The organism is Rhodococcus sp. ACT016, assembly GCF_050477185.1.
Taxonomy (GTDB): Bacteria; Actinomycetota; Actinomycetes; order Mycobacteriales; family Mycobacteriaceae; genus Prescottella.
Window position 1 is genome coordinate 2,678,751 of record NZ_JBEAET010000001.1, and the last position, 57,384, is coordinate 2,736,134.

The following is a 57,384-nucleotide window of genomic DNA, read 5'->3' on the forward strand; positions in this document are numbered from 1 at the left end:
GGATTTCGATCCGGTCGTCGATTCCGTCATCGCGTTCGATCCCTCGGGGCGCGCGGTCGCCTATGCGACGTCCACACTGCAATCCAGCCAGGAGACAATCGTGGAGGTTTCTCTTGCCGGCGCCGTCCACCCGGACCGGCGCGGCGAGGGAATCGGAACCAGCCTGATCCGCTGGCAGGAACAGCGGGGTATGCAGCACCTCGCCGGATCCGACAAGCATCTCCCCGGTTGGCTGGCGGGGGGTGCCGAGGAAAATGCCACGGCGACAGTGCGATTGTTCCACCGGAACGGATTCGAGTCGCTGCGCTGGTGGTACGAACTCGAACGCAACCTCACCCAGCCGATCCCCGACATCAGCCTCGACCCTGACGTCCGGATCGAGATGTACAGCCCGCAGTGGTCCGAACCGACCAGGCTCGCTCACAACGATGCGTTCCGCGATCACTGGGGCAGCCAGCCGGTCCTCCGCCCCGACTGGGAGGCCGGAGACCGCCTCAGCACCACCCGACCCGATCTCTCGTTCCTCGCTGTCGCCCGCGACGACGCTGGACAGGACAGAGTCGTCGCCTACGTGCTCAGCGAAGTCAACGAGGAGGAGTGGCCGGCCCACGGATACTCCTTCGGGTACATCAATTCCGTAGGAGTCGTACGAGAGTGGCGCGGCCGGAACCTGGCTCGCGCACTGCTGACGCACACCATGCGCGCGTTCGCCGACAAGGGCCTCGAGCGCGCGATCCTCGACGTCGATGCCGAGAGCCCCAGCGGCGCTGTAGCACTGTACGAGGGTCTCGGCTTCTCCACAGTCAATCGCTCGATCAGCCTCGTGAAGCAGTTCTGACCGGCGGTAGCAATGAAAATCAGGGAGTTCGGCAGCGCTGACAGGAACGCGTGCCTCGATATTGTCCACGGCAACACCCCGGACTTCTTCGCGCCATCCGAAGTCGGCGAGTTCGCAGCGTTCCTCGACGATCCCGGATGCCCCTACTACGTGCTGGAGGACGCCGGCGAGGTCGTCGCGTGCGGCGGATGGAGCATTCGCGCTGATGGCGCGGCGTCGCTGTGCTGGGGAATGGTGAAACGGACGCAGCACCGGAAAGGTATCGGGTCCTTCCTGTTCCGCGAACGCCTGCGCCTGATACGTGGGGAAGGATCAGCATCGCGTGTCGCGCTCGTAACCAGTCAGCATTCCAAACCGTTCTTCGAACGTCACGGCTTCACGGTGACCGGAATCGAAGTGGATGGTTTCGCACCCGGACTCGATGCGGTGACGATGCGCTTGGAGATCTGATCTCGAGCGGAAGCAAGACACACCGGCCCGAGGCCGACTCGCTTTCCGCCCGAGCTTCTTACCGGGTTTCCCTCTCCACGGGTGGCATGCGCTCGTATCTCAACTGCCGATGCAAGCGTCCCTGTGCCCTGCCAGAACTCGATGGTCTCGGGGACCGCACGAAGACCGGTCCGGTTGGCCAGTGCGAATGGATCGGCCGTGGGTCCGGCAACTACCACCGCTGGGGCGAACAGCAGGACAGACCGGACTATCAGCACTTCGCTCTGGACCGGTTACGTGGCAATACAAGTCGCATCAGGGACCACGGAGTCAGATTTTGACGACGTCGAGGTTCCCGTCGTGGAAGTCGGCGCGTAGCCGCTTCTTGTCGAACTTGCCGACGCTGGTCTTGGGGACCTCCCCGATCACCGCCCAGTTCTCCGGCAGCTGCCACTTGGCGACCTTGTCGGCCAAGAAGTCCCGCACCTGATCGAGGGTGGTGTCGCTGCCCTCCCGCAGCACCACCGCGACCAGCGGACGCTCGTCCCACTTCTCGTCCGGGATACCGATCACCGCGGCCTCCGCGACCGCCGGATGCCCCATCACCGCATTCTCGAGATCCACCGACGAGATCCACTCGCCACCCGACTTGATGATGTCCTTCGTCCGATCCGACAGACTCAGGTAACCGTCCGGGGTGATCGATCCGACGTCACCGGTGCGCAGCCAACCGTCACGGAACTTGTCCGGCGCCTCGACCCCGTAATACGACGACGTGATCCACGGCCCACGCACCTCGAGCTCACCGATACTGACGCCGTCGTGCGGCACCCGGTTACCGTCGTCGTCGATCAACCGCGCCTCCACCGACGCCGGGAACCGGCCCTGCATGTACCGGTAACGCCACCGGTCCTCTCCGGTGGAATCGGCCGGCGGACGCCCCACCGACCCGACCGGGGACGTCTCGGTCATGCCCCACGCGTGCAGGACGGAGACCTGGTGCTCGTTCTCGAACGCGTGCATCAGGGCCGGCGGGACCGCCGCGCCACCGATGAGGACCTCGCGCATCGACGAGATGTCCTGCGGATGCTGCTCGAGATGCAGGTGCAGACCCTGCCAGATCGTCGGCACCGCCGCCGCGAACGTCGGACGCTCGGACGCGATCAACTCCGCCAACGGCGCCGGCTGCAGGAACCGGTCCGGCATGATCAACGACGCACCGATCATGAACGCCGCATACGGCAGACCCCACGACATCGCATGGAACTGCGGCACCACCGCCAACGCCCGATCACCCTGCGCCAGGTTCGGGCCATCGCTCATGCACACCTGCATCGAGTGCAGGTAGATCGAACGATGCGAGTAGACAACACCTTTCGGATCACCCGTGGTGCCCGACGTGTAACACATCGCCGCCGCGGAGCGCTCGTCGAGTTCGGGCCAGTCGAACTCGGTCGGCAGATCCGCGATCAGACCCTCGTAGGTGTGCACCTGCACGCCCTCGGGGGCCTCGAGCCCCGCCGTCGAGTCGCCGGTGACGATCACATGCTCGACGGTCTTCATCTGCGCCAACTGCGGGGCCAGCAGCGGGATCAGCGTGGCATCGACGATGATCACCCGATCCTCGGCGTGGTTGGCCACGTGGATCAGCTGCTCGGGGAACAGGCGGATGTTCAGGGTGTGCAGCACCGCACCCATCGACGGCACCGCCAGATACGCCTCGAGATGCTCGGCGTTGTTCCACATGAACGTCGCAACCCGGTCGTCACCGGCGACACCGAGACCACGCAGCGCGTGTGCCAACTGCGCACACCGGCGACCGACCTCCGCATACGTACGACGCCGCGGACCGGACCCGGTCCAGGTGACCACCTCCGCGTCCGCATGGACGCGACTTCCGTTCTGTAACAGCCGCACAATCGACAGCTGCAAGTCGCTCATAGTGCTGAACATGAATCGTTCCTCGTGGTTGTAGAGAACAAGAGGCGGAGCTTCCCGGGCGCGCGCACTACCCGAGGAAGCCCCGCCGGGAGGGAGGTGGGTCCAGCCCTGCCATCCATCCACGCAACCCATCGAGGGCTACGCAGGTTCGGAGCGACGCTGTTTACGCCGTGAGACCAATTCCTCCGGCGCTGGCCCACTCGGCCGCGGCGAGAGCCTGTTGCGCCTCCCATCGTGATTCGAAATGATGTTCACCCGAACTGATTTCGCAACGGTCGAGACCGGGGATGTCAATCGTTGCGGTCGCGCCGGTCGGCACTGTCACGTCGACTGCGAGGACGCCGTCATGGACTGACCACTCGATCGCAGTCCGGCCGTACGGGGTGTCCAGTTCGGCACGCGCCGAAGTGATTCCGCCACCCGGACGGGGCTGGAAGCGGATCTTCCGATAGGCGGGTCCGGCCGGCGAGAGGCCACCGATGACTCGATGCATCCAGTCGGAGACGGACCCCATGGCGTAGTGGTTGAAGGACACCATCCGGTCTTCGAGGACGCGACCGGTGTCCGGGCGCAACGAGTCCCAGCGCTCCCAGATTGTCGTCGCGCCGCTGACCACGGGGTAGAGCCACGACGGGCATTCGGTCTGCCGAAGCAATCGGTAGGCGTCGTCGATACGGCCCGCTTTACTGAGAGCATCGAGAATGCTGGCGCTGCCGGGGAACCCGGTGCCGATGCGATAACCCTCCGCAGCAACGAGTTCCGCCAGCCGAGTGCCCGCTGCCGACCGTTCGTCCTCGGGGAGCAGGTCGAAGGCCAGCGCCAGCGCGTACGCGGTCTGCGAGTCGCTCGACAGCCGATGGGTGTTTCGGTCGTAGTACCGATCGACGAATGCGTCGCGCACGTCGCGTGCCAGAGTGCCGTACCGGCGAGCATCGTCGGGGCGGTCGAGTCGGACTGCGTACTGAGCGAGGTGCGCGCTGGACCAGGCGAAGTACGCGGTGGCAACCAGGTATTTGTCGGTTCGCCCCGCAGACGGATCGTCCGAGGGTGCCACCGGATCGAGCCAGTCCCCCAGTTGCCAGCCGGATTCCCAGATGTGATCGTCGCCGGCCTGCCGATCCACCAGATCGACCCACTTCCGGGCACTGTCGAACTGCCGTTCCAGGATCTCCCGGTCGCCGAAACGCTCGTAGAGCACCCACGGCGTCAGCACTGCGACGTCACCCCAGACTGCTCCCGGCCGGGGTGGATACGTCCAGAAGCCCTCCGTCGGGACGTACGGCACGTACCAGGGAACAGTGCCGTCCGGCAATTGATCGGCCGCAACGTCACGCAGCCAGGACGACAGGGTGCCGGCACAGTCGTACAAGAAGGACGCAGTGGGCGCGAAGACCTGGATGTCACCGGTCCACCCGAGCCGCTCGTGCCGCTGTGGGCAGTCCGTGGGCACGTCGAGGAAATTCCCCCGCATGCTCCAGATCGCGTTCTCGTGGAGACGATTCAGGAGCGGATCGGAGCATTCGAACCACCCCGTTCGCTGCATGTCCGAGTGGTATACCCGCGCGACTATCTGTCCGTTCGCGACGGAACGTCCGATGTCGTTCGGCCAGCCTGTGATTTCGGCATACCGGAATCCGTGGAAGGTGAACCGTGGCTCCCAGTCCTCGCCGTCGACGTCGCCCCGGAGGATGTAGGTGTCGGTCGCTTTGGCTGTCCTGAGCGAGATCGTGTAGATCTCGCCGTCCTGCATGACCTCGGCGTGCCGGAGGACGATCTCGTGCCCTGCCGGCCCCGTCACCCGTAGGCGCAGGCGCCCGACGAGGTTCTGCCCGAAATCGAGCACCGTCTTTCCGCTCGGGGTGCGAACGACGGCGACCGGCCGCACCTCCTCGGTGCACCGGATCGACGGCCCTTCCGGAGCGACGAGCGTTCGCGCGTCACGCTCGGCGACGACCACCGGCGACCACGATGCGGTATCGGCGCCCGATTCGGACCAGCCGGCGATCTCGCAGCGCGCGTCGTAAGTTTCGCCGTCGTAGTTGCCGCTGTACAGGATCGGACTCGGTGCGGCGGTCCAGTCGGGGCCGGTCGCGACGACCTGTCGACGTCCGTCCGTGTAGGTGATCTCGAGCTGAGCGAGCAGCGACAGGTCCGACCCGAATCGGTCCCAGTCTCCGTAGAGGCCGAGTCCGATCCGGCTGCGGTACCAGCCGTCGCCGAGGTAGGCGCCGATGGCGTTCTGCCCGGCGCGCAGGTGATCGGTCACGTCGTACGTCGAATAGCGGAGCCGCTCGGGGTAGACAGTCCACCCCGGCGCCAGTGCATCGTCTCCCACGCGTCGTCCGTTGATCTCGGCCTCGAACAAGCCGTGCGCCGTGGCGTAGAGCCGGGCCGTCAGGACCTCGCCGTCGACGACGAATTCGTTCCGGACCAACGGCGGCCGGCGATGGTCCTTGTCTGCCGTGTCGGCCCAACTGCCGCCGACGGGCACCGCGACCCAGTCGTCCACATCGACCAGCCCTGCTTCGACGGTTGCCGGCGGGCTCCACGGCGAGGGTTCGTCCTCGTCCCGGGACCACACACGAACACGAACGTGCGCGCTCTCGCGGGAGGCCAGCGCGCGAACAGGCCACGGAACGAGAACCGAATCCTCCGATTCCACTTTCCCGCTGCGGTGAACTCCGTCCCGCGCCCGGACGATCTCGATCTCGTATGCACCTTGGTGCCACCCCGGGGCGGCCTCCGTCTTCCACGACAGACGTGGGCGGGTCTCACCGGTACCCAGGGCCGTTCGATGGTGCTCGAAAGTAGGTGCACTTACCTGCACTGTCATGACTACCTCTTTGTCGTGGCCGGCACCGCCCAGCGCGCTTGTCGGCAACCGCTGTCGGCTTCGGCCCTGGTGATCAGGGGATTACGAGCACCTTGAACTTGGGGGCGTATCCGGAGGAGAGTTGCGCGAAAGCGCCTGGCGCATCGGTCAGTTCCACCTTGTGGTCGATCAGCCAGTCGAACTCCGCGGGCGCGCCGGATACGGCCCGGGCCGCTGTCTCGAAGTCGTCGGCGTTGTAGCACCAGGTACCGACGACGTGCTGTTGGTTGGTGATCAGGGCGTAGTCGGGCAAGCTCGGAGAAGGCGTCGCCATCCCGACCAGGACGACCGTGCCTCCACGGCGGGTCGCGCCGAGCGCCGAACGAATCGTCTCGTTGGTGCCGACGACGTCGAGAACGACATCGACCTTCGGGAGGCCGGCCGCCTCGAGTACCTCCGTGAGCGGCTGACCCGGGCGGGCAGCCAGACCCCGAGCACCGATCCGAGTGGCACCCGCTAGCTTCTCGGGATCGATGTCGACGACGACGACCGACACTGCGCCCTCGTGGATCGCCCCCCAAGCGGTCGCGACGCCGACCATCCCGCTACCGATCACCGCCACCGTGGTTCCCGGAGCGACACCACCGCGTCGGGCGGCATGCAGACCCACCGCGAACGGCTCGGTCAGTGCGCAGACCGGCTCGGCGATCGGCACCGGCACGGCGTTCGCAATCGGCAGCACCAACCGCTCCGCCAGCCCGCCGGGCAGGTCGACGTCGACCCCCATGACCTTCACCTGTTCACACAGGTCCTGGTTGCCCCCGCGGCAGTACTCGCAGTGTGCACATCCGACGACCGGGTTCACCACGACGCTGTCGCCGACAGTGAGGCGGCTGTCTGCCGAGTCCCCGACCGCCGTGATCCGTCCGACGATCTCGTGGCCCATCACAAGACCCGGCTGTCGACGGCCCGTCTCCCCCAGGTAGCCGTGTACGTCCGAACCGCAGATACCCACTGCGATCGGTGCGATCTCGACCTCGTCGATCCCGACGGTGCGAGCCGGCTGTTCGCACACCGATAGCTGTCGAGGGCCTTTGTAGACAAGCGATTTCATTTCGTTCCTAGGTTCCGGGGTTGATGGTGAGTCCGCCGTCGACGACCAGGTCGGCACCGGTGATGTAGCGGGCTTCGGGGCTGGCGAGGAGGGAGATCGCGTCGGCGACGTCCTCGGGTGTGCCGATGCCGAGGGGGATCCGGCTCTCCACGGATTCCCGTCGCCCACGATCGGCGAGATCGTCGCGGTTGATGTCGGTCGCGATGATGCCGGGCTGCACCGTGTTGCAGGTGATTCCGTGGGGGGCGAGGGAGATCGCGATCGACTTCACGAAGGCCGACAGTCCCGCTTTGGTGGGACAGTAGTGTGCCTGGTGGACGCCTCCGGTGAACGCGGAGATGGACGACACCGCAATCACGCGGCCGCCCCGGCCCCGATCCACCATGCGTCGGGTCACCGCCTGAGTGAGCAGGAACGCTCCCTTCAGATTGACGTCGTGGGTCCGGTCCCAGAGTTCGGGAGTGATGTCGAAGAAGTCCGAGAACGGGCAGATACCAGCGTTGTTCACGAGCACGTCCACGACGCCCAACTCGGCGACGGCGGCGTCGAGCCGGGCCACGTCGTCGGAGCGCCCGATGTCCGCCTCGACGACGAACGGTTCACCGCCCGCTCGCCGGACGAGTTCGGCCGTCTCCAGTGCCGCAGCGTGCTCCCCCGGGTGGTTGACGACGACGCGCGCGCCCTGTCGACCGAAGGCGACAGCGGTGGCCCTGCCGATGCCTCGCGCCGCACCGGTGACGAGGACCAGGCGATCGGTGTTGACGGTCATGAGATCACTCCTCCGGGAAAGCGTTCGAAGTTGCGCGGGTCGTAGAGCGGAACGACGATGTGGCCGGCCTCTCGCACACGCCGGTACGCGTCGAGGCTCTCGTAGATGTTCTCGCTGATTCCGATCGGATGGTTCTCGGTGACGTTGTCGGCCAGGAAGTAGCTGTCCGAGATCGCCACCGTCCCGCGGTCGGTGTCGACCTCGACGACGACCGACGCCCGGTGGTGTCCACCGCACCACCAGGTGCGCAGTCCGGGTGCCACGGTGTCCTCGTCGTCGAGGAGACGGACTCGGTTCCATGCGGGGCCGACGAGATAGCTGAGCAGCGCCCCGGGAATCGATGTCTCGCGATCGTCGTGCGGATGGTCGTGCGTGGTGTGGAAGTGGACCCAACCTCGCCGCGAGATGTGGATCGTCGCGTTCGGGAAGGCCATGACGTTACCCACGGTGTAGAGCTGCAACGGCGTGAGCACGATGTCCGTGACGGCCGCCGGATCGACGCCCACGCGTTCGAGTTGGTCGAGGAGGAACTCGCCATCCCGCCGCTGCAGCGCGGCCCGCTCGCCCAGGAATCCGGCCCAGCCACTGTTGAGCTCGGTGAGGTCCTCCGGTGGTCCGGTGTTGACGAGCGCTACCGTCCCGCGTCCCTGCACGAGCGCCACCTGGAACTGGAGGGTGTGCCAGCGATCGAAGTCCCGCATCCAGCGGACCTCCGGCCCCGGCACCTCCCCGACGCCCATCGAGAGCATCGTCACGTCGAAACGGCCTCCTGCCGTGCCGGTCTCCTGCCTGGTCACGACGCGCCTGCCGTCGCGAAGGCGTCGACGATGTTCTGCACCGCACCCGCGCGCAAGGCCGGCATGGCATCGATCGAGCACCACGAGGAGTGTGGCGTCAGAACGGTATTCGGCGTCGAACGCAGCGCGCTGTCGGCACCGAGTGGTTCCTCGGCGAAGACGTCCAGTCCGGCTCCGGCGACGGTGCCGTTGCGCAGCGCGGCCGCCAGTGCGGACTCGTCGATGATCGGGCCGCGGCTGGTGTTGACGATGATCGGCGAGCGTCGCGTCTTGGCCAGTGCATCGGCGTCGATTGCGTGTCGGGTCTCGTCGGTCAGCGGCGCGTGGATGCTGATCAAGTCCGACTCCGCGAGGATCCGTTCGAAGTCCACCAGTTCGAACTCGCACTCCTGCAGGTACGGGTCGTGGACCAGGACACGAGCGCCGCTCGCGGCGTACATCCGGCCGACGCGTTCGCCGATCCGCCCGAACCCGAAGAGGCCGATCGTCGACTTGCTCATCCTCTTGACCGTCGGCGCCGCGCTGGCCGCGTCCCACGTTCCGGCGCGAACGGCGTTGTCGAACTGAGGAATCCGACGCCAGAGAGCCATTCCCAGAGCCACGGCATGGCTGGCGACCTCCTCGACGCAGTAGTCGGGGACGTTCCGAACCACAACATTTCGTACCTGCGCTGCCCCCACGTCGATCATGTCGATACCGATGCCCACCCGGCTCACCAGTCGGCAGGACGGCGCGGCATCGAGCACGGCCGCCGTAATCGGGGCCCACTGAACCAGGAGTGCGTGCGGACCGAAGGACGAGACCTGCTCGAGTACGTCCGCCTCGGACTGGCAGTTCGCGACCTTCACCTCCGCACCGATCTCTCTCGACAGTCGATCGACTTCGTACTCGGGCGTACCTAGGTCCAAATCAGTGATCAACACCCGCATTTTCGAACTCCTCTGATAAGTGGCGGTTCGGCCAGAGTAGGTTCCGCCAGCCGTCGACGCAACCACGATTCGCTGAATTGCATGTCAACCCAGCACTTTTCACCAGGGATGAAAGAACGAGCGGTCTGGTTCACTTTCCAGGAGGGGCTTCCGCTAACGTAACTTCTCAGATATGTTGATGTGGCCGGGGTCACGGACCCCGGATGAACTGGAGGTCTGATTCCTTGAGACGACGCCTGAGTGACGGAATTGTCGAGGACATCCTCGGCCAGATCGGAAGCGGAGAACTCGCAGAGGGATCAGAGCTGCCTGCCGAGGCAGCACTCGCCACTACCTACGGCGTCGGTCGCAGCGTGATGCGCGAGGCGCTGCGGGGTCTCGCCGCGAAGGGCTTCCTCGTGGCGCGGCAAGGAAGCACCACGACGGTCGCTCCCCGAACCAAATGGAACGTGCTCGACCCCGACTTCCTCTCTGCCAACTCGGGCGAAGAGTTCTTCTCCGAATTGCAGGAAGCCCGCGAACTGCTGGAGCCCTTGATGGCCAGACTCGCCGCCGAGCGACGCTCGGACGCGATGATCGCGTCACTCGAACAACTGCACAACGCCATGATCGAGGCCGGCGAGGACCCCGAGCGTCATGCCGAACTGGACGTCAAGTTCCACGAGGCCATCGCCGTGGCCACCGGCAACACGATTCTCGTCTCCGTGCACAACTCCATCAGCAATATGGGGTACCGCACCCGAACGGCATCGGCGGCGGTTCCGGGCGCGGTCGACCGCGCAATCCACTGGCACAGGCAGATCCTCGAGACAGTCGCCGGCGGCGACCCGGACACCGCCGAGGCCGCGATGCGAATGCACCTTCGACAGGTACGCGGCGAGCTCGCCGCAATCTCCAGTTCGCAGCACTCCCCCGACGGGGCCCCGAGCGGCCCCAACCCGAACCACGCGCCGAACCCGATCTCGGCGCCAGCGAAATGAGGTAACCATGAGCGTCTTCGTCCGTCTCGGCCAGATCGGCCGTGAACGGCCCGGCATGATCGACGCTGCCGGAACGATCTACGACCTGTCCCCGCTCACCGACGACATCGACGGCACCTTCCTGGCGGAGGATGGACTGGCACGGGCGGAACAGGCACGGGCCGAGGGCTGGCTGGACGTGTGGACGAACGCCGGCGAGCTCCGCGTCGGTGCCCCGATCGCGCGCCCGACGGCTGTCATCTGCATCGGCCAGAACTATGCCGCGCATGCGGCAGAGTCCGGAGATCAGCCGCCTGCGGTACCGATCATCTTCTTCAAGCACCCCAACACCGTCGTCGGCCCCAACGACGACGTCACCATCCCGCCGACGGCGACGACCGTCGACTGGGAGGTCGAGCTCGGGATCGTGATCGGCAAGCGAGCCAAGAACCTGGCCGACGAGGAAGACGCCCTGTCGCATATCGCCGGATTCGTCGTGAGCCACGACGTGTCCGAACGGCAATGGCAGACAGAGCATTCCGGCGGACAGTGGTCGAAGGGCAAGACCGCCGAAGGGTTCAACCCGGTGGGACCGTGGCTGGTACCGGCCACCGAGGTCGACCCCCAGAGGCTACGACTGTGGTCGAGCGTCAACGGCGAGATGCGCCAGGACTCGAGCACTGCCGACCAGATCTTCACCGTCGCGCACATCGTCTGGCATCTGTCGCAGTACATGGTCCTCGAGCCCGGCGACCTCATCAACTCGGGCACTCCGCAGGGAGTAGCCCTGTCCGGCAGGTACCCCTACCTGCGCGACGGCGACGTCGTCGAGATGGGCATCGACCACCTCGGTCAGCAGCGTCAGTCGTTCGTCGCGGCACACTGAACCGAGCAGATCTCGGAGAGATTTCAGGACTCGGCCCCGTATCCGTCGACCGGACAGGAGTCGACCGTCCGGTCCCGGTCGGAGTGATTGCCATCAGGCCACTCCGGCCGGGCCTCGCATTCGGACCCACCCGCCGCTGTACCGCCGGGCGGTCCTCATCGCCAGCACCAGCCTCAGGAGTTGACCCATGGCTGAATCAGCCACATCGACCGGATTGGTCGGTAAGAAGCACTGGTTTCTCGCAACCATCGCCGGAATGGCATCCTATCTCGACGCCGGCGTCATCGTCTCGGTCGGACTGAGCCTCGCCATCTGGAAGGGCGAGTTCGGCCTGACCGCCGGAACGATCGGAATCATCAGCGCCGCACTGACTCTCAGTATCGCGGTGGGATCACTGGTCGGCGGCCGACTCGCCGACATGTTCGGCCGACGGCTCGTCTTCAACATCGATCTGTTGATCTACGTACTCGGTGTCGTGCTCATCGCGACGTCGGTCAATCAGACGATGATCCTCGCCGGCGTCATTGTCGCGGGACTCGCGGCCGGCGCCGACCTACCGACCTCGATCGCGGTCGTGGCGGGCATGGCTCCGCCGGACGCCCGTGGTCGACTCGTCGCGTTCACACAGGTCATGTGGGGCGCAGGGATCGCAGTCGTCACAGCGCTCGGATTCGCCGTGTCGACGATGGGCATGCTAGGCGTGCGTCTACTCTTCCTGCATCTCATCGTTCTCGGCACGCTGACCTGGGCCGTTCGCGTGTTCAGCCCGATCCTCCACGATCTCGAGGAACAGGCATTGCGGAGTTCGTCGGACGCGGATGCACTGCAGGGGCCCGCGCTGCCACTGCGGGCACTGTTCGGCAACAAGCAGTTCATTGCTGCCATGGGATTGACCGCGGGCTTCTACGTGGCGTGGGGCCTGATGGCCAACACGTGGGGACAGTTCAAAGCGTTCTTCCTCACCACAGTCAGTGGAGCGACCCAGAGTTCGGCGACGGCCTGGCTGTTCATCGCTACCCTGTCCGGCCTGGCCACGGGCTTGGTCTTCGTGCGGATCGCCGACACCCGGTGGCGGAGGCCCCTCTTCTATGTCGGCGCGGTCGGCCAGATTGTCGCGATGATCCTGGGTGCCGTCACCGGCGGCGAAGTCTTCTGGGTAATGATCGTGGTTCTGCTGACCTTCAACCTCATGTATCCCTTTGCAGGCGAAGCGCTCTACAAGGTCTGGACGCAGGAGAGCTTCCCCGCGAACGCGCGTGCCACCGCCCAAGGGTTCACCAACGCGGTCGCCCGCTTCATCTTCGCCGGCTTCGCGGTGGTCACTCCCACGATCATCGCGGACAGTCCGAGCTCCCTGCTGTGGATCCTCGCCGGATGCGCTACCTTCGCAGCACTCATCGGCAGCTACATGATCGGACGCGACGGGAACAGCTCGAGGGTCGTGGAGTCGCGGAACTCGACCGAGTCACAGACGATGATGTCCGCGTAGACGTCGCTGTCTACCGTCAGGCGAGGACCCCGTCGATCCCGGACCCCCACATCACAGCGAGGATATGGGAAGTCGTGATCGTCGGGGGCTCGCCGACGATCGACCGGGAGACGCAGGCACCGATCACCCCGTACAGGCGGGGCGCAACACTCTTCACTTTCGTCGGCGGAACTCGAGGTCACGAAATCGGTGGGTCGACCGGCACGGCCAGTGCCGCCGGAACAGATAGCCGGGCCCCGGTCCGGTATCCGAGACCGATGGGAGATCATTGGATCTGCATCGGCCTGACCCTTTCGAAGGGAATCTGCGAATCCATGGCAGCGTTCATCGACACTGTATTCCTGAACGGAACCGTAGGTGTCGGCAAATCCACCGTCGCCGACATCGTCAGCGAACTGAAAGCCCTTGCCGGACAACCACACGCACTCATCGACCTCGACTATCTCCGAACCTGCTGGCCCGCACCCGAGAACGACCCGTTCAACTTCGCACTCGAGCTCGCGAACCTCACATCCGTGGTCGACAACTACCGTCGAGCCGGAATCGAGCACCTGATCCTCGTCGGAGTCGCCGAGACCGCCGACGCCGTCGAGAAGTATCGCGAGGCGACACACTCCCCCGACCTCCTGATGTGCCGATTGACCGCGCAGCCCGCAATCGTCGCCGAACGACTGCGCAGGCGCCACCGCGACGACCCGGCCGGTCTGGACTGGCATCTCGCCCGCGCCACCGAACTGGCATCGATCCTCGACGCCGCAGAAATCGACGACGTCGTTCTCGACACCACCAGCGCCGGCCCCACCGATGTCGCACGGTCGGTCATGTCCGCCGCTGAATGGTGAGCCGTACCGACAGCACTGATCCCCCGTCACGGCTCTCGAGCCGGCCGCCTTCTCACCTAGCCGGCTTCGCCCGCATGTGCATGCGCTGCCCCTGAGGTCCGAAGAGGCTGAGGATCTCGACCGGTCCCCGGCCGGTGCTGCCGAACCAGTGCGGCACCCGGGTGTCGAACTCCGCCGCTTCTCCAGGACCGAGCACGACGTCGTGATCTCCGAGCACGAGCCGGAGTCGTCCAGAGAGCACGTACAACCATTCGTAGCCGTCGTGGACCACCACGTCGGGTTCGTTCTGACTCGCCGGAACGGTGACCTTGAACGCCTGCAATCCACCACGTTGACGGGTGAGCGGCAAGATTGTCCGCCCACTCACCGTGCGCGGTGCTCGAACGATCCGAGGGTCTGCGATCTGCGGTGCGGCGATGAGTTCGTCGAGTGGGACCTGGAAGGCCAGCGCGATCGGGAGCAGCAGCTCGAGGCTGGGGCGGCGTTGGCCCATCTCCAATCGTGAGAGCGTACTCGTCGAAATCCCCGTATCAGCCGACAGTTCGGCGAGCGTCACCCCCCGTCGGGTGCGAAGGTCTTTGATACGCGGCCCGACTCGCTCCAAGGCCGCCGAGATTTGCGGTGTATCCGACACGGCCTCATCATCGACTCGGTTCCCGGAAACAGCAAGTATCTTTGCCGGCTTCGCACAGGCGCTGACAGTCTCGAGTCATGAAACGAGACAACACCACCGACTATCTTCTCGATGTCGTCATCATCGGCGGTGGCGCCGCCGGCCTGACCGCCGCGCAAGTGCTCGGACGCGCCCGCCGCAACGTCGCGATGATCGACAGCCGCGACCCTCGCAACGGACCCGCCGCACACATGCACGGGTTCCTGTCGCGCGACGGAATGCCGCCCGCCGACCTGGTCGCCACCGGCCGGAAGGAAGCGCTCGACTACGGTGTCGACCTCATCGACGGCCAGGTCACCGAAATCACAAGCCACGGAACCGATCCGGGCTTGACGCTGCAGTTGACCGATGGCCGGCAGTTCGAAGCCCGGGCGGTCTTGGTCAGCACCGGCCTCCGGGACGAACTACCGGACGTCCCCGGACTGTGGGAGCGATGGGGTGTCGACGTCCTGCACTGCCCCTTCTGCCACGGCTACGAGGTTCGCGACGAACCGATCGGTATCCTGGGCGGGGACGTTCGAGAACTGTCCATTCACCAGGCTCTGCTGCTGCCGCAGTGGTCGCGCGATGTGGTCTTCTTCCCCAATGGCATCGTCTTGACTGACGGAGAACGAGCTCGCATCCTTGCCCGCGGCGTCGAGATCGTCGAGGATCCCGTGCGCGGCATCGTCGTCGACGATGATCGCCTGCGCGCGGTCGAGCTCGCCGACGGACAACTCGCCCCGCGGGCGGCGCTCTTCGTAGGACCCGGATTCGTACCCAACGACTCCCTGCTGACCGGGATCGGATGCGATGTCGGACCCAACGGATTCGTCGCCGTCGACGGCACCGGCCGAACCAGTGTGCCGGGCATCTGGGCCGCCGGAAACGTGGCTGACCCGCGGGCACAGGTCATCACCGCCGCGGGTGCCGGATCCGCCGCCGCTATCGCAGTGAACGGCTATCTCCTCGACTGGGACGTCGAGACAGCCCTCGCCCACCGAGACCAGGCCTCGGCAGACGACGTGTTCTCCCCCGCGATGGAACGAGTGGTCAGCGCGATCGTCCTCGACGCGAAGCGTTCCGACCCCCGCTCGCCTCTGTCCTGAGCACCAGCTCTCGCAGGATCACGCACGACACCACGAACACGTTCCGTACGCCGACGAACAGGAATGAGACCATGCCAACCATTGCCGTCACCGACGCAACCTTCCGGAACCAGGTCCTCGACAGTGCCACACCCGTGGTCGTCAACTTCTGGGCTACCTGGTGCGGCCCGTGCCGAATGCTCGCCCCCGTTCTCGAGGAGATCGCCGACGAGCACACCGACGCGTTCACCGTGGTGAAGGTCAACATCGACGAGAACCCGGCCGTCGTCAACGCCTACCAGGTCATGGCCGTTCCGACGACGGTGCTGATCGTCGCCGGCCAGGAGGTCACCCGAGTAACCGGTGCGAAACCGAAGGGCGCCCTGCTCGCCGACCTGCTGACGCCCCTGGCGCGGTAGTTACCGGTACTCCCGAACACCGATTGTCACCGATGTCGATCGGCCCATCCCATCCGCAACAGGAGGAACATCGCAGATGAACAACCACGAGACGACGGCCACCGACGTGCAACTTCCCACGGTGTGCGCGCCGGGCGAGGGCCTGCGCGTTGCTTCGGGCGGGATGGTCTACCGCTTTCTTGCTACCGGCGCCGAAACCAACGACAAGTACTCCCTTTTCGAAGCTACCCTGCGGCCTTGGGAGGGCTCGCCGTTCCACGTGCACAGCCGCGAGGAGGAGGCGTTCTTCGTCCTGGACGGCGAGGTCGCCTTCTACACCGAGAGCGGACGCATCCCGGCCGGGCCGGGGACGTTCATCAACGCCTCGATCGGCGTGATTCGTGGCTTCCGCAACGAAACCGACCGCAATGCGCGGATGCTCATCCTCGTGGCGCCTTCCGGCCTCGAAGGCATGTTCCTGGAGGACGGCACCATCCTCACAGATCCGACGCAGGAAGCCCCTCGAGGCGGCACCGAGTGTCCGGTCATCGCCGGACAGTACGGGATCGAAGTCATGCCCTACGACCTGCCGCCCGTTTAGCGTGCGGGTGCCGTGCGCGTCGTCGGGGCGCGCACGGCACCGGCCGAGCCGACGCGACACATCCGAGCCCTGGGGGTACCGCACTGCGGAACCCCCAGGGCTCGGACTCTTTGCGGGACGGGTCGATTCGTCGACCAGCTTCGTTCGAAGCAGCTGACTCCCTCGGTCACGAGGCTATCCCCGAAACAGCAAAGATCCTTGCCTGATGCCGAGTCCCGGTGCACGCTCTGCGCATGCACAAGCCCGACCGGTCCCGCTGACGCATGCGACCTGCCCCGGCGACAACCCGGGAAACCCGCGTCAGTCGTCCTGCAGCGCCCTACGAGGGCACGCTGGAATCCGCACCGTCCGTCAGACCGAGCTCCGTATCACTACAGCACAACCCCTTTCGGTCGACCGGCGTCGTGGATTGGCCGTGCCGAACGATCGACCGCGCATCTGCCCTTGCCGCTCTTCCCCGCGGCTCAGGTCCTTCAAGCCATGGAGTACTCACCATGTCGACTGTCCCCGACGACCGCCCAGAGGTCGCCGACAGCGGTTCATCCGATCCACCCACGACACCTACTCGAACACTCCGCCCCGGCATGGCATTCGCCATTCTGGGGACGGTGCAAGCCACGCTCATCTTCACCATCTCGCTCGTGTCGGTTCCACTCCCGGCCATCGGGCGCGAATTCGCGCTGACATCTTCACAATTGGTGTTGATTCAAGCGTCGTACGGCCTCCCGTTCAGTGGACTCCTGCTCTTCGGTGGACGTCTCACCGATCGTTTCGGCGGACGCCGACTGCTCGTCATCGGACTGAGCATCTTCGCTCTCGCATCCGGCGTAGCCGGATTCGCCTCGGGATTCGCGATGCTGATCACCGTCCGATTCGTTCAGGGCATCGGGGCGGCGATGATCGCACCGGCCGCCCTCGCCGCGTTGCGGGCGGTCTACCCCGACCCGGCACGATTCGGTAGGGCGATGGCCACCTGGGGCGGAGTGTCCGTGCTGGGTTCGACGATGGGCACTCTGGTTTCCGGCGCACTCACCAACTGGATGTCCTGGCGATGGATGTTCGCAGTACCCGTGCTGGTATCCGCGATCGCCTTGGCCGCAGCCCACCGGATGCCGACCCTCCCAGTCGAAAACTCCCGTACCCGTATCGGACTCGACCCCGTCGGAGCCATCCTGGCGACAACCGGTATATCCGTCGGGAGCTTCGGATTGATCGTCACCGGCGAGTACGGTTGGTCGTCTCCGATCGTGCTGTCTTGCCTCACGATCGGAGCAGGTGCACTCGTCGCCTTCTTCGCAGTAGAGCGTCGGGTCGACAGCCCCTTGCTACCACCCGGATTCGTACGCGACCGGAGCCGACTCGTCGGCCTGGTCGGCGTTCTCCTCGCCGCAGCAGGAACAGCGGTGGTGACCCTGCTGTTGTCGCTCTGTCTGCAACAGGTCCGCGGTTGGTCACCACTCGCGACGACAGGGGCATTCGTTCCCTACGCTGTGGCACTGATCGTCGCGGGCCAAGTGGCCGCGCAACTGGTCCCGAGGCTCGGAGCACTCATGGTGACGATCGTCGGTCTCGCACTCGGCGCAGCCGGGCTGACGCTTCTGGCCGGGATCGGGCCCGACACGACGTTCGCGCTCGGCATTCTCCCTGGTCTGGTGCTGCTCCCCTTCGGCTCGGCGTTCGCCTTCTCCGGCGCAGCGGTACTCGCCACCAGGAACATACCTCCGCACCGAGCCGGACTGGCCGGCGGTGTGATGAACACCAGCATGGAGCTCGGGCCGACTGTCGGGCTAGCCCTCTTCATGGCCATTGCGGCCGCCCGCACCGATCTCGTCGACGGATATGCGTGGGCCTTCGGTGCTGCCGCGACCGCCTTCGCCGCGGCCGCGATCGCGGCGGGAGCCGCGACTCGAACACTGCACCGGCACAACCCTGTTCACACGACTCACACGGAGGTTTGAGAGCATGGAAAACAAGCGCGTCCACACCTTCAAGGACGACGCACTCGGCGATCTGGATGCGTCGGGCGTCGCAGCACGCATCGCCTCAGGCGAGGTAACAGCGCGCGAGGTTGTCGAGGCCTCCGTCGCACGGGCACGCGAGGCAGACGCGACACTGCGCGGCCTAGCCTGCGAGGACTTCGATCGAGCTCTGTCTGCCGGCGACAACGTCCGAACCGGCGCATTCGGCGGAGTCCCCACAGCGATCAAAGACAACACCGCAATGGCTGGGCTCCCGACACAGTTCGGCAGCACGTCGTTTCGGGCCGCTCCTGATTCGGCGAGCGGACAGTTCGTCGGCCAGATGCTGCGCACCGGAATGATTCCCATCGGAAAGACCCGGCTGCCGGAGTTCGCGTTCAACGTCACATGCGAGTACTCACAGGGCGATCCGGTCCGAAACCCGTGGCATACCGATCATTCCGCGGGCGGGTCGTCGGGCGGCGCCGCAGCTCTGGTCGCCTCCGGTGTGGTACCCATCGCCCACGCCACCGATGCAGGCGGATCCATCCGAATCCCCGCTGCTGCCTGTGGTCTCGTTGGGCTCAAAGCGTCCCGTGGACGGCTGGTGGAGGACATCTCCGAGAAGGCCATGCCGCTCAGAATCGCAGTTCAGGGCGTCCTCACCCGGTCGGTCCGCGACACGGCACGCATGATGTTCGAGGCAGAGCGCGACTACCGAAACCCTCGACTCCGCCCCGTGTGCGATGTGGCCGGTTCCAGTCGCACGCGGCTGAGAGTCGGAGTGCTGGCCGCCTCCCCGACCTCGAGCCCGGTCGACGCGGAGACACAGCGCTCGGTCCGGGCCACCGCGGATCTCCTGGAATCGCTCGGACACCACGTCACCGAGGCAACTGTCCCCGTTCGAACCGACTTCATGAGGGACTACCTGCTCTATCTGGGGCTTCTCATGACGTCCATCCGGAGCACCGCAAAACAGATCGTCGGGTCCGCCCTCGACAAGGCCCAGCTCGAGGCCACAACCCGCGGCATCTGCGACGAGTTTCGGCGCACCGTCGTCCGCACACCGATCGTTCTTCATCGACTTCAGCAGGTGCAGAAGCGATTCAGATCGACATTCGATCACTTCGATGTACTACTCTCCCCCGTTGTCGCGCACTCGACGCCAGTTCTCGGCCATCTGTCGCCGGATCAGCCGTTCGATTCGTGGATGGAGCGGCTGACCGCCTTCGATTGTTTCGCGCCGCTGAACAACATCTCGGGCACGCCGGCCATCACCCTTCCGCTCCACCGAACGCGATCAGGTCTGCCACTGGCATCGCACCTGTCCGCGAACATCGGCGACGAACGCACCCTTCTCGAACTGGCCTTCGAAATCGAGGAGGCAGCCCCCTGGGCCCGAATCGACGCCAAGCCACAGCCCGTCCCGTCCCTCGACCCGATCAGGAATATCAATGCGTAGCACGATGAATGACTTGCCCCTGTCGATCGCGCAGTTGCTTCGGCACGGGAGTACCGTCCATGCGGACGCCGAGGTGGTCACCTGGACCGGGTCCGGTCCGCGGCGTCGTACGTATGCGGAGGTCGGTCGCCGGTGTGCGCAGTTGGCACACGCGCTGCGTGGTCTCGGTGTCACCGGTGACGACCGGGTCGCGACGTTCATGTGGAACAACGCCGAACACCTCGAGGCGTATCTGGCGGTGCCGTCGATGGGCGCGGTGCTGCACACCCTGAACATCCGCCTGTTCCCCGAGCAGCTGATCCACGTGGCCAACCACGCCGAGGATCGGGTGATCATCGTCGATGCCACGCTGATCCCGCTGCTGGCCCCGCAGTTGGCGCAGATGAAGACCGTCGAGCATGTGATCGTCACCGGCGACTCGACGGCGGGGCTCGAGGCCCCCGAGGGCGTGCAGGTGCACACCTACGAGGGTCTGATCGCGGATCTGCCGACCGAGTTCGACTGGCCCGAACTCGACGAGCGCTCCGCGGCGGCGATGTGTTACACGTCGGGCACCACGGGTGATCCGAAAGGTGTTGTCTACTCGCATCGTTCGATCTACCTGCACTCGATGCAGGTGTGCATGAGCGATGGCCCGAACCTGGCGCAGGGTGATCGGGCGTTGGCGGTGGTGCCGCAGTTCCATGCGATGTCGTGGGGTCTGCCGTATGCGGCGTTCATGATCGGTGCGTCGTTGATCATGCCGGACCGGTTCCTGCAGCCGGCGCCGTTGGCGGAGTTGATCGCGTCCGAGCGTCCGACGTTCGCGGCGGCGGTGCCGACGATCTGGCAGGGTCTGCACCTGCATCTCGAGCAGCATCCGCAGGACATCTCGTCGATGCGCGAGGTCCTCATCGGTGGCGCGGCGGTCCCGCCGGCCCTGATGCACGCGTTCGAGAACGAGCACCAGGTCTCCGTCCTGCACGCGTGGGGCATGACCGAGACGTCCCCGGTCGGGTCGGTGGGGCGTCCGCCGGCCGATTCCACCGGAGAGGACCGGTGGCGTTACCGGTACATGCAGGGCCGGTTCCCGGCGTCGGTGGAGGCGCGGTTGATCGACGACGACGGTAACCGGGTGCCGCACGACGGCGTCAGTATCGGTGAGCTCGAGGTGCGTGGGCCGTGGATCACGTCGTCGTATTACGGGGTCGAGGCGCCGGACAAGTTCCGTGACGGTTGGCTGCGCACCGGTGACGTCGGATCGATCACCCCGGACGGTTACCTGAGTCTGTCGGATCGGACGAAGGACATCATCAAGTCGGGTGGCGAGTGGATCTCGTCGGTGGATCTCGAGAATGCGGTGATGGGGCATCCGGCGGTCGCGGAGGCCGCGGTGATCGGTATCCCGGACGAGAAGTGGGACGAGCGTCCGCTGGTCGCGGTGGTGCTGCGGGAGGGCAGCGACACCACCCTCGATCAGGTGCGGGACTTCTTGGCCGACAAGGTCGCCAAGTGGCAGCTGCCGGAGAACTGGGCGGTGATCGGGGAGGTCCCCAAGACCAGCGTCGGCAAGTTCGACAAGAAGCGGCTACGCGCCGACTTCCACGACGGGAACCTCGACATCACCCGGATCTGACAACTCACGATCACACGGTGGCCCGGGCAATGCCCGGGCCACCACGAGCGGGCACGATGCCCCACACACCGTGATGGGGCGATGGTCGAGTCCACCTACAACCGCCCCGTCGATGCTCGCAGACCAAGTCCCGGCTGAGGCATTGCACGCGGCGGACCTCGACCGGACCGCGGTGGCGGTGATCAATACGGGGTTCCGCGAAAACCGCACGCCCAGTTAGTGTCGCGTCCTGGCGCTGGACGCCCCACCTGTCCAGCCGCGGCGACGTCGAGCAGAGGCGCCGTGGACGGATGGGGGTGGAGGGGCGGTCTGCCGTAACGTCGGGACCCGAATCGTCTGTCCCTCCAGCATCAACTGGCGGCTCCGGCGGCGCAAACGAAGCCCGGACCGCAGCGTACGACACTCGACGCTGGCGTCCCCGCTCGATGACGTGCGCCCGACGAGGTAGTCCCGACCCTCGACGTAGAAGTTCCCATATCTCCCCCGCGGGGGCGTTCTCTCGACGCTTCTTTTCCTTAACGTCGTTGCCGGGCATCTCGGGTTCGCTGTCGTAGGTTCGGGCTGCCTGGGGACGCCGCGGTATGGCTTTATTCTTTTTCGCCGCGCGTATGGCCGGAAGGGAATGGCCGCCGCAGCGTCCTCGACGACTCGACCGCTCATTGAGAGATGCGACGCGATCGCTGTTTAAGGACACGACGGAGAGGTCGTCCGCCAGGCACATGGATCTGGAACGGCAACTGTGAGGAGTGCAGGTGAGACAACTCTGGGCGGGAATCGATGCAGGTAAGAGCCATCACCACTGCGTCGTGATCGACGCCGACGGCACACGTCTGCTTTCCCGGCGGGTCGCCAATGACGAAGCCGAGCTGATCGGGCTGATCGATGCCGTGACCGGTCTTGCGGGTGGTGGTGCGGTGACGTGGGCGATCGATCTCAACAGCGGCGGAGCCGCTTTGGCGATCGCACTGCTGGTCGAACGAGACCAAACCCTGCTCTATCTTCCCGGGCGAATCGTCTATCACGAGTCGGCCGGATACCGGGGTGACGGTAAGACCGACGCCAAGGACGCTGCGATCATCGCCGATCAGGCTCGTATGCGCCGTGACTTGCATCCGATGCGCACTGACGACGAAATCAGTGTCGAGCTGCGGATTCTGACCTCGCACCGCACTGACCTGATGCGGGACCGAACCCGCTCGATCAACCGCCTGCGTTCGTGCTGAGCACCTACTTTCCTGCGCTGGAACGAGCATTGGATGTCAGCAACACCAAAACGGCCCTGATCCTGCTGACCGGTTACCGGACACCCGACGGGTTGAGGCGGATCGGGCAAGCCAGGCTTGAGTCCTGGCTGTGGAAACGCAAGACCTACAACGCCGCCAAAGTCGCGGCCACCGCACTCGAAGCGGCGAATGCTCAGCATGTGCGTGTGCAGGGACAGGACTGCGGCGCCATCAAATCGGAAGAGACCGAACCGGAAGAGGCAGGTGACCCGACGATCTACCGCGGCCCGATCGGTCGGCCCATCAAGATGTCACCCATCCCCAGGGTGGTCGACACGTAGCTCTCTGCGGCACCCGGCGCCTGCAGGGTCGAGGTCAGGGTTTGTGTATCGCAACCCGGCGCGCTCGGCTCGCCATCGATCCTGTCGCCCAGCCAGTTCAGCGCGTCTGCGGCGCCGGTCATGATGAGCGTGGCGTGCAGGCTGATCTCGTCTCGGCGGTAGGTGAGTGGAGTACCGCCCGCGCAGTAAGTGTCGGCCAGGTGATCGACGGTGGCGATCGGAACGATCTCGTCGTTTACGCCGCTGTACAGATAGACGGGAGCCGTGGGTGCAGTGCCGCCGAGTTTCGTCTGCTCGATCGCGGCGGCAACCGCCGGCAGCTGCAACAGTTCCGTCAACGGGACCGTCCAGTAGCCGGTGTTGTCGCGAAAGAGGTTGGTGACCATCGTGGACGCCAGACACTGATCAGACTGCGCGGCCAACGCTGCGCGGCCCGCCGGAGTGAGGCGTGCATCGATCTCGCGTACCGCGTCGGGGAAGACCCGCTGTGCCGACGCGAGAACCAGTGTCTGCAGTCCAGCCCAGAACGTTCCGCCGAGATGGTCGATGACCGGCACAGGATCCGGGGCCGGCGAGCCCAAAGCGAATCCTCGTACATTCAGCTCCGGCGCGTACGAGGGCTGCACCTGCGCAGCCCATGCGGACGCGAGCCCGCCGCCCGAGTAGCCCCACAATCCGACTGGCGTCTGTGTACCGGGAAGTCCCAGCGGAGCGAACTGCTCCGCGGCCCGGATGCCGTCGAGCGCCGCATAACCGGGCTCTCGTGGAGCGCCCATACGCGCTGCGGGCCCTTGGTGATCGGGCACCGAGACCGCCCAGCCCCGTTGGAGAGCCTGTCCGACGAAGGTCATCTCCCCCTGGCTGGTAAAGCTCTCGAGTCCGGATCCGGGCTGCATGGCGACCGAGGGCGCGCACGCGGGATCGAGGCTGTCCGTGGCCATCTGATACGAGAGCAACGGGCGCCCACCGGTGGGCGGTGCGCCGGCAGGCAGGATCACGGTGGTCACCGTCGCCATAGGGTTGCCCGCGAGATCCGTTGTTCGATAGAGAAGTTGCCATGCCTGCGCGTTGAACGGCAAGGCGGAGTAGGACGCCAGCTGTATCGGCCGCTCACGCAGGATGGTGCCGGGCGCTGTCGACTCGAATCCGTCCGGCGCACGATAGAAGTCGTCGGCACTCGGCGATACCGGGGCACCACCCGCGAGCGCAGGGGGCGCGACGGCACCAGCCCACACTGCCACCAAAGTTGAAAACGCCCCCATTGCCGCCAAGATCCTCGATCTGCGCATGGGCCGCAGCGTAGCCACCCGAGGACCAGCTGCGGGGCGTTTCGCACGATGATCGCCATCGAGCCTAGGCGCACCTGAAATGGCGGCAGGGTTACGCTTCGACGCTCCGATTGCCTGCCGAAGCGTCCATCCCACCATCACCTCGACGTTTTCCTGAGTCGCGCGATCCCGCCGGATACCGCGGGGACTTCCCGCGGACAGAGGGTGCTGCAGGTGGGTGTCCTCCATCATCGGGGGAGGCTAGTGGGAGATTTCGGAGGGGATGCGGCTTGCGGCTACCGCGCTGATCGGTGCTCTCGCACTTCAAGTCCCGCGGTCCTGCATCGCCTGTTGCTCCGAAAGAGGAGCGGCCTGGCGGCCGCGCAGTTGACAAACCCTATTGAGATTCCCTTCCATCCACGCGGTCAGTTTTCGGCGTGGACGCCATCCGGTTCTTCGCCGCACACATCCGTTCTCCGGTTTCAGACGATGTGTTATTGCGGAAGAACATGTCCGGTGCCGGTTCCGCTGCGTCCCACCGATCGGCGCTGTCGAGCGAGCGGATTCAGCCGGATCGGCAGCGCCATGCCTGCCTTCCACAAAGTAGCGGCCCGCGACCGAGGCCGGATCCGCGCCTCGCGGCGCATCGCGGCAGCGAACTCGCGGGCGAACCCGTCGACCGGATGCCGAGCGAGTACCGATGCAACGACGGTGGGCGGTAGGTCGTGAACCCGTCGGCCGGTGACGTCGAGGTGCGCCGCGGCGTGCAGCAGCACCGCGACGTCTCCGCTCGTGTGCGGCGACACCACATCCATGTGCCGGACGATCGCCGTTCGGACCGACGCCGCCGCCTGTTCAGTGCCGCCATGATGCACGGTGAACAGGGCCGCCCGGCGTCCACCGAGTTCGGTGAAGCACCCGCACTGTGCGTCGTCGGGCGCACCGAGCCCGACGTCGTGGAGCATGCATGCGACGGTCAGCTCTTCGGGGTCGGGGCGCAGGCCGTCGAGTTCGGCCAGCGCCCAGGCCCATTCGCGGCACCGGAGGCTATGCGTGAGCACAGCCTCCGACAGTGTCGAGCGGGCCTCGTCGAGCGCCTCCCGGCACAGGCGGCTGTCGGGCGGAACCGGTGCCTCCCACCCGGGTGAGGTCGACGGGATTCGTCGGGCCGTACCCGGCAGCGCTCGAGCCTGTTCGAAGGTGGCTTCGAGAATCAGCCGAAACTGCGCGGATCGGCTCAGTTCACCTGTGCGCACAAGGTTCCCCTTCCAGAGCGTCGCGGACGTGGGATCGGGTCAGCTCGAGGATCGCGTCGAGGTCCGTGTCGTTCACCTGCCCGCGCCGCCGCAGCGCGTAGGCGCCGTTGATCGCCGCCCACGCGTGCAGGACCAGGGGCCGTGCAGTGGCCGGCGGCGAGACGACGGAGGCGACGAGGTCGATCAGCTGTCGGGACACTCCCGCCAGCTCGTTGTCTATCCGTCTGCGTGCGTCCCGGACCAGATCGGTGTCGGTGGAGTCCACATCGTGCAGCGACAACAGCCGCAGCGCGAGCGGGTGGGTGCGGTGGAAGTCGATGTAGGCGTCGAACGCGGCGATTGCGCGTCCGGTTTGTGTTCCGTCCCCGTCGACGACGGCAACCATCTCCTTGACGTGTTCACCCGTGAGCTGCCACGCAAGCGCGACATAGATGTCGGCCTTTCCGCCAGGGAAGTTGGCGTAGATCGAGCTGACCGCGACGTCGGCGGCCTCGGCAATCGCTTCGATGGTCGCGGCGCGGTACCCCACGTGGCCGAACAGCTCCTGCGCCGCGGCGAGCACCGCGGCCATTGTGCGGCGTCTTCTTCTGTCCTTGGGCGGATCCAGCATCATGGAGTTATCGTAGTCTCATTCCGTTTTCGATATCGAGTTCCGAAAAGAGGATGTCATGACCACAGGGTTCGACACCGCCCCCGCCACCGGATCGGACGCGATGCGGCTGTTCCTGCCGCAGTCGCCGTTCGTGCAGCACCTCGGGATCACACTTGTCGAGATAGCCGAAGGCCAGGCGCGACTGCGGATGCCGTTCCGTCCCGAACTGGTGACGGTCGGCGAGATGGTCCACGGCGGCGCACTCGGCGCATGCGTCGACATCGGCATCATGGCCGCCGCGTGGGCAGGCGAACGGATCCCCGACAAGCTACGCGGCGTTACCGTGTCGATGTCGGTGGAGTTCCTCGAGCCGGCGCAGGCCGAATCCGTGGACATCGTCGGCACGCGCGTCCGGCAGGGCCGTCGGCTGAGCACGTGCGCCGTGGACATCGTCACCACCGATACCGGTCGGCTGATCGCGAAGGGGCTCGGCACGTATCAGGTGGGTTGAGCGCTCTCCCGTCGGCCCGATCGCGAGGGGGCACCGATAACGACCGCGCGTCCACGTGCCAGAACTCGTCAGCACACGCGCAACCTCTTCTCTCTGACTGACGCGATGGATGCTGCGACGGCACCCTGCGGTTGAGTGATCGCGAAATCGCACTCCTCAACGTCGAGTTCAGCTGATGCTGATGGTCTTCCGGAACCTCATTCCGCAGCGAGAACCTGCTCATCACCACGCTGTTTCATGCCTTAGTCAATTCGAGGCCGACGGCGTTCGGGATACCGGCGGCCGAGAGCCGCTGCTCTGGACGTCGAAGGCAGCCGGCGCAGCGTGGCGCGGCATGCTCGTCGACCACATCGCCACCGGCGAAACCGAGCGGACCGATGCTGCAGCTCGTCTGATGATCGAGATGGCCACACGCCCAACAGAGACGTGACCGGTGTAGAGCGAACGTTGCGACGACGGTCGACTACCGACCTACGTTCGCTCAGCCGAATTCAACTCGCCGCGAAGCCTCCGGCGACGAGTGCCAGAGGCCGTCGAAGCGGCAGCGATTATTGCCACCACGACCTGATCCCCAGGCGCCCTGTCGGCGAGACAACGCCAGTTCAGTTGACATCAGCGGACGACCGAGCACATAGACCGGTACCGCAACCGAGATGCTCTCGAGCAACACCCTGGCCGTCAGTACCGAATTATGACTGGCCAAGGGACAGCTCATCCTCACCATCGCCTACCCAGAGTTCGGGATAGAGATCGCCGACATCTTGCTCGTTGCGTCCCAGTTCGCGCCGGAATTGTCGACACTCGGCACAGTTGACCAGCACCAAAGCGCCCGGCTAGCGGACGAGTGCGATCCCGATGCCAGGGCCGCCGTCCGGTACCCGAACGAGAGGGCTGTTCCACCACGTTTGCTGCGTCGCGTCGTACGTGAGTCTCTGGAAGGGGTCCGGGGTTGCGGGTGGGCGCACGTTGACCACGATCGGTTCCTTGTCCTGGTGGACGACGGCGAAGCGGTCTGGCGCGGTGGCACCGACCCCGACGAACTTCGTTGTCGGCGAGTTCAGGGCGTCGATCTCGTAGACGCGCCGGTACTCGGTCGCGTAGATCGTGCCCATCTTCGTTGCGTTGACGATGACGTCTTGAATGGCCTCGTAGATCGGGAATCCCGCGTTGCGGGCAGCGATCAGTGTCTGAGTGGTTATTCCCTGTGGGGCGACGCTGGCTGCCGCACTGAGCGGCGCCAGCGGATCTGCGTTCGTCGTGGCTGCTGCAGGCACAGCCCCACCCACGACCGCCGCTACGGAAATGGTGGTTGCAGTGAGTAATTGCCTCAACCTACGTGCCTTCATGATGTTCTCCCCTAGTTGTTGTGGCATCGAGTGGCAGCGAGGGACGATCGCTCCCTCCGCAGTTCGCCCCTTTGAGGCCTCGTCACGTTGCCTGACTTCGCTACGGACCCTCTACCGAGGAGGGCCGCGCCGAATCTGCGAATGAGTCCTGTTTGACGACTGGCGTACACGACAAGGAACCCTTCACGGCCCGGAAGAGGAAGGCCCCCTTGTCAGCTCCCGAACGGGATGGTGATGCTCCCAGTCCCGGGCTGGGGCGCGGTGGCGTTCACGGGCAGGGACAGAACCTGCCTGTGTCCGGAGTCGCCGATGTAGACGCAGTCGATTCCTGGGCTCCGGCAGGGAGTTTGAACAGCCTCTTGGTGTACATGTCGCTGACGTAGACGTCGCCGCCGCCGACCGCGATCTGGACGGGCCCGCCGTCCAGACCACTGAACGGTAGCTCGCGCGGGGGTCGACGCACCCGCGGGGGTCGACGCACCCGCGGGCAGTTCGAGGACTCGCTGGTTGAAGGTGTCTGCGACGTAGACGTTGCCGTGTTCGACAGCGAGGCCCAACGGTTGTTGCAGCCCGGCGAACGGTAGAACCGTCGGCGTCGACTGTCCGGCGGCCAGGAGGAGTACCCGGTCCTGGTCGAGGACGTACACGTCGCCGGCCTCGACTGCGACGGCCCGCACCTCGGTGAGCTGGCCGAGCGGCAGAACCGACGGCGTGGAGGCGCCGGCGGGAAGAACGAGAACCTCCTTGGCGGTGGCACTGTTGTTCGCTACGTAGACAGCACCGTTCTCGGCGGCGACACCGACGAGGTAATCGGCCGTCGGAAACGCGAACGCCGTCTGCCCCGGTATCGGTACCCCGATGTCGAGAAGGAGGGACTGAACGGCCATCCCGGCATCGACGAGCGGATCCGTCTCCGCCGGAGCCGATCCCACTCCCGCGACGACTACCGCGGCCGCAACGCCGACGGCACACTTCTTCACAACGGCCATGCTTCCCCCTCGGTCGAATGGACCACCCCTGGTGTGCGGGACGCTAGCCGCATGGGCGACCTGCACATCGCCAATGTCGTTGTGCGGTCGTCGATTGTTACCGCCTCTTGAACGATCGCGACGTGCCCCCGCCTGTTGTTGACCGCTGGACACCGTGGCCAGTCCACAGATGCGCAGTGCCGCCGCCCCCGCCGATGCGCTCTACGGGTTAGCTGTCAGAAGTTGAAGTAACCGACACCGGCGCAATTCGACGCACACATGGTCGGTGTGCTGACGAATCTCCATTGGACGTTCGGGTCGGTGCCGCGGGGATCCCAAGTCGCGATCGGTCCTGCGATCCCAGTCGGGAGGACTCCGAACGTCTCTGGGGGCCGTTGCCCGAGGACCACGTACTTCGTCGATGGCGACAACAGCGAACTACGTTCGGTGACAACATGATAGAAGACAGTCGGATTCGAATACCACGGCGGCTTTTGCGACCCTGCGGCTTCGACAATCGGTAGCCCAGCATCGAATGCGGTCTCGAGGGCCGCCCCAGTCAGGCCAGCCGACAGCGAGGATCCCGAAGAGAGCGGCGGCGGTGCCGACGGCGGATTGGCCCCTGCCGCTGGCGCCGCCACAATTCCGATCCCCATTGTCAGCGCACACAGCGCCAGAATCCGCCGATTGGTCATCGCCATTCCATTCCCCCTGAACGTGATCGAAATTCCAAGTCATACATCATGTGTCAACGAGTGAACCCTTGCCGGCTCCACTCCAGGAACTGAGAGTCACACGACGCCCCTGCCCCGCATCTCGCCTCCCAGCCGACGGTCGTTACAGCGCCCCGCACCAGATTGTGGCCGCCATCGACCCTAGAGATGCGCGACGCTACGAAGCTCTCCCCTGACACTCCAGATCCAGATAGCCTTATCGAACGGTTGGGACGACACTCGCGGAGTAATGCCTCGTGTATCCACGTGATTGGTTCGGTCAGGGCTGGATGTGGATGCTGCCCATACCTGAGTTCTGGCAGCGGATCCTGTACAACACGTTTGGGTGCGACAGGGGTGGTCACTGTCCCTGATTGTCCCGTCCGACTTCGGCGGGCGCTGACCCTAAACACCCGAGAGGTGATCGCGATGGATTCATGGGTATGGTTCGTCCCATTTCTCACAGATCACGTGCGACTGTGGCTCATCAGCGTGCTGCCATGTTCGCTTGGTGGCCGGTGTAACTAGTTGTCTGTTGCCACAATTCCCTTGCTGACCTTCTTTGCCGTCCTGTTTGACGACCGGCAGCAAGTCGGACTGGGTTGCGCAAGATCCGACGCGATTCGATCTGTTCGTTCCGCCTATTGCTGGTCGGCTTCAGCTCGAAACCGTATGGCGAGGTCGTCGTATTGGGACTCGCTGATGCGGACGAGTCCGGAGACAACGGATGCCCGATTCTCGGCCCGGAAGTCAAGGGCAGGCATACCACCACATTGGAGGGGCCAGATCAATCGAATCGAGTGGGTACGCTGATGCACGTGCCGCCATCTGGACAAGTGGACAAAGAGGTCGACGGGCGCCGCCTGCGCTATGCCGGTCGCCGTGACGACCTTCTGAATGCCATCACGAATTACGTTATCGAGAACGGCGTCTCCGGGCTGTCGATGCGCCCGCTCGCGAAGGATATCGGAGTGTCGCACGCGTCACTCCTCCATCACTTCGGCACCAAGGAGAATCTCCTCGCCGAGGTCATCGAGAACATGCGGCGGGAGACGATCCCGCCTGCATTGATCTCCGGCACCGCGGACGACCCCGTCGCACTACTGACGCAGTGGTGGACCGAGCGTACGGCGGAACCGGTCCTGCGCCGGTACCGGGTCATGCTCGAGATCTACGTCCAGGCGGTGCTCGAGCCCGACCGTTACGACCGCTTCCTCGACCAGTTCGTCGGACAGTGGGTCGCTGCACTCGAGAACGGGCTGCGCCGCGCTGGATGTCCGGACGCGCACGTCACCCCGGAAGCGACCCTCATCCTCGCCCAAGTGCGGGGGCTGTGTCTCGATCTGTTGGGCACTGGTGACCGTGACCGGGTCGACGCGGCCTTCGCGCTCCTCCGCGACTGGCTCGCCGCCCGTATCGAACAGTGGCGCGGCGCTCGCGGCTGACTTGCGGATCGCCGCGGAACCCCTCACGTCGGCACCTCGTAGCCAGATTGCTTGACCGTTCGGTCAACCTACTTTAGGGTCTGTGTGCTGGCAGGGTGACCTGGCACACTCCGCGTCCAGCCGTCCATTTCCGGTGTCGTCCTGCGTGATTCGCGCGCGACATGGCAGCGAGGAGAAGAAGTGTCCAGTCGACTAAGAAGATTTCTGCTGGCGGCGAGCACTGCCGCCACCGTGGTGGCAGGCGCCGCCGCGCCGGCGGCGGCAGCCACCGGGAACGAAGCCCCTGGATCAGTGACGCATGTCCAGGACCTGCCGGCCGACCGCTGGCTACCCGGGATCGCGAAGGCCTCGTTGCTGACGTACTGGTCGCAGGGCCCGCAGGATGCGCCGATGCTCAGTACCGGTGTCCTCTACCTCCCGGAGGGCAACGCTCCCGCGGGTGGGTGGCCCGTCGTCTCGTACGCGCACGGCACTGTCGGCGTGGCCGATCAGTGTGCGCCGTCGTCCAACCCGCCGCTGGACCGAACCGTACGGAGTTTCGGCCACTGGCTGTCGCAGGGCTACGCCGTCGTCGCAACCGACTACGTCGGCCTCGGCACACCCGGCGTGCACCCCTACCTCGATGGCCGCTCGGCCGCACACAGCGTCATCGACATTGTGCGCGCCGCCCGGTCGACCGAGCCGTCGCTGTCCGACAAGTGGGTAGCGATGGGACAGTCCCAGGGCGGGCAAGCGACGATGTTCACCGCCCGCCTGGCCACCGAGTACGCGCCCGAACTCGACTACCGCGGCGCTGTCGCAACCGGCGTGCCCTCCAACATCGAGAACCTGCTGCCGCTCGGCGGCCCCGCCTTCCCCAAGCTGCCGCTCAAGGGCACCACGGTCTACATCGCCAACGTGCTCGACGGCCTGCGCGCCGCCCGGCCCGACCTCGACGTCGACTCGTACCTGACCCCGCTCGGCAAGACCATCCTCGACGACGTCGAACACGACCTCTGCTACTCGGACGCGCGGACGAAGTACGCGGATGTCTCCATCGGCCAGCTGCTCTCGAGGCCCTTGGACGCGACGATCGTCGGAGCTGCCCGTGACATCCTCACCGTTCCGACGAGCGGCTACGACAGGCCGATCTTCATCGGCCAGGGGCTCCAGGACATTGACGTCCCCGCTCCGTTGACGCTGAAGCTGGCCGCCGACCTCGCCCTCAACGGCGTCGACTTCGCGTTCCACACCTATCCGACCGATCATCTCGGCACGGTGCCGGCGTCGGAGAAGGACAGCACCCCGTTCGTCGCGGCGCTGTTCGCGGGGGAAGAGCCCTGCACCGGCAGTTCCTGCTCGGGTTCGAGCTAGAAGCGGACCGCCGATAGGACGCCACGGTGACGGTGGACTCGAGCACCGTCACCGCGGCGGCTGTCTCTCGCCGGAACTAAAACCCAAGCAGCAGATGGGGAATCGGCGTCAACCATCCGGACATGATCAGATTCACGGCACCCGAGATTCGCCGCCTGCTCGCGCGTCTGATCCTGCGACACGCCCACCCCGGCAGCCACGGCCGCGGCAGAGCGTGCTGCGCCCGGAACCGGCTCTTGCGGGCGCCCCCACCATGGCGCCGATGAGAAGACCGGAGACGCCTCCGGACAGCGCGCCGAGGATGGAGAACAGCATCAGCAGCGACAGTCGGTTCTCGATGCCCCCAGTGCCCGTCCCTGCCGACGATGTACTCGGCAGTTCCGCGCGTTGAGCGCGCAGGGTGGCCACGCCCCTGTCACCGGTTCACTTCAGGTGCCGGTACAGCGTCGTGCGCCCCACGCCGAGGATCTCGGCGATCTCGAGCTGGCTCATGCCGTTGTTCCGCATGAGTTTTGCCTGCTTGATCTTCTTCGATGTCATCTTCGGCCGGCTCCCGCAGGCCCGGCCGCGCGCCCGGGCGGCGGAGGTGCGTTCACGAATGAGGTTGCGTTCGATCATGTGGACAGATTGTCCTGCGACGCTGTCTCGCGACGCGCCGCTGGAGCTATTGAGGCTCCGGTCCCTGTCGGCAACCGGAGGCGGACTAAGCTGCTGGGCGATGCCTGTCACTATGCCGCGCGATCTTCCCGCCAGGGCCATCCTGGAGGCGGAGCGAATCTTTGTCATGTCCGACGAGCGTGCTGGACATCAGGATATTCGCCCTATGCGGATCGCCATCTTGAATCTGATGCCGATGAAGGTCAGCACCGAGACGCAGCTGCTGCGGTTGCTCAGCAATACTCCTCTGCAGATCGAGATCACCCTGCTGCACATGGCCAGCCATGTCTCGCGTACCACCTCTGCCGAGCACCTCGAATCGTTCTACTCAACTTTCGATGACGTGGCCCATATGCACTTCGACGGCCTCATCATTACCGGGGCGCCGATCGAGAAACTCGACTTCGAGGACGTCGACTACTGGCCGGAGATGACCAAGATCCTTGACTGGACCCGCAGCGCCGTGCAGTCGACTCTGCACGTCTGCTGGGGTGCGCAGGCGGCCCTCTACCACCACTACGGTGTCCGCAAACACGAAGTCCCACAGAAACTCTCCGGTGTATTCTCCCATCGGATCACTGGCGCGCGGTCGCCGATCGTCACCGGGTTCGACGACGAGTTCCTAGCGCCGCACTCACGGCACACCGATGTCCACGCCGCCGACATCGAGGCCACCGGTGAGGTCGACGTGTTGGCGGTGAGCGAGGAGGCCGGGGTCTACCTGGCAGCCACCGCGGACGGCCGCCAGGTCTTCGTGACCGGTCACCCGGAATATGACGCAGACACCTTGGCACGTGAATACCGCCGCGACAGCGAGCAAGGACTGCCGGTCCCAGCTCCGGCGCACTACTTCCCCAGCGACGATCCCACCGCCATCCCGCTCAACCGATGGCGCGGCCACGGGCACTTGCTGTACACCAACTGGCTAAACTACTGCGTCTACCAGGAGACACCGTTCATTCCAGGCGAGGCCTGACCGGCTGAGCCAGTTCCGTCAACAATTCCGACGCTTGCTCGCCACTATGGGTCCTTCCGTCGGTTCCGGTGTTCGGAGGCGACGGTAGGAATCCGCGGGGGCGGTGTTTCAGCACTACGGAGGCGAAAGAGCCCCCGCCACGTTGAAGCTGTCGAATGCAGGATGTCGCGCCGCAGGCGGCCGACTCCTTCGTCACGAAATACGCATGACGGCGGTCCACTCGGGCATCGAGAGGTGCGCCGCGGTGCTCACGCCGACGGGCGTCTCGCGACGACGGCGAAGTTGAGCGGAATCCGGGGCACACCTGGCCGCAGCTCCCAGCCTTGCCTGCAGGGCACGAGATCGTCGAACGCCGGCCAGTCCATGTACGGCAGCTCGGACAGGGCCTCGATCACGAGACCGGCCTCGAGGAGGGCCCCGACGACCTCGCCGAGATCGTGCCGCCATTCGTAGTTTCCAACCTGATTGATCTGACCTGCCGAGTTCTCGGTGTATGAGCCCGAATCGTCGTAGGTGCGATACCCATCGCCACCGAGATAGTCGTCGCTGATCGACCAGGGTTCATGGTCCATCGACCCCAGGATCGGGTGGTCGTCGCGGATCATGAACACCCCACCCGGCTCGAGAAGATCGTGGATCGACCGCGCCCAGTCGCCGAGCTCTGGCAGCCACACGATCGTGCCCGCACTCGTGACGACGACGTCGAAGCGGCGGTCGACCAAAGTCGACGCGAAGCGCACATCGCCTTCCACCCAACGAATTTCGCGTCCGTCCTCGCTTGCAATCCGGCTCGCGTGTCTCAACGAGTTGGGCGACAGATCGACGCCGTGCACGTCCACCGCCCCGAGTCGCGCCCACGAGATCGTGTCGGTCCCGATGTGACACTGCAGGTGAAGGAGACTTCGGCCGCGGATGCCAGTTCCTGACAGATGCGGTTCGAGAATCGACAGGTCGTTGCGGACAACCGTCGAGATGGATTCCTGGTCGGCGAGGAAACCCTCGACGCCGTACATCAGGGAGCGGGCATGGACATCCGCCCGCTCGTCCCAGTTTGCGCGGTTGGCGGCAATGGCCTCAGCGATGTGCATGACGGGTCCCTCTCGACAGTTCACGGTCCCCGGTGTGTACCACACGACTGACGGCCGTGCGCACCCATTTTCGCTCCCTCTACTGACATCACCGCAGGTCAGCAGAGAAACGCTCGACAGCCGAAACAGGCTCATGATCCGACACGCGGACCCGCTGAAGAACTGGCAGTGTGTGTGGGCCGCACACTCGTCAGCACCGCTGTCGTCCCGCTCGCTCCGCTCGGTGCGCAGTAGCTGACGTGCTGAAAGCGAAGGAGTGTGTTGAAAGTTCACTCTGCCGCGAGAAGCGGCGGAACTTACTCACTGCGATCCCTGTAATTCCCAGTACTTCAGGCACGACGATGCGGGTAGCTTGTCAGGCACGACGATGCGGGTAGCTTGTCGTCCGTGACCGGACACGTGATCATCCTGACCGGCCCACCCGGGGCCGGCAAATCCACTCTCGCCGCGAAGCTTGCCTCCTGTTACAGCAAGGGCGTTCATCTGCACACGGACGACTTCTGGCATTACATCGTCTCGGGTGCGATACCCCCGTACGATCCCGCGTCTGATGCGCAGAACCAGACCGTCATGGATGTGATCGCAGGCGCCGCCTATACCTATGCACTCGGCGGCTTCGCCACTGTGATCGACGGAATCGTGGGGCCGTGGATGCTCGACCACTTCCGGACCCGAGCAGCACAGTACCCGGAGCTCGCGGTCCACTACGTGGTGCTCCGGCCGCAGCGCAACATCACGCTGAAGCGAGCCCAAGCCCGAACCGCGCCTAGCGCCTTGATCGACGAGGAGCCGATCCTCTCCATGTGGGATCAATTCTCCGACCTCGGTGAGTTCGAAAACCATGTACTCGACACCTCGGGCGAAACCGAAGAACGCAGTATGCGACGGGCGGCGGAGGCCATTCTCGATGGCCGCTTTCGACTGCTTGCTGGGTAGCCCCTCGAGCTCATGGCGTCGGTGATACCAGTGCGGAGTTGGATTGCTGGTGGCCGGTTCCCGGCGACAGTGGGGAGCCCACGGCAGTTGTGGTGGATGGGGCAACCGACAGGTGTTTGGTTCCTCATCCCACCCCCATACGGCAGGGACACTCATACCTCGTGCATCAACCGACCATCGAGAGCCGGGGCAGGGCAACAGATGTCAACAACGTCGTGTCCCGCACCAGCTAGTCCTCGTCGTCTTCGTCGCCCTCGCCGTCGAGGCGAGCCTCGAGTTCCGCGATCTCCCCGCGAACGGCCTCGATGACCTCCGGGTCGTCTTCCCAGAGCTCACGGAACTCCGACTCCGGCTCGGCTCGATCATGTCGGTGAGCATCTCGACCCCCCGTTCGAGGTGACCGTCGAGGCGCTCGAGATCGCCGGGCCAAACCGTGCTGTGCCGGAGCACGGCGAGCAGGTAGCACGCGGCGCGCACCCGATCGTAATCGTCGTCGTATTCGAGGGCATCGCCGATGCGCGCATCAATGTCGATGCCCGCGAAGACGTCTCCAAACCAGTCGGCCGCCGCATCGTTGTGCCACGGCGCGCTTGCCCATGCTCCCATGCGTTTCGCCCTTCGCCTCGCCCGGCGGATCCGCGCCGTGTGTCATATCCTATTGCTTCTTGTGCACGGGCCCAGTCTGGCCGCATAGTCGGTTGGCATCCCTCCGTCGCCGAACTCCACGGCCTCACGCTCGAGCCGCTTCCGAGCTGCGTTGTGCACCACCCCGTGGCGGCGCGGATCGGGCTCGAGCAGCCCGATCACTGTGCTCCGCGTGGCGTTCGGATGCTCGGCGACCGCGATCCACACGCTCCAGAACGACGCGGGCGTCGCGATGCAGATCGACGGTCGGCCAGCGGCGTCGCTGACAACGAGCGCGCGTCGTTCTTGCGGGCCCGAGTAGTGATGGCGCGCGCCCTGCTGAGTGAGACGCTTACACCCGCCAGCGAGAGGACGACTGGAACGTGCTTCCTACGACGCCGCGATCGCGCGGAACACGTCGATCGTATCGATCTCGTCCTGTTCGGTGCCGTGGTCGCTGAGCTTGACGACGACGGTGCGCGACGCAGGATCCACGTAGATGTACTGGCCGTAGACACCGATCGCGGACAAGTCGCGGCCGTTGCCGCCGGTGGGATGCCACCACTGCGCCGAGTATCCCCAACCCGACACCGCATGAGCCGCAGGGGTACTCAGGCGACGGATCCAAGCCTCCGGGACCACCTGCGTATCACCGACACGACCACCGTCGAGCACCAGCTGTCCCACCTTCGCGAAGTCTCGGGCGGTCGCGTTGATGCAGCAGAACGCCTTTTCCTGGCCGCCGGCCCGGTCGAGGTTCCAGGCCGCATCGTCCTGCGCGCCGATCGGGCCCCAGATACCGGTCTCGAGCAGTTCGCTGAGCGGACGGCCCTCGGCGGCGGCCACCGCCTGGCCGAGCAGCTGCGTGTCGACGCTGCGGTACTCGCCCTCGGTGCCCGGATCGAATTGCAATCCACGGTGATCGCGGACGAACCCGGCGAGGTCTGTCGTGAGGTACATCCGCGCCGTGCCGGTGAACGGGAAGTACGGGTTGTAGTTCTCGGAAACGTCGGCGCCGGACGTCATGTCGAGCAGATCGCGGATCGTGATCGAGTCGTACGGCCCACCGGTCGACAGGTCGGGCAGCACGTCCACGAGCCGCTCGTTCTCGGCGAGCTTGCCGGACTCGATCGCGCGGCCCACCAGCAGCGAGACGATCGACTTCGCCACCGACCACGACGCATTCAGAGTCGTGGCGCCGACGCCGTCCCGGTACCACTCGTGCGTGATCGCCCCGTCGCGAAGCACCATGAACGCGTTGGAGTGCGTGGTGTCGAGGAACTCGGAAGCCGAGATCCGCCCACCCTTCCACGGCACCGTCTCCGGCAGCGGGGCAGGGTGCACTGGCAGGGGGCGCGCCTGCGCGGGCGCGGCAACGGTCCGGGAGGCAAAGAGCTGCCCCTGGGTCGACGGCGCGTCAGTCAGCAGGTGCACGAGAGTCGGCGGCGCCGGAATGTGCATCGCGGCCGACGCCCCGAAGGCCCCGGCACCGAGCACCACGACGGCGACCAGTGCCGAGGCCGTGACCCGCTTCACCCGGCGCCGGCGCGGCGTCGGCGGCGATGGATCCACGGAAGCATCTGCGGCAGTGATATTTTCAGTCATCAGGATTCCCCTCCGGAGAAGTGTCGGTGCGGCGGGCGTCGACGGCCACCCAGAAGGCCTCGAGGAGGGTGTCGAGCACCATCTCGGCGCTCACCTGGGCCAGCTGCGGTGCGTGCTTGGCGATCGCGGGATACATCACCGGATCGGCGCCGACGTAGTCATGCCCCCATGCGCGCTCGTCGGCATCTCGCAGTGTCTGCGGCAGAACGGCATAACCGGCCCGGACACCGGCGTACGAGAGCACCGTGTCGGCGAACATCCGCTGATAGCGGACGACGTCCACGGTCGAGAGCCCCAGTTCAGCGAGCGCCGTCAGCATCATCTCGACGGCCGCGAACTCACCCGGGCCACGCGTCGTGCGCGACGCGACCGCAGCGCCGACGTAGGGGTGCGTGGTGAACACGCCGACCACGGCGCGCGCGAGGTGCTCCAACCGTTCCCGCGGCCCGACCCCGCCCGGCACGCGGTCGAGCGCCATGGACAGCAGGCGATCCCCCACCGCGCGCAGCAACGCATCCTTGTCGGCGAAGTGCCGCCACACCGCGGACCGGTCGACGCCGAGTTCTTCGCCCAGCGCCCGGCCGGTCAACCCGTCCGAGCGCCGCCGCGCCGCGATCCGAACGGCCGTGTCCACCACGAGCTCGGGTGTCAAACGCCGACGCGGGTTTCGCCCGGATGCCATGGCGACTCTCCTTGTCATCGTTGATGACATCGATGATGACAAGCGACGGCCGGTTCCACAAGCATCAGTTCGTGACGTCGGATCTCGTGTACACCGCGCTACGCATGCGAGGTCAGCAGCGGCTGCAATTCAAGTCCGAGCGCGATGCCCGCCGAAAGTTGATCGGTGGTTCAGCGAGCTCGTTGGCGTAGTGGGCTCGCGGCCGCCGGGTGGATTGCGGGCATCGTCGGGGCTCTCGCAGTCGGCGGCCCGCTCTGGGATGTGTGCCGCTGGTGGCGTTGCGATGGGCGGATCGGTTGCGTTCCGTGTCCCCCGGGCTCAAACCCTTGCCCTCGCAGAGTTCCGTACGGCTGGAGCTGCGTTGCGCCTATCGCCGAGAGGCGACCGAACGCATCCGGGCCTCTTTTCATGTCCGCGGAGAGCGGACCCGCGCGTGTCGGCGGACGGGGCTATCGTCCGGCCTGTACCTACGAGGGAAAGCCCTGGACGAGCCCCGTGGAATGGGCGAATCGACGCCGCGCCGGCGGCCTGCGCATGAGGGGAGTGTGGGATGACCGTCGTCAACATGAAGGTCACTCGCCAGAAGCTCATGCAGATGGCGGTGTTGAACAAGATCGACCGCGAGCATCTGTCGGTCGACACGGACAAGGTGCGACGGAACCTCGACACCATCCGCCAGCACGTCTCTCGCGACCCGCTGATGACCAGCTACATGGACCGGTGGGAGCAGATCGTCCGCGACAACGACATCGACGGCTTCCGCCGCATCGTGGACTCGGGCGACGAGACCAGCAACGAGATGCGCAACCTGTCACCGCTCTCGATACTGCTGGACGAGGACGAGCGCCTGCAGGTGCTCGACGATCTGCGTGACCTGCTGAAGAAGTGAACCAGGAACAACTCGGGCGGGCGATCAAGCCTGCGTGCGCCAACCTCGACAAGCCACCCGTCATCGTCCTGGGCCCATAGTCGATCCTCGGCAGTTACGACACCACGGAGCTGCCAGTGGTCGCGTTCTACTCGCGCGAGGTCGACATCCTGCCGCTGACCGGAAACTCCAATCCGCCATCGGTGGTGATACGGTACGAAACGTGTCGTATCGAAATAGGAGTGACAAGAACACCGAGGCGGAGGTTCGCCCCGGACGACCGCGTGACCACGCACGTGAGGGCGAGATCCTCGCGTGTGTGCTCGAGCTCCTCGGCGAGGTCGGCTACGACGCGTTGACGTTCGAGGCGGTCGCCCGCCATGCCCACGCCTCGAAGGCGACGTTGTATCGACGTTGGGAGACGAAACGCGACATGGTCGTCGCGGCGGTCAAGGCCGGCCCCGCGTCCGGTGGATCGGGCACGGTGATCGACACCGGGTCACTGCGCGGGGACCTGCTCGCGCTGTGCGAGCGACTCGCAGAGACGATGCGCTCAGCCGACGGATCGATGAGTCTAATGCTGCTCCAGGCCGGCCTCGAAGATCCGGACTTGTGCACCCATATCGAGGAGGCGACCGGGCCGACCGGCGCGAAGCTCCCGACGTCGGTGCTGGCCGCGGCCATCGGGCGGGGCGAACTACCTGAGGGTGCACGGCCATTCCCATACGAGGAGATCACCGGATCGGTACTGCTTCTGCGTCGACTGAATGCGCTTCCCACCGGCACCGGCTACCTGGCCCACCTGGTCGATCACATCCTCGTCCCCGCACTCCGCGCGAGCGCGGCGAACCCCGAGCCACCCACCCGCGCCATCTTCTCGTGACCGCGGCTGCCGAGCCCATCATCCATTCACATACCCGAAAGGTGTGCCCATGACGGACCTGACCATCGACGGCTTCGACTACCACCGGATTCCCGGTGAGGGAGGCATCGAGCTGAACGTCGCCGTCGGCGGCAGCGGCGATCCCGTCGTCTTGCTGCACGGCTTCCCGCAGACGCACCTCATGTGGCGTCACGTCGCCCGGCGGCTGTCCGAGCGGTATCTGGTGATCACGCCCGACCTGCGGGGCTACGGCGCGAGCGACAAACCCGAGGAAGCAAGCCCTGAGACCTATTCCAAGCGAACGATGGCGCACGACATCGTCAGCGTTGTGCGCGGCATTGGTCACGACCGGTTCAGTCTGATCGGTCACGACCGCGGTGCTCTCGTCGGTGTCCGGGCCGCCCTGGACCACCCGGAGACTGTCGCCCATTTGGGCATCCTGGACGTGCTGCCAACGATGGACACGTGGGACGTGCTGCACGGCGTCGATGCCGCGGTCGCATGGCACCTCTACCTGATGGCGCAGCCGAAAGGCCTGCCGGAGAGGATGATCGAGGCCGTCGCCGACGACTTCTTCGGATCTTTCCTCGACGCGTGGGACACCGACGGGACGACTTTCCCGCCGGACGTGCGCCGCCACTACGTAGACAGCTCCTCGCGGGCCGTGCCGTCGATCGTCGCCGACTACCGGGCCACGGCCAGCATCGACCTGGAGATGGACCGAACCGACCGAGAGGCCGGCGCCCAGTTGGGAATGCCTGTGGGTGTGATCTCCCAGGACTGGGGTTCGCAACTGGGGTTCGACGCCCAGGCCCTGTGGCAGCAGTGGGCACCGGCCGCCACGTACCAAGCGATCGACGCTGGCCACTTCATGGCAGAGGAGAAGCCGGAAGAAGTGGCCGCCTTCATCCAGGACTTGCTGGAACGTTCGCCCGCCTGAGTACCGGTAGGCACCTTCGGACTCCGAGCCCGTAGCTCAACACCACGCGCGTGGACAGGATCCCGCCGTACGTCGTGGCGGTATCACCCCGCGGCGACGATGCGGGAGTACCTCACGATCCCCAAGGCGCGGAGAGCTCGCGTCGAAGCGACCAGAAATTGAAGAAATCCCGCGCAGCGCCACAAGCAGACCGAGATTCACCGCGACCAGCTGAAACGGACTGAAGAGCGTCACACTCAGGAACGAACCTGCACCAACTCTGGCACTGCTGCGCCTCTCACAAGAACTCGAACCGAGAACCCTATCGGACGCAGTCGATGATGATCCTGAGCGTGAGCGCGGTGCCTGGCGTGTCTGATCAGACCGTCGCGGATGCCCGCCTACGCGGGATCAGGAACGCGCCTCCGCCCACGGCGACCGCCGCCATGGCGATTCCCGCGACAGCCGGGTTCATCATCGGCACGGCCGCGGTGTCCACTGCCGCGACCCCGACGCACTGGCCGCCGATGGTGCACGAACCGAGCACTCCCGCAGGAACATTCGCCGGATCGATAACCAGCGCCACCAGGTTGTGGTCACCCTGTTCCGCGTACGGCTTCCCGGTCACGCTGTAGACCACGGTCACCGTTCCGCCCGGCGCCAGCGTTCCCGTGATGGTGTAGACGCCGTCGGAGCCACTGATGGTGACCGATCCGTCCGAGCTACGGCTGGAGCTGCGTTGCGCCTATCGCCGGGAGGCGACCGAACACATCCGGTCCTTTTTCATGCCTGGCCGCGCTGCCCCGCAGGTGTCGGCGGCCGCGGTTATCGTGCGGCCCTCATGCTCGGAGCTTGATCGCGGACCCGGTGCCCAGCGGTGTGCCAGGGCCCAACGCGGTCGGGTGTCCGACTAGGGCGTGTCTGATAATTGCTGGGTCGAGGCAATGACGGTCAAGGCGGCGTGGCAGATGATGGAGTGCTTGTCGTAGCGGGTCACGAGGCCTCGGCAATGTTTACGAGTAGCTCCGAAGTGATCAGCGGAGGCGATCGGTGACGTATCGTGCGCGTGCTTCCACGGGCACACGAGGAAGCTCCACGAGCTCGTAGCCGCACTCGGCGTACGTCGTGAGCATGGAGTCGTAGGTTCGTTCTGCCTCGGCGAGTGGCTGTTTGCGTTCGGCGTCTTGTTCGTAGATCTCCGGCCAGGGCGGGGCGATGAACACTCGAGCGTGGTAGCGAAACGTAGAGGCGGCGGCGTGAAGGTGTTCAGGTACCGACCTCCCTTCGAGGCGGAGGTAGCCGATGATGTCGGGGATGCCCCGGTCGAAGAAGACGGGTCCGCTGCGGGTCGCCGCCTGGCGATAGGAGCGGAGTTCCCAGCAGAGCATCAGCTCCGCGAACAATTCGGGATCGTTCCACGGCAGTGCGCGTCCCCCGATGGCCATCTGGTCCTGGATGACGCCCCGCCCTGCCTCGTGCGACCGCGAGAAGCCTGCTTCCTGCAGGTAATCGATCAGGGTGCTCTTTCCGGATCCTGGTCCGCCGGTGATCACGATGAAGCGTGCCGAGTCCGTCAACATGACAAGCGTTGCCCCTCTCCGGTTCATGGCGTCGATGTTCTGGAAACCGGAAGGCGCGCTCCAGATCATCCTGTGACGAGTGACCCGGGGGCGGCCCCGACGGCACTATAGGCCACATGGTGACGAGGGCCATGACTGGCTCACCGACCCGACGCTGACCACGGCGCCAGATCCGTGATCGACCCGCACTGCTCATCAATAACACCCGAAAGCGCGCCATCCGAACAACCCCACACCACAACGGTTTACACGTCTGTCAGACACGCCCTAGCTCTGATCCGCGATCACTGTCCCCCGCCGATACTCGGACTCTGGGCGGTGATCGAACGAGGTGTAAACCGCTTCTGGTCGGATCCGTCAGGGTTCATCGAAGCCAGCTCGACACGGGTCGAGGTGGAAGAGTCGGTGACCAGCTCCCCCGACTGTGTCGTCGCCCTGGAGTAGATGATGCGGGATCCGTCGGGGGTGAACTGCGGATGAACCGCGTACGTGTCGGTCAGCGGGGTGATCTCTCCACCTCCGGCGGGCATCGAGTAGATCTCGGAGCCGTTGTTGCCGCCGCGGTTGCTCGAGAAGACCAGCGTGGATCCGTCGGGTGAATATGCGGGGTCCGCGTTCCAGAACTGGTCCCGCAGAAGCACCTTCGATTCCCCACCGGCCGTCGGCGCCTCGACGATATATCCGCCGACGTTGAAGACCACCCGCGCCCCGTCGGGCGAGAACGTCGCCTCGGATGCGGACTCCTGCTGGGCGATGACGCGCACGCCGGAACCGTCGGTGTTCATGATGCTGATACTGCCGCCGGTCGAGAACGCGATGGCGGACCCGTCCGGTGAGAAGACGGGCTGATAGCCGCCCTCGTAGACCGTCTTCGTTTCACCCGATTCGAGATCCACGAGGTCGATGAACCTACCTCCTCGGGTGTAGGCCAACAGTGCGCCGTCCGGTGACAGCGCGGCGTAGTTGCCATATCGACCATCGGACATGTCGTCGGCCACGGTCGGGGTGACCTGCCGCAGATCGCTGCCGTCGACGCTCGCTACGAAGATCTGACCCCACCCGTCGTCGAAGGACACGATCACCGGTGCAGGCGACGAGTCGTTCGCGCACCCCGCCAGGATGACGGACGCGGCGGCGAGAACGGGCAATAACCTGGAGGAACGCATCCCGTGATCATCGCAGCAGCCGATTTCGTGGTGTCAGGACCCCTGCGCAGCCGGTGTGCCTCAGCCGGCCTGAGTGTCAGCCATCTCGGCATACGAATCGAACAGCGGCCGCCAGTCCGAAACCGGCCCCAAGGTCGCGGGATCGAGTCGGCCCTGGATGACCGCCAGAAGGTTGGACGCGCCGTTCGCGACCCGGCGGGAGCACGAGCCGTCTGCGGGAAAACCGGGTCGTCGATGATGCGGCACTCCACGCCGAATGCCTTGTGAACCAGTTCTTCGGTGATGATCTCGGCTGGCGGGCCCTCGGGCTACTACTGCACCGTCCTTCCATGGCGATGATGCGGTTCCGTAGCGACACGCGTGGTGCGATCGTGCAGGGACGGCTACCAGGGTGTGACCGTCGTTCTCGTTGAGATCGCGGCACAACTCCGACAATTCGATCTGGTGCGCAATCGAGGAAGGTCGTCGACTCGTCCAGCAAGACGAGGGGGTGCGCGAGAACCATTGCCACCCACACACGCTGGCGCCGACCGGCAGACAGTTCATCGACGGTGCGCGGCGACGGATTCGTAACCCTGGTGACGGCCATTGCGGTATCAACCGCGGCCTTGTCCTCCCTCGACCACTGGCGGGCCAGCTTCTGATGTGGATACCGGCCACGCGCAACGAGATCGGCGACCTTGATACCGTCCGGAGCGATCGATGTCTGTGGCAGCAGCCCCAGCCTGCGAGCCACTTCCTTGGCCGGGTAGGACGTAATCGACGTGCCATCCGGAAGCACCTGCCCGGCACTGTGCTTGCGTAGCCACGACAGTGCCCGGAACAATGTCGACTTTCCGCAGCCATTCGACCCGACGACGACCGTGACGCCGCCGTCGGCAATCTCGTCAGGAGCCGGCCGGATCCGCTGCTACTGCGGCTGTTGTCTGCCGAATGCCTTGCCGGCGGGGTAGGACACTAATTCCATCTGCAGGCCCCAGGGTGCGCGGAAGTAGATCCAGCGCTGGCCCTCGCTGGGCCCCGAGCTGGCGGTCGGTTCACCCATGAGCTCGACGTTGTGCTGCTTCAGGTGTGCGATGGCCGCGTCGAGGTCGTCGACGTAGAAGGCGATGTGGTGACCGCCGACGTCACTGTTGAGGGGGACGACGGTCCCCTGGTCGGGTGCCTCATACTCGAACACCTCGAGTTGGGTTCCGCTGTCGCAGCGGAAGAATCGCAGCTCACGCATGACCGTGTCGCGATGCACACCCAGTTGGTCGCTCATCCAGGTGTCGTCGCTCCGGAACGGACCGAGCGTGTACATGTACTCGCAACCGATCACGTCGACCAGAAAGGCGGTGGCCTCTTCGAGATTGGGCACGGTGATGCCGATGTGGTCGACCGTTCGGAGGCCGGGAATTCCCTTGCGGGTTGGTGCTGACACGATGTGTGTACTCCGTTCTGGTCGATCGGACGAGCGGCTGCTTTATGACGATGGGGTTGTCCGGGGCGCCCGTTCCCTCGGCAACCTCGAGCTGCGCGGCGGTCCAGCGGAAGCTGTACTGGCCATCGGCGGCACAGTCAGCGGCGAGGTCGTCGAGGGCGAGGATCTCTGCGAAGGTGATGCCGAGGTTGGGCATCAACGCGTTGTGTTGTGGCAGCACGACTCCCGAGGCCGGGTCGGTGGTGACCTCGTTGGCGATGGTGTCGGTCCTTGTCGAGCCTGCCTTTTCCACGGTGACGGGCGATGTCGATCAGGACTCCTCGGCCGACGATGCCCTTCTCGGTAGTTGAGTGAACCGACGTCGGCCTCCGGGCCCCGTCTGCCCCAGTTGGTCAGTTGATCTGCACGCAGATCGGTTACCGGCGGGACGGCCGTCGGGGGTGTGATGTCGTTCATCATTGTCTCCAGGTCAGGATGTGGGAGCCACGCTGGAAGGAGGATCTCTTCGGCGGGCTCTCGCATCCGTTCTCACGGCATCGTCAGAGGGCGAGACCGACGTACTTCGTCTCGAGGTATTCCTCGATGCCTTCGGTGCCTCCTTCGCGGCCGGTCCCGGAAGCCTTCACTCCGCCGAACGGTGCGGCCGGGTTGGACACGACTCCTTGGTTCAGTCCCACCATCCCGGTCTGCAGACCTTCGGCCAAACGTACTGCGCGTGAGATGTTTTCGGTGAACACGTAGCCGACAAGCCCGTACTCCGTGGCATTGGCCAGTCGTAGTGCTTCGTCGTCGGTGTCGAAAGTCGTCACCGGGGCGACGGGACCGAACACTTCTTCGGACATGATGCGCGCGGATGGCGGCACGTCGGTGAGAACGGTCGGCGGATGGAAGTAGCCGATCTCCCTCGGTGCTGTGTCCGGGGCGATCGCTCGAGCTCCGCGGGCGACCGCGTCGTCGACAAGTTCGCGAACCTTCGTGACCGCGTTCTCGTTGATCAACGGTCCGAGCTGGGTGGCGGCGTCGACGCCGTTTCCGACTACCAGAGCGCACATGCGCTCGCTCAAGCGGGCGGTGAACTGTTCCGCAACCGACCTGTGCACGATGAAACGGTTTGCCGCGGTGCAGGCTTCTCCGTTGTTGCGCATCTTGGCGAGCATCGCCCCATCGACTGCCCGGTCGAGATCGGCGTCGTCGCAGACGATGAAGGGGGCGTTGCCGCCGAGTTCCATCGATACTCGTTGCACGTTGTGTGCGCTCTGTTCGATGAGCTTGCGCCCGACCGGTGTCGAACCGGTGAACGTGATCTTGCGGAGGCGCTCGTCGGCGATCAGCGGCGTGCACACGCCAGGCGCGTCCGAGGTGGTGATGATGTTGACCACCCCGTCCGGCACCCCGGCCTCGAGCAGAATCCGCCCGAACTCGAGCGTGGTGAGGGGGGTGAACTCCGAAGGCTTGATGATCACGGTGCACCCCGCAGCCAAGGCGGGTCCGACCTTCCGAGTGCCCATCGCGAGGGGGAAGTTCCATGGCGTGATGGCAAGCACGGGGCCGACGGGCTGCTTGATCGTGATCAGCCGGGTACCGCCGAGCGGGGCCTGCGAGTACCGGCCCGCGATGCGAACCGCCTCCTCGGAGAACCACCGAAGGAACTCCGCGGCGTAGGTGACCTCACCACGTGCCTCCGCGAGCGGCTTTCCCATTTCGGTGGTGATGAGGAGGGCCAGTTCCTCGGAGCGGGCCTGAACCAGTTCGAAGGCCCGCCGCAGGATGTCGGAACGGTATCGCGGATCTGTCGCGGACCACTCTGCTGCGGCGGTATGGGCCGCGTGCAGCGCGCTCGCGCCGTGAGCGGCGGTGGCATCGGCGACGTGGGCAATCACTTCGCCGGTGGCCGGGTTGTCGACAGCGATGCGGGTGTCGGTCGGCACCCAGCGGCCGGCGATCAGCAGGTCCGTGGGTACGGAGTCAACAATGGACGTGGCTGTCAGGGTGGACATGTCGGGGCATCCTCTGTGGTGATGGGCGGGCTTCGGCGATGCGGGAGATCAGCCCATGTGCAGGCCGCCGTTGACGTGGATGACCTCACCGGTGACGAAGCTCGAGTCGGGGCTGCACAGGAAGGCGATTACGGAGGCAACCTCCTCGGGCTTGCCGAAACGTGCGAGCGGGGTCGAGCGGATCAGGTGATCGTGCTGCGCTTCCACAAGGGATGTGGTCATCGGTGTTTCGATGATGCCCGGAGACACCGCGTTCGCACGAACGTCCGGAGCGAGTTCCCACGCGAGGCTGCGAGTGAACGAAAGCAGGGCGCCCTTGGTGGCGGCGTACGCGGCGTGGTTCTTGCTGCCACGGTGCCCGGCCAGGGAAGTGAGGCTGACGATCGATGCGTTCTTGCGCAGGTGGGGAATTGCGGCCCGGGTCAGGTACATGACGCCGTCGAGGTTGACCGACATCGTCGTGCGCCACTGCTCGTCGGAGATCGTCGCGATCGGCTGCTCCGGGTAGATGCCGGCGGAGAGCACGAGGCTGTCGATTCCGCCGAACTGCGTGGTGGCAAGTGCAACGAACTCGGCGTTCGACTCGGGTGAGGTGACGTCCAGGTCGGTCACCTCGACCCGGCCGGGGCCGCCGGAGAGCGAAGCCTCGAGATCCGCCAATGCAGCGCCGTTGAGATCGCCGAGCACGAGGTCGGCGCCGGCTGCGTACAGCTGGACGGCCAGTGCCTTGGCGATTCCGCCCGCGGCGCCGGTGATGGCGACGGTGCGTCCCGTGAAGTCGGTGGCCATGGGGTTCTCCTTGGGTCGATCGGCTTGGTCAGTCGGCCACATCGCTCTCGTCGTGAGCGGTGTGTGCGGTGTGGTCGAAAAGTTCGGGGTGTTTGGACAGTTCGATTCGAGTGCGCCGGATGTGCCCGGCCAGGCAGCGTTCCGCCTCTGTGTCGTCGCATCGGATGATCGCGTCGATGAGCAGCCGGTGCTCGGCGTTGATGATCCATTTACCTTCGAGGCCGGTGAGCCGTGCGTATGCCCGGCGGTAGTGCTGTGTGGTGTTCCAATACCGGGTGACCATCGCGTTGAGTTGCGGAATCCGGCACCCTCCGTAGGTAAGTAGGTGCAACTCCCTGTCGAGGGTGAGGAAGCGGTCGACATCGTCGTTCGCTTCGATCTCGTCCTGGATGGCCAGCAGTCGCTGGTGATCCTGAGCCGCGAGCCGGGGAATGCTCTCGGAGAGCGCCATCGGTTCGATTCGCTCGCGTACCCGATAGATGAAATCGCATTCTTGCAGGTCCATCATCGAGACCCAGGCGCCACTGTTGGCCTTGAGTTCCACGAGCCCCTCGGCCTCGAGGATGCGGAACGCCTCCCGGACCGGGAGCCGGCTCGCTCCGGTGCGCGCGGCAACTTCTTCCTGCCGGATCCTCTCGCCCGGGTGCATCCGTCCAGCGAGTATCTCTTCTCGCAGATGGTCCGCGATGCGCTGACTTGCCACCGACGAAGCCCCGGTAGTGGGAGCGGGCTGTTCCAAAACTGTTCCTCCAAAGTGGTCTCGTGCCTGGCCGCCGCCACGTGGGCAGGTGTGCCGATTCTCTCCCACACCGTCGGTGTGCCCGCACCAGGAGCCGTCCGCTGGTGAGGTAGCGACGGCCGGTGCGCACGAGCCCGAAGAAGGGTGGCTCGGATCAGCCCGATCGCATCAGTGCATCAAACCACCCGTTCTCAATTGGATCCATAGCCCGCTCGCCGCCGTGACGCGGGAGCATCTTCGGTTGCACTCTGCACCCATTTATCTGGTGATGTCAAGCACTTTGGCGCCGCCCGCGTGACGACCCTCCGGGGAGTGCGCTTGCAAATGGATCCATTTGAATGGCATTGTGATCGCCGACACGCCGACCGTGCTGTGCACTCGCACCCGCCGTCGCCCTGCATTCTCGACTTCGGAGTTTTGACTGATGACTACGCACAAGAAGCTCACCGCCGCGTCCCCGTGGGTAGAGCTGACCGCGACCACCAAGGACTGGGACACCGCAGACCCGGCGCTACTCGAGACGATGCTCGCGCAGATCATCTGGATCCGAACCTTCGAGGAATACGTTCTCGAGCTGGCCGGCAAGGGCCTCATCCACGGCCCCGCGCACTCGAGCATCGGGCAGGAAGGCGGTGCCGTCGGATCGATCGTGGGGCTCACCTCGGCCGATTCGATCAACGGTTCCCATCGTGGACATCACCAGTTCCTCGCGAAGGCCCTGGGCCACGTCGCGCCCGACGGACTCGATCCCACCGCTGAGATCTCGCCCGAGGTCCGCACCGTGTTGACTCGCAGCCTCGCCGAGATCTGCGGACTCGCCCGGGGATACTGCAGGGGGCGTGGCGGATCGATGCACCTGCAGTGGAAAGAAGCAGGGGCGATGGGCACCAATGCCATCGTCGGTGGCGGAGCGCCGCAGGCGGCCGGATTCGCCTGGTCGAACAAGCAGGCAGGCACCGACGCCGTCTCGGTGACGTATTTCGGCGACGGTGCCGTCAACATCGGATCGGTACTCGAGACGTTCAACCTCGCCGCGGCCTGGAAGCTGCCGGTCTGCTTCTTCATCGAGAACAACCAGTACGCCGTCTCCACCCATGTCGAAGAGGCGACCGGCGAGCCCCGACTGTCCGCGCGAGGTCTCGGATTCAACATCGCCAGCTGGAAGGTCGACGGCATGGATCCGTTGGCGGTGCACCTGGCGACCCAGGAAGCGCTCGCTCACATGCGCGCCGGCAAGGGCCCGACCATCATCGAGGTCGATGTCTACCGGTTCTTCCACCAGAACGGCCCGTTCCCCGGCAGCGCCTTCGGATACCGGACCAAGGAGGAGGAGAAGCAGTGGAAGAAGCGTGATCCGCTCGCCCTCATCTCCGAGCACGTCGTGCGTCGCTCCATCCTCACCGCCGACGACATCGACAAGGCTGTGGCGCGAGCGGCCGCGATGATGCGTGAGATCGGCGACGAACTGCTCGAGCCCGTGCCCGGCGGCAGGCCGGGACAGCAGCAGATCAAGGCGTCCGAGTGGCCCGACGTGTCGTTCGTCGACGTCGGCCTGCGCGGTGACCTGAGCGAGTTCGACGGCGCGCGCTTCGTCGAGCCTGCCGACTTCACCGGTGAGCTCGCCGACCGCAAGTTCATCGACGTGGTCGCCGAGGTGATGGGCCGACGGATGGCCACCGACGACTCGATCGTGGTGATGGGTGAGGACATTCACCGTCTCAACGGCGGCACCAACGGTGCGACCCGCGGATTGTCGGCCGAGTACCCGGACCGGATTCTCGGCACACCTATCAGCGAGAACGCCTTCGCCGGCCTCGGCGGCGGCATCGCGCTCGACGGCCGCTACAAGCCGGTCGTCGAGTTCATGTACGCGGACTTCATGTGGGTGGCAGCCGACCAGATCTTCAACCAGATCGGCAAGGCGCGGCACATGTTCGGTGGCGACAGCACCGTGCCGTTCGTGTTGCGCAGCAAGGTTGCGATGGGCACCGGCTATGGATCGCAGCACTCCATGGACCCGGCCGGCGTGTTCGTCACAGCTCCGGGCTGGCGCATCGTGGCGCCCTCCAACCCCTACGACTATGTCGGACTGATGAACAGCGCCCTGCTCTGCAACGACCCGGTCGTGGTTATCGAGCACGTCGATCTGTACGCCACGACCGGACAGGGCCCTGTCGAGGACTACGACTACTTCCTCCCCGTCGGCAAGGCCGCGCGTCGTCGCACCGGTGACGACATCACGATCATCTCGTACCTGTCGATGGTCAATCACTGCATCGAGGCCGTCGACGAGCTCGGCACCGATGCGGACATCATCGACCTGCGGTGGCTGGACAAGGCCAGCATCGACTGGGACACCATCGGTGAGAGCATCAAGAAGACCAACAACGTGCTCATCGCCGAGCAGGGTGCCAGCGGCACCTCGTACGGCGCCTGGCTTGCGGACGAGATTCAGCGCCGCTTCTTCGACTGGCTCGACCAGCCCATTCAGCGGGTGACCGGCGCTGAGGCGTCGCCGAGCATCAGCAAGGTTCTCGAGCGTGCCGCGATCGCCAGGACCGAGGAGATCGTCGCGAAGCTGGCACAGATCACCGGCGCCTGATCCACCTTCCCCCGGTAGACCCACCAGCTGACCTTCTAGGAGTACCAACCATGGCGAAACTACTGCGCATGCCCGAAGTGGCAGCAGGCGCCACCACCGTCGTCCTGTCCGAATGGCCTCTCGCCGACAACGCCACCTTCGCGATCGACGACGCTCTTGCTGTCATCGAGACCGACAAGGCCGTCGTCGACGTCGAAGCCGAGTACCCCGGAGTTCTCCTCAAGACACTCGTGCCGGCGGGCTCGGAGGTCGAGGTCGGGGCACCGATCGCCCTCCTCGGTGACGAGGGAGAGAAGGTGGCCGACATTGACACGCTCCTCGCCGAACTCGGCGTCAGCGACGTCGCGCACGCCGCCACGCCCGCACCCGCGCCCGCCGCCGCTGCGCCCGCCACCGCGCAGCCAAAGCCGGCGACGGCGACGGCGCCCCGTGGCCGCATCTTCGCCAGTCCGCTCGCACGGCGGCTCGCGGCAGACGCCGGGCTCGACCTCTCCGGGATCGAGGGCACTGGCCCGAACGGGCGTGTCACCAAGCGTGACGTCCTCGCGGCGGCCTCCCGTGCCGTCGATGCCGCGCCTCGCACGACGGCAGCGGCCGCGGGGGCCGGATACACCGACGAGCCGCACTCGAAGCTGCGGCGCGCCATTGCCCAGCGCCTGACCGAGAGCAAGCAGACCCAGCCGCACTTCTACATCCACGGCACGGCGCGCGTCGATGCGCTGCTCGAGGCGCGAGCTCAACTCAACCAGATCAGCCCGACCAAGATCTCGGTCAACGACATGCTGATCAAGGCGCTGGCTAAGGCACACCAGCTGGTGCCCCAGATGAACGCGATCTGGACGCCGGATGCGATCCGCAGGTTCGACGGCGTCGACATCAGTGTCGCCATCGCCTCCGACCGCGGGCTGCTGACACCGGTCCTGCGCAATGTCGACAAGCTGTCGATCTCGGAAATCGCCTCTGCTACAAAAGACTTCGTCGTCCGTGCGCAGGAGGGCAAGATCAAGCAGGCCGAGCTCGAAGGTGGCTCGACGACGATCTCCAACCTGGGGATGTACGGAGTCCCGGAGTTCTCGGCGATCATCAACCCCCCGCAGTCCTCGATTCTCGCGGTCGGCGCCGCCGCCGAGGAGCCCGTCGCGGTCGACGGCCGGCTCGAAGTGGCCACCGTGCTGCGGGTGGTGCTCTCGGTCGACCACCGTCCTGTCGACGGCGCTCACGCCGCGGAGTGGATGAAGCACTTCACCGATGTCCTCGAGAACCCGCTGCGCATGTTCGCCTGACGACCCCACCGGTCCGACACAGAAAGCCAGAATATGACCGACCACTACGACGTCGTTGTCCTCGGCGCCGGACCCGGAGGCTATGTTGCCGCAATCCGGGCTGCTCAACTGGGGCTCTCGACGGCTGTCATCGAGGAAAAGTATTGGGGCGGTGTGTGCCTGAACGTCGGGTGCATTCCATCGAAGGCGTTGCTCCGGCATGCCGAGATCGCTCACCTCGTCACCAAGGAGGCCGACACCTTCGGTATCCAGGGTGACGTGTCGCTCGACTTCGGCGTGGCCTTCCGCCGGAGCCGCCACGTCGCCGACGGGCGCACCAAGGGCGTGCACTACCTGATGAAGAAGAACGGCATCACCGAGCTGAACGGCCGGGGCCGCTTCGTCGATGCCCACACCATCGAAGTCGATGGTCCCAGCCCCGTCACGGTGACGTTCGATCACGCGATCATCGCCACCGGAGCCAAGCCCCGACTGCTTCCGGGCACCTCGTCGAGCGAACGAGTAGTCACCTACGAGGAGCAGATTCTGGCCTCGGAGTTGCCCGCCCGGGTCGTGATCGCCGGCGCCGGTGCGATCGGCATCGAATTCGCGTATGTGCTCAACAGTTTCGGGGTCGACGTCACTCTCGTCGAGTACGCCGACCGAATTCTTCCCCTCGAAGACGCCGAGGTCTCGGCCGAACTTGCCAAGCGGTACAAGAAGGACGGGATCACCGTACTCACCTCGACGGCAGTCGAGCGCATCGTCGAGTCTGACGACACGGTGACGGTGGTCGTCACCCGTGACGGAACAGAGCAGGAGCTCGAGGCCGACAAGGTCATCCAGGCCATCGGTTTCGCGCCCAACATCGACGGTTACGGTCTCGACGCCACCGGTGTGACGGTGACCGATCATGGTGCAATCGAGGTCGACGACGCCATGCGCACGTCGATTCCACACATCTTCGCGATCGGCGACGTCACCGCCAAGCTGATGCTCGCGCACGTCGCCGAGGCACAGGGAGTCGTGGCGGCCGAGACCATCGCCGGGGTGCGCACTGTCGCGGTGAACTACCCGATGATTCCGCGGGCGACATTCTGCCAACCGCAGGTGGCCAGCTTCGGCTGGACCGAACAGCAGGCACGCGAGCGCGCCGAGGAGAACGGCTGGGACATCCAGGTGGCCACCTTCCCGTTCAGCGCCAACGGCAAGGCGCACGGGCACGGAGATCCGCTTGGCTTCGTCAAGCTGGTCGCCGATGCCACGTACGGTGAGCTGCTCGGCGGCCACCTGATCGGACCAGAGGTGACGGAGCTCCTTCCTGAGCTGACGTTGGCGCAGAAGTTCGAACTCACCGCGTCGGATCTGATCCGGAATGTGCATGCGCACCCGACCCTCAGCGAAGCGCTACAGGAAGCCTTCCACGGTCTAGCAGGTCACATGATCAACCTCTGACGCCACCTGGTGTCGGTCAGTCTCATGAAAGGGCGCAGTGATGACGGTGGCTCCGGAAGGCCGGAAACTGCTTCGTGTCGAGGTCCGCAACGCGCGGACACCGATCGAGCGGAAGCCGAACTGGATCAAGACCCGCGCGAAGATGGGCCCGGAGTTCACCGAACTCAAATCGCTGGTCAAGTCCGAGGGTCTGCACACGGTCTGCGAGGAGGCCGGGTGCCCCAACATCTACGAATGCTGGGAGGACCGCGAGGCCACCTTCCTCATCGGCGGCAACCAGTGCACCCGGCGCTGCGACTTCTGTCAGATCGACACGGGAAGACCCGCCGACCTGGACAGCGACGAGCCGCGCCGGGTCGCCGAATCGGTCCGGTCGATGGGCCTGCGGTACTCGACGATCACCGGCGTCGCCCGCGACGACCTGTCCGACGAGGGCGCCTGGCTCTACGCCGAGACGGTCCGCCAGATCCATGCCCTCAACCCGACCACCGGTGTGGAGAACCTGATCCCAGATTTCCATGCCGAGCCGGATCTGCTGGCGGAGGTGTTCGACGCGCGCCCCGAGGTCCTCGCGCACAACCTGGAGACGGTGCCGCGGATCTTCAAGCGGATCCGCCCGGCGTTCCGCTACGAGCGTTCGCTCGATGTGATCACCGCCGCCCGCGACTTCGGCCTGGTCACCAAGTCGAACCTGATCCTCGGAATGGGTGAGACGCCGGAGGAGGTGCAGTCCGCGATGGTGGACCTGCACGAGGCCGGGTGCGACATCATCACCGTCACCCAGTACCTGCGCCCCTCGCCGCGGCATCACCCCGTCGAACGTTGGGTCAGGCCGGAGGAGTTCGTCGAGCACTCCGAGTTCGCCACCGAACTCGGGTTCGCCGGGGTGATGGCGGGGCCGCTGGTCCGCTCGTCGTACCGGGCCGGCCGCCTCTACGCGCAGGCCATGGCCAAGCACGGCCGCCCACTGCCCGCCGGCCAGGCCCACCTCGCCGAGAAAGGAACCACAGTCCAGGAAGTACACACACTCTGATCTTCGGAGAGAAGGACCCCCGATGACCGACATCCACGCCGCCTACCCGGACCTGTCCGGCCAATCGGCCACGATCACGGGTGAAGCCCGTGGTGCCGGCCCGACCAATGCGGCGACGCACCTTCGGGCGTGCCTGCGGCCCCGTCGGGTTCAGTCGCCGCCGAGGTCTCGACAACCTGGTCAGGACCGCCCAGGTGCCGACGCGTCGAGCGGCCCTGGTCGAGACGCGTTGCCGAACAACACAATGCGCCATCCACGCGAGCTCGTGGACAGGTGGCGGTGTCGGTGAGCCGGTGCAGATCCGGTCCACCAACCGTCGCGGTACCGGGCCGGGCTCGATCGTGATCTTCGCGGGTTGGGCCGGAGTCCGTCCTACCACCATTGCCCGGCGTCGCCGATGCCGAGCAATCACCAATCGTCAAGGCGCCGTTGATGCGCCGCTGCCCGTGTCAGCGCAACCACACCCCAAGGCGGCCGTCCGGCGCTGACATTCCATCCGAAAGGAACCACCCCAGTGACACTATCCGACGCCACATCGCCACCATCGGTAGTCGCGACAACACCTCTGTCCGACGCGCAGCGCCGTCGCTCCCTCCGCGCCAGCACGGCAGGCAATATCCTCGAGTGGTACGAGTGGACCACCTACTCGGCGCTGTCACCGTTCATCGCAAAGGCGATGTTCGCCTCATCCGATCCCAGTGCCGCGCTCCTGTCCGTTTTCGCGGTGTTCGCCGTCGGCTTTCTGATGCGACCCATCGGCGGGGTGGTCTTCGGCATCATCGGTGACCGGATCGGTCGACGCGCGGTCCTCATCAGCACCATGCTCTCGATGGCTGCGGCCTGCCTCGCAATCGGCCTCCTGCCGACCTACGCCTCCATCGGGATCTGGTCGTCGGCGCTGCTGCTGCTCCTACGCTGCATTCAGGGGTTCGCGCACGGTGGCGAGTCGTCGGCCTCGGCCACATACGTCTCCGAGATCGCGCCTCCGGCGCACCGCGGCCTGTGGGGCTCCGCAGCCGGCACGGCAATCATCGGCGGTAGCCTCTTCTCGTTCCTGGTCAGCGCCGCGCTCACCTCCGTCCTGGGTGCCGATGCGATGCAGGAGTGGGGTTGGCGGATTCCCTTCCTGCTCGGCGGTGTGATGGCCGTTGTGGTGCTGTGGATGCGCCGTGAGATGCACGAAAGCGATGTATTCACGGAGACCCAGGCGGAGGAAAACGACCCGGTCGAACCCCCCGCGCGCCGGGCGGTGGTGCTTGCTGCGGTTCGACTGATCGCCTTCATCGCTGGCTTGACCTGCTTCAACTACGTCTGGATGACCTTCATGACGACGTACGCCATCAGCGAGAAGGGGATGTCTCCCGGAGCCGCGTACTGGGTCACTGCGCTCGGCCAGCTCATCTGCCTCGTGATCACCCCCTTCATGGGCCGCCTGTCCGACCGAATCGGCCGTAAGCCCATGATGTTCGGATACGCGGCACTCGCGGTCATCATCACATTCCCCT

51 protein-coding genes and 3 pseudogenes (2 of these 54 running past the window's edge) are annotated in these 57,384 nt (G+C 65.5%); 28 read left to right on the top strand and 26 right to left on the bottom strand.

The annotated features are described in order from the left end of the window. Positions 1-838, top strand: the 3' portion of a protein-coding gene (locus ACQ5DX_RS12365; RefSeq protein ID WP_430332903.1) for a GNAT family N-acetyltransferase. The gene continues 221 nt to the left of window position 1, outside the view; 838 of the gene's 1,059 nt are visible here — the last part of the coding sequence; its start codon lies beyond the left edge, outside the window; it ends in the stop codon at positions 836-838. 12 nt (positions 839-850) lie between these two features. Further along, positions 851-1,288 (top strand): GNAT family N-acetyltransferase, encoded by a 438-nt coding sequence (locus ACQ5DX_RS12370; RefSeq protein WP_430332904.1) that lies wholly within the window; start codon positions 851-853, stop codon positions 1,286-1,288. A 309-nt stretch (positions 1,289-1,597) separates the two neighbouring features. Here the strand turns inward: ACQ5DX_RS12370 and ACQ5DX_RS12375 are convergent, their stop codons facing one another. The 6 genes from ACQ5DX_RS12375 to ACQ5DX_RS12400 form a co-directional block, all read right to left on the bottom strand. Then, positions 1,598-3,220, bottom strand: coding sequence for a long-chain fatty acid--CoA ligase (locus ACQ5DX_RS12375; RefSeq protein ID WP_430332905.1), 1,623 nt, complete (start codon positions 3,218-3,220; stop codon positions 1,598-1,600). Positions 3,221-3,371: 151 nt separating this feature from the next. Continuing rightward, on the bottom strand, positions 3,372-6,041 hold the full coding sequence (locus ACQ5DX_RS12380) for a family 78 glycoside hydrolase catalytic domain (protein ID WP_430332906.1): 2,670 nt from the start codon (positions 6,039-6,041) through the stop codon (positions 3,372-3,374). 73 nt (positions 6,042-6,114) lie between these two features. Beyond that, positions 6,115-7,134, bottom strand: coding sequence for a zinc-dependent alcohol dehydrogenase (locus ACQ5DX_RS12385; protein ID WP_430332907.1), 1,020 nt, complete (start codon positions 7,132-7,134; stop codon positions 6,115-6,117). 7 nt (positions 7,135-7,141) lie between these two features. Continuing rightward, positions 7,142-7,903: an SDR family NAD(P)-dependent oxidoreductase gene (locus ACQ5DX_RS12390; protein ID WP_430332908.1), complete on the bottom strand. Its 762-nt coding sequence runs from the start codon at positions 7,901-7,903 to the stop codon at positions 7,142-7,144. Continuing rightward, complete coding sequence (locus ACQ5DX_RS12395) at positions 7,900-8,700, bottom strand: hypothetical protein (RefSeq protein WP_430332909.1); 801 nt, start codon at positions 8,698-8,700, stop codon at positions 7,900-7,902. The genes ACQ5DX_RS12390 and ACQ5DX_RS12395 overlap by 4 nt, the downstream gene beginning before the upstream one ends. Further along, positions 8,697-9,629 (bottom strand): C-terminal binding protein, encoded by a 933-nt coding sequence (locus ACQ5DX_RS12400; protein WP_430332910.1) that lies wholly within the window; start codon positions 9,627-9,629, stop codon positions 8,697-8,699. Before ACQ5DX_RS12400 ends, ACQ5DX_RS12395 begins: the two co-directional genes overlap by 4 nt. Positions 9,630-9,853: 224 nt before the next feature. Here ACQ5DX_RS12400 and ACQ5DX_RS12405 point away from each other — a divergent pair, with 224 nt between their 5' ends. The 4 genes from ACQ5DX_RS12405 (at position 9,854) to ACQ5DX_RS12420 (ending at position 13,805) form a co-directional block, all read left to right on the top strand. After that, positions 9,854-10,609 carry a FadR/GntR family transcriptional regulator gene (locus ACQ5DX_RS12405; protein ID WP_430332911.1) on the top strand — a complete coding sequence of 252 codons (756 nt, stop codon included), beginning with the start codon at positions 9,854-9,856 and terminating at the stop codon, positions 10,607-10,609. A gap of 7 nt (positions 10,610-10,616) precedes the next feature. Next, on the top strand, positions 10,617-11,474 hold the full coding sequence (locus ACQ5DX_RS12410) for a fumarylacetoacetate hydrolase family protein (RefSeq protein ID WP_430332912.1): 858 nt from the start codon (positions 10,617-10,619) through the stop codon (positions 11,472-11,474). Between the two features lie 187 nt (positions 11,475-11,661). Further along, complete coding sequence (locus tag ACQ5DX_RS12415; RefSeq protein ID WP_430332913.1) at positions 11,662-12,963, top strand: MFS transporter; 1,302 nt, start codon at positions 11,662-11,664, stop codon at positions 12,961-12,963. A 314-nt stretch (positions 12,964-13,277) separates the two neighbouring features. After that, positions 13,278-13,805 carry an AAA family ATPase gene (locus ACQ5DX_RS12420; protein ID WP_430332914.1) on the top strand — a complete coding sequence of 176 codons (528 nt, stop codon included), beginning with the start codon at positions 13,278-13,280 and terminating at the stop codon, positions 13,803-13,805. Between the two features lie 52 nt (positions 13,806-13,857). On the opposite strand, the gene ACQ5DX_RS12425 is transcribed toward ACQ5DX_RS12420, so the two are convergent. Next, positions 13,858-14,439 carry a helix-turn-helix domain-containing protein gene (locus tag ACQ5DX_RS12425; protein WP_430332915.1) on the bottom strand — a complete coding sequence of 194 codons (582 nt, stop codon included), beginning with the start codon at positions 14,437-14,439 and terminating at the stop codon, positions 13,858-13,860. Positions 14,440-14,516: 77 nt separating this feature from the next. Between ACQ5DX_RS12425 and ACQ5DX_RS12430 the strand changes: the two genes are divergently transcribed. The 7 genes and pseudogenes from ACQ5DX_RS12430 to ACQ5DX_RS12460 all read left to right on the top strand — a co-directional run. Beyond that, positions 14,517-15,566 (top strand): NAD(P)/FAD-dependent oxidoreductase, encoded by a 1,050-nt coding sequence (locus ACQ5DX_RS12430; RefSeq protein WP_430332916.1) that lies wholly within the window; start codon positions 14,517-14,519, stop codon positions 15,564-15,566. Between the two features lie 71 nt (positions 15,567-15,637). Beyond that, positions 15,638-15,964 (top strand): thioredoxin, encoded by a 327-nt coding sequence (gene trxA, locus ACQ5DX_RS12435; RefSeq protein WP_430332917.1) that lies wholly within the window; start codon positions 15,638-15,640, stop codon positions 15,962-15,964. A 76-nt stretch (positions 15,965-16,040) separates the two neighbouring features. Next, positions 16,041-16,544 (top strand): cupin domain-containing protein, encoded by a 504-nt coding sequence (locus tag ACQ5DX_RS12440; RefSeq protein ID WP_430332918.1) that lies wholly within the window; start codon positions 16,041-16,043, stop codon positions 16,542-16,544. Positions 16,545-17,128: 584 nt separating this feature from the next. Beyond that, entirely contained in the window at positions 17,129-18,502 is a 1,374-nt protein-coding gene (locus ACQ5DX_RS12445; protein WP_430332919.1) for an MFS transporter, read from the top strand. Positions 18,503-18,506: 4 nt separating this feature from the next. Further along, positions 18,507-19,964 carry an amidase gene (locus ACQ5DX_RS12450; protein WP_430332920.1) on the top strand — a complete coding sequence of 486 codons (1,458 nt, stop codon included), beginning with the start codon at positions 18,507-18,509 and terminating at the stop codon, positions 19,962-19,964. Continuing rightward, a complete protein-coding gene (locus ACQ5DX_RS12455; RefSeq protein WP_430332921.1) occupies positions 19,957-21,579 on the top strand; it encodes a long-chain fatty acid--CoA ligase in 1,623 nt (540 codons plus the stop codon). The genes ACQ5DX_RS12450 and ACQ5DX_RS12455 overlap by 8 nt, the downstream gene beginning before the upstream one ends. 752 nt (positions 21,580-22,331) lie before the next feature. Then, positions 22,332-23,032, top strand: a pseudogene (locus ACQ5DX_RS12460) (IS110 family transposase); the annotation flags it as partial. A gap of 47 nt (positions 23,033-23,079) precedes the next feature. Here the strand turns inward: ACQ5DX_RS12460 and ACQ5DX_RS12465 are convergent. The 3 genes from ACQ5DX_RS12465 to ACQ5DX_RS12475 form a co-directional block, all read right to left on the bottom strand. Then, positions 23,080-24,663, bottom strand: a complete 1,584-nt coding sequence (locus ACQ5DX_RS12465; RefSeq protein WP_430332922.1) for a lipase family protein — start codon at positions 24,661-24,663, stop codon at positions 23,080-23,082. Between the two features lie 242 nt (positions 24,664-24,905). After that, positions 24,906-25,667 (bottom strand): HD domain-containing protein, encoded by a 762-nt coding sequence (locus ACQ5DX_RS12470; RefSeq protein WP_430332923.1) that lies wholly within the window; start codon positions 25,665-25,667, stop codon positions 24,906-24,908. After that, positions 25,654-26,280 carry a TetR/AcrR family transcriptional regulator gene (locus ACQ5DX_RS12475; RefSeq protein WP_430332924.1) on the bottom strand — a complete coding sequence of 209 codons (627 nt, stop codon included), beginning with the start codon at positions 26,278-26,280 and terminating at the stop codon, positions 25,654-25,656. The genes ACQ5DX_RS12470 and ACQ5DX_RS12475 overlap by 14 nt, the downstream gene beginning before the upstream one ends. 55 nt (positions 26,281-26,335) lie before the next feature. Here ACQ5DX_RS12475 and ACQ5DX_RS12480 point away from each other — a divergent pair, with 55 nt between their 5' ends. After that, on the top strand, positions 26,336-26,770 hold the full coding sequence (locus ACQ5DX_RS12480; protein WP_430332925.1) for a PaaI family thioesterase: 435 nt from the start codon (positions 26,336-26,338) through the stop codon (positions 26,768-26,770). A gap of 175 nt (positions 26,771-26,945) precedes the next feature. Further along, positions 26,946-27,200, top strand: coding sequence for a hypothetical protein (locus ACQ5DX_RS12485; protein ID WP_430332926.1), 255 nt, complete (start codon positions 26,946-26,948; stop codon positions 27,198-27,200). Positions 27,201-27,603: 403 nt separating this feature from the next. On the opposite strand, the gene ACQ5DX_RS12490 is transcribed toward ACQ5DX_RS12485, so the two are convergent. Then, complete coding sequence (locus tag ACQ5DX_RS12490) at positions 27,604-28,044, bottom strand: hypothetical protein (RefSeq protein ID WP_430332927.1); 441 nt, start codon at positions 28,042-28,044, stop codon at positions 27,604-27,606. A 284-nt stretch (positions 28,045-28,328) separates the two neighbouring features. Then, positions 28,329-29,105, bottom strand: coding sequence for a hypothetical protein (locus tag ACQ5DX_RS12495; RefSeq protein WP_430332928.1), 777 nt, complete (start codon positions 29,103-29,105; stop codon positions 28,329-28,331). A gap of 1,510 nt (positions 29,106-30,615) precedes the next feature. Between ACQ5DX_RS12495 and ACQ5DX_RS12500 the strand changes: the two genes are divergently transcribed. Together ACQ5DX_RS12500 and ACQ5DX_RS12505 are read left to right on the top strand one after the other, a co-directional pair. Further along, the gene (locus ACQ5DX_RS12500; RefSeq protein WP_430332929.1) at positions 30,616-31,242 is read left to right on the top strand and encodes a TetR/AcrR family transcriptional regulator; all 627 of its coding nucleotides are present in this window, start codon (positions 30,616-30,618) and stop codon (positions 31,240-31,242) included. Between the two features lie 180 nt (positions 31,243-31,422). Beyond that, the gene (locus ACQ5DX_RS12505) at positions 31,423-32,595 is read left to right on the top strand and encodes a lipase family protein (protein WP_430332930.1); all 1,173 of its coding nucleotides are present in this window, start codon (positions 31,423-31,425) and stop codon (positions 32,593-32,595) included. Between the two features lie 423 nt (positions 32,596-33,018). On the opposite strand, the gene ACQ5DX_RS12510 is transcribed toward ACQ5DX_RS12505, so the two are convergent. Next, a complete protein-coding gene (locus ACQ5DX_RS12510) occupies positions 33,019-33,213 on the bottom strand; it encodes a helix-turn-helix domain-containing protein (RefSeq protein WP_430332931.1) in 195 nt (64 codons plus the stop codon). Between the two features lie 100 nt (positions 33,214-33,313). Between ACQ5DX_RS12510 and metA the strand changes: the two genes are divergently transcribed. Next, positions 33,314-34,228: a homoserine O-acetyltransferase MetA gene (gene metA, locus ACQ5DX_RS12515; RefSeq protein WP_430332932.1), complete on the top strand. Its 915-nt coding sequence runs from the start codon at positions 33,314-33,316 to the stop codon at positions 34,226-34,228. 248 nt (positions 34,229-34,476) lie between these two features. On the opposite strand, the gene ACQ5DX_RS12520 is transcribed toward metA, so the two are convergent. Continuing rightward, the gene (locus ACQ5DX_RS12520) at positions 34,477-35,316 is read right to left on the bottom strand and encodes a class I SAM-dependent methyltransferase (protein WP_430332933.1); all 840 of its coding nucleotides are present in this window, start codon (positions 35,314-35,316) and stop codon (positions 34,477-34,479) included. A gap of 387 nt (positions 35,317-35,703) precedes the next feature. On the opposite strand from ACQ5DX_RS12520, the gene ACQ5DX_RS12525 reads away from it, so the two are divergent. Beyond that, positions 35,704-36,252, top strand: coding sequence for an AAA family ATPase (locus tag ACQ5DX_RS12525; RefSeq protein WP_430332934.1), 549 nt, complete (start codon positions 35,704-35,706; stop codon positions 36,250-36,252). Between the two features lie 204 nt (positions 36,253-36,456). Here ACQ5DX_RS12525 and ACQ5DX_RS12530 read toward each other — a convergent pair whose 3' ends face one another. From ACQ5DX_RS12530 to ACQ5DX_RS12540, 3 genes are all read right to left on the bottom strand, one after another. Continuing rightward, positions 36,457-36,858, bottom strand: coding sequence for a hypothetical protein (locus tag ACQ5DX_RS12530; protein WP_430332935.1), 402 nt, complete (start codon positions 36,856-36,858; stop codon positions 36,457-36,459). Positions 36,859-37,266: 408 nt separating this feature from the next. Continuing rightward, positions 37,267-38,481 (bottom strand): serine hydrolase domain-containing protein, encoded by a 1,215-nt coding sequence (locus ACQ5DX_RS12535; protein WP_430332936.1) that lies wholly within the window; start codon positions 38,479-38,481, stop codon positions 37,267-37,269. Continuing rightward, complete coding sequence (locus tag ACQ5DX_RS12540) at positions 38,474-39,163, bottom strand: TetR/AcrR family transcriptional regulator (RefSeq protein ID WP_430332937.1); 690 nt, start codon at positions 39,161-39,163, stop codon at positions 38,474-38,476. The genes ACQ5DX_RS12535 and ACQ5DX_RS12540 overlap by 8 nt, the downstream gene beginning before the upstream one ends. A 550-nt stretch (positions 39,164-39,713) precedes the next feature. Here ACQ5DX_RS12540 and ACQ5DX_RS12545 point away from each other — a divergent pair. The 3 genes from ACQ5DX_RS12545 (at position 39,714) to ACQ5DX_RS12555 (ending at position 41,854) form a co-directional block, all read left to right on the top strand. Continuing rightward, positions 39,714-40,052: a hypothetical protein gene (locus ACQ5DX_RS12545; RefSeq protein WP_430332938.1), complete on the top strand. Its 339-nt coding sequence runs from the start codon at positions 39,714-39,716 to the stop codon at positions 40,050-40,052. Between the two features lie 202 nt (positions 40,053-40,254). Continuing rightward, a complete protein-coding gene (locus ACQ5DX_RS12550; protein WP_430332939.1) occupies positions 40,255-40,914 on the top strand; it encodes a TetR/AcrR family transcriptional regulator in 660 nt (219 codons plus the stop codon). 49 nt (positions 40,915-40,963) lie between these two features. Next, positions 40,964-41,854 carry an alpha/beta fold hydrolase gene (locus ACQ5DX_RS12555; RefSeq protein WP_430332940.1) on the top strand — a complete coding sequence of 297 codons (891 nt, stop codon included), beginning with the start codon at positions 40,964-40,966 and terminating at the stop codon, positions 41,852-41,854. A gap of 358 nt (positions 41,855-42,212) precedes the next feature. Here ACQ5DX_RS12555 and ACQ5DX_RS12560 read toward each other — a convergent pair whose 3' ends face one another. The 6 genes and pseudogenes from ACQ5DX_RS12560 to ACQ5DX_RS12585 all read right to left on the bottom strand — a co-directional run. After that, positions 42,213-42,479, bottom strand: coding sequence for a hypothetical protein (locus tag ACQ5DX_RS12560; RefSeq protein WP_430332941.1), 267 nt, complete (start codon positions 42,477-42,479; stop codon positions 42,213-42,215). A gap of 388 nt (positions 42,480-42,867) precedes the next feature. Further along, entirely contained in the window at positions 42,868-43,482 is a 615-nt protein-coding gene (locus tag ACQ5DX_RS12565; RefSeq protein ID WP_430332942.1) for an AAA family ATPase, read from the bottom strand. 215 nt (positions 43,483-43,697) lie between these two features. Beyond that, positions 43,698-44,579 (bottom strand): TolB family protein, encoded by an 882-nt coding sequence (locus ACQ5DX_RS12570; RefSeq protein ID WP_430332943.1) that lies wholly within the window; start codon positions 44,577-44,579, stop codon positions 43,698-43,700. Positions 44,580-44,757: 178 nt separating this feature from the next. Beyond that, a pseudogene (locus tag ACQ5DX_RS12575) lies at positions 44,758-45,465 on the bottom strand (ABC transporter ATP-binding protein); the annotation flags it as partial. Between the two features lie 24 nt (positions 45,466-45,489). Continuing rightward, positions 45,490-46,002: a VOC family protein gene (locus ACQ5DX_RS12580; RefSeq protein WP_430332944.1), complete on the bottom strand. Its 513-nt coding sequence runs from the start codon at positions 46,000-46,002 to the stop codon at positions 45,490-45,492. A gap of 40 nt (positions 46,003-46,042) precedes the next feature. After that, positions 46,043-46,270, bottom strand: a pseudogene (locus ACQ5DX_RS12585) (cyclase family protein); the annotation flags it as partial. Here ACQ5DX_RS12585 and ACQ5DX_RS12590 point away from each other — a divergent pair. Further along, positions 46,191-46,352: a hypothetical protein gene (locus ACQ5DX_RS12590; RefSeq protein ID WP_430335816.1), complete on the top strand. Its 162-nt coding sequence runs from the start codon at positions 46,191-46,193 to the stop codon at positions 46,350-46,352. The pseudogene ACQ5DX_RS12585 and the gene ACQ5DX_RS12590 sit on opposite strands and share 80 nt — an antisense overlap. A 189-nt stretch (positions 46,353-46,541) precedes the next feature. Here ACQ5DX_RS12590 and ACQ5DX_RS12595 read toward each other — a convergent pair whose 3' ends face one another. Genes ACQ5DX_RS12595 through ACQ5DX_RS12605 form a run of 3 tightly spaced genes read right to left on the bottom strand, consistent with a single transcriptional unit; the run spans position 46,542 to position 49,491 of the window. Then, complete coding sequence (locus ACQ5DX_RS12595; protein WP_430332945.1) at positions 46,542-47,999, bottom strand: NAD-dependent succinate-semialdehyde dehydrogenase; 1,458 nt, start codon at positions 47,997-47,999, stop codon at positions 46,542-46,544. A gap of 48 nt (positions 48,000-48,047) precedes the next feature. Continuing rightward, positions 48,048-48,788, bottom strand: a complete 741-nt coding sequence (locus ACQ5DX_RS12600; RefSeq protein WP_430332946.1) for an SDR family NAD(P)-dependent oxidoreductase — start codon at positions 48,786-48,788, stop codon at positions 48,048-48,050. A gap of 28 nt (positions 48,789-48,816) precedes the next feature. Beyond that, positions 48,817-49,491, bottom strand: a complete 675-nt coding sequence (locus tag ACQ5DX_RS12605; protein ID WP_430332947.1) for a GntR family transcriptional regulator — start codon at positions 49,489-49,491, stop codon at positions 48,817-48,819. 460 nt (positions 49,492-49,951) lie between these two features. Here ACQ5DX_RS12605 and ACQ5DX_RS12610 point away from each other — a divergent pair, with 460 nt between their 5' ends. From ACQ5DX_RS12610 to ACQ5DX_RS12630, 5 genes are all read left to right on the top strand, one after another. Continuing rightward, positions 49,952-52,129: an alpha-ketoacid dehydrogenase subunit alpha/beta gene (locus ACQ5DX_RS12610; protein WP_430332948.1), complete on the top strand. Its 2,178-nt coding sequence runs from the start codon at positions 49,952-49,954 to the stop codon at positions 52,127-52,129. A 50-nt stretch (positions 52,130-52,179) separates the two neighbouring features. Continuing rightward, positions 52,180-53,412: a dihydrolipoamide acetyltransferase family protein gene (locus tag ACQ5DX_RS12615; protein ID WP_430332949.1), complete on the top strand. Its 1,233-nt coding sequence runs from the start codon at positions 52,180-52,182 to the stop codon at positions 53,410-53,412. A 33-nt stretch (positions 53,413-53,445) separates the two neighbouring features. Next, positions 53,446-54,846 (top strand): dihydrolipoyl dehydrogenase, encoded by a 1,401-nt coding sequence (lpdA, locus tag ACQ5DX_RS12620; protein WP_430332950.1) that lies wholly within the window; start codon positions 53,446-53,448, stop codon positions 54,844-54,846. A 40-nt stretch (positions 54,847-54,886) separates the two neighbouring features. Continuing rightward, positions 54,887-55,879: a lipoyl synthase gene (gene lipA, locus ACQ5DX_RS12625; protein ID WP_430332951.1), complete on the top strand. Its 993-nt coding sequence runs from the start codon at positions 54,887-54,889 to the stop codon at positions 55,877-55,879. 514 nt (positions 55,880-56,393) lie between these two features. Continuing rightward, positions 56,394-57,384, top strand: partial view of an MFS transporter gene (locus tag ACQ5DX_RS12630; protein WP_430332952.1) — the 5' portion only. It continues 335 nt past the right edge of the window; only the first 991 of its 1,326 coding nucleotides appear in the window; the start codon lies at positions 56,394-56,396; the stop codon falls past the right edge of the window.

What these genes read in the sequence shown, in the direction of transcription:
- ACQ5DX_RS12475 (WP_430332924.1), bottom strand. Translation starts at nt 26,280, where the DNA reads ATGATGCTGGATCCGCCCAAGGACAGAAGAAGACGCCGCACAATGGCC.
- ACQ5DX_RS12540 (WP_430332937.1), bottom strand. Translation starts at nt 39,163, where the DNA reads ATGGCATCCGGGCGAAACCCGCGTCGGCGTTTGACACCCGAGCTCGTG.
- metA (WP_430332932.1), top strand. Translation starts at nt 33,314, where the DNA reads ATGCCTGTCACTATGCCGCGCGATCTTCCCGCCAGGGCCATCCTGGAG.
- ACQ5DX_RS12610 (WP_430332948.1), top strand. Translation starts at nt 49,952, where the DNA reads ATGACTACGCACAAGAAGCTCACCGCCGCGTCCCCGTGGGTAGAGCTG.
- ACQ5DX_RS12465 (WP_430332922.1), bottom strand. Translation starts at nt 24,663, where the DNA reads ATGATGGAGGACACCCACCTGCAGCACCCTCTGTCCGCGGGAAGTCCC.
- ACQ5DX_RS12545 (WP_430332938.1), top strand. Translation starts at nt 39,714, where the DNA reads ATGACCGTCGTCAACATGAAGGTCACTCGCCAGAAGCTCATGCAGATG.
- ACQ5DX_RS12520 (WP_430332933.1), bottom strand. Translation starts at nt 35,316, where the DNA reads ATGCACATCGCTGAGGCCATTGCCGCCAACCGCGCAAACTGGGACGAG.
- ACQ5DX_RS12555 (WP_430332940.1), top strand. Translation starts at nt 40,964, where the DNA reads ATGACGGACCTGACCATCGACGGCTTCGACTACCACCGGATTCCCGGT.
- ACQ5DX_RS12615 (WP_430332949.1), top strand. Translation starts at nt 52,180, where the DNA reads ATGGCGAAACTACTGCGCATGCCCGAAGTGGCAGCAGGCGCCACCACC.
- ACQ5DX_RS12410 (WP_430332912.1), top strand. Translation starts at nt 10,617, where the DNA reads ATGAGCGTCTTCGTCCGTCTCGGCCAGATCGGCCGTGAACGGCCCGGC.
- ACQ5DX_RS12600 (WP_430332946.1), bottom strand. Translation starts at nt 48,788, where the DNA reads ATGGCCACCGACTTCACGGGACGCACCGTCGCCATCACCGGCGCCGCG.
- ACQ5DX_RS12450 (WP_430332920.1), top strand. Translation starts at nt 18,507, where the DNA reads ATGGAAAACAAGCGCGTCCACACCTTCAAGGACGACGCACTCGGCGAT.
- ACQ5DX_RS12430 (WP_430332916.1), top strand. Translation starts at nt 14,517, where the DNA reads ATGAAACGAGACAACACCACCGACTATCTTCTCGATGTCGTCATCATC.
- ACQ5DX_RS12480 (WP_430332925.1), top strand. Translation starts at nt 26,336, where the DNA reads ATGACCACAGGGTTCGACACCGCCCCCGCCACCGGATCGGACGCGATG.
- ACQ5DX_RS12390 (WP_430332908.1), bottom strand. Translation starts at nt 7,903, where the DNA reads ATGACCGTCAACACCGATCGCCTGGTCCTCGTCACCGGTGCGGCGCGA.
- ACQ5DX_RS12400 (WP_430332910.1), bottom strand. Translation starts at nt 9,629, where the DNA reads ATGCGGGTGTTGATCACTGATTTGGACCTAGGTACGCCCGAGTACGAA.
- ACQ5DX_RS12510 (WP_430332931.1), bottom strand. Translation starts at nt 33,213, where the DNA reads ATGATCGAACGCAACCTCATTCGTGAACGCACCTCCGCCGCCCGGGCG.
- ACQ5DX_RS12530 (WP_430332935.1), bottom strand. Translation starts at nt 36,858, where the DNA reads ATGGGAGCATGGGCAAGCGCGCCGTGGCACAACGATGCGGCGGCCGAC.
- ACQ5DX_RS12370 (WP_430332904.1), top strand. Translation starts at nt 851, where the DNA reads ATGAAAATCAGGGAGTTCGGCAGCGCTGACAGGAACGCGTGCCTCGAT.
- ACQ5DX_RS12375 (WP_430332905.1), bottom strand. Translation starts at nt 3,220, where the DNA reads ATGTTCAGCACTATGAGCGACTTGCAGCTGTCGATTGTGCGGCTGTTA.
- lpdA (WP_430332950.1), top strand. Translation starts at nt 53,446, where the DNA reads ATGACCGACCACTACGACGTCGTTGTCCTCGGCGCCGGACCCGGAGGC.
- ACQ5DX_RS12570 (WP_430332943.1), bottom strand. Translation starts at nt 44,579, where the DNA reads ATGCGTTCCTCCAGGTTATTGCCCGTTCTCGCCGCCGCGTCCGTCATC.
- lipA (WP_430332951.1), top strand. Translation starts at nt 54,887, where the DNA reads ATGACGGTGGCTCCGGAAGGCCGGAAACTGCTTCGTGTCGAGGTCCGC.
- ACQ5DX_RS12445 (WP_430332919.1), top strand. Translation starts at nt 17,129, where the DNA reads ATGGCATTCGCCATTCTGGGGACGGTGCAAGCCACGCTCATCTTCACC.
- ACQ5DX_RS12535 (WP_430332936.1), bottom strand. Translation starts at nt 38,481, where the DNA reads ATGACTGAAAATATCACTGCCGCAGATGCTTCCGTGGATCCATCGCCG.
- ACQ5DX_RS12380 (WP_430332906.1), bottom strand. Translation starts at nt 6,041, where the DNA reads ATGACAGTGCAGGTAAGTGCACCTACTTTCGAGCACCATCGAACGGCC.
- ACQ5DX_RS12565 (WP_430332942.1), bottom strand. Translation starts at nt 43,482, where the DNA reads ATGATCTGGAGCGCGCCTTCCGGTTTCCAGAACATCGACGCCATGAAC.
- ACQ5DX_RS12455 (WP_430332921.1), top strand. Translation starts at nt 19,957, where the DNA reads ATGCGTAGCACGATGAATGACTTGCCCCTGTCGATCGCGCAGTTGCTT.
- trxA (WP_430332917.1), top strand. Translation starts at nt 15,638, where the DNA reads ATGCCAACCATTGCCGTCACCGACGCAACCTTCCGGAACCAGGTCCTC.
- ACQ5DX_RS12485 (WP_430332926.1), top strand. Translation starts at nt 26,946, where the DNA reads ATGCTGATGGTCTTCCGGAACCTCATTCCGCAGCGAGAACCTGCTCAT.
- ACQ5DX_RS12420 (WP_430332914.1), top strand. Translation starts at nt 13,278, where the DNA reads ATGGCAGCGTTCATCGACACTGTATTCCTGAACGGAACCGTAGGTGTC.
- ACQ5DX_RS12440 (WP_430332918.1), top strand. Translation starts at nt 16,041, where the DNA reads ATGAACAACCACGAGACGACGGCCACCGACGTGCAACTTCCCACGGTG.
- ACQ5DX_RS12415 (WP_430332913.1), top strand. Translation starts at nt 11,662, where the DNA reads ATGGCTGAATCAGCCACATCGACCGGATTGGTCGGTAAGAAGCACTGG.
- ACQ5DX_RS12385 (WP_430332907.1), bottom strand. Translation starts at nt 7,134, where the DNA reads ATGAAATCGCTTGTCTACAAAGGCCCTCGACAGCTATCGGTGTGCGAA.
- ACQ5DX_RS12495 (WP_430332928.1), bottom strand. Translation starts at nt 29,105, where the DNA reads ATGGCCGTTGTGAAGAAGTGTGCCGTCGGCGTTGCGGCCGCGGTAGTC.
- ACQ5DX_RS12595 (WP_430332945.1), bottom strand. Translation starts at nt 47,999, where the DNA reads ATGTCCACCCTGACAGCCACGTCCATTGTTGACTCCGTACCCACGGAC.